Here is a 57,671-nt window from a genome sequence, read left to right on the forward strand (position 1 = left end):
CGGCCGCCACCTCAGGCCGCCAGCTTCTCGCCGGCGGGCACGGCCCGCGCGGCGCCCGCGACCGCACGCGGCGCGATCGCCACCCCCACCAGCGCGATGACGAGCGCGGCCGCGAAGACCGTCCAGTAGCCGGAGCCCACCGCGGTGAACAGCGCGGCCGTGACCGCGACGGACACCACCGAGAACACCGCCTCCCCCACCTGTAGCGCGGAGCTGTTCACGCCCTCCTTGCCGGGAGCGGACAGTTCGAGGGTGAGCACCGAGAGCGTCGGATACACCAGCCCCATCCCGAAGCCCGTCACGATCCACGACGGGTACGCCAGCGCGACGGGCACGCCGGCGAACGCCACACCGCCCATGAGCAGGATGCCCAGCGCGATCGTGACCGAGCCGAGCCAGACGTTCGTCATCCGGCTGAACACCTCACGCCCCTGCAGCCACGACGCGAACGACCAGCTGAGGCCGCCCCCGGTGAGCGCGAGCCCGGCCACCAGCGGCGACAGCCCCCGGTGCTCGATGAGCATGAGCGGGACGATCACCTCGGCGGCGAAGAACGCCCCGGCGGTCAGCCCCCGCAGGCCGATGACCGCCGGCAGGCCCCTGACCGCCCGCAGCGTGCCCTTCGGAAGCAGTCTGGGCAGCGCCACCGCCAGCATCGCGAAGCCGATGACCAGGAGCACGACCCGCCCGCTGCTGCCGTACTGCATGAGGGCCGCGCCGACGGCGGTGACCATCCCCCACGCGACCATGCCCATCAGCCCCGGAGCGGGCGCGCTCCGCCCGCCGGTGACCGGCTGCCCCGCCAGGCCGCGCACCAGCATCAGGACGGCGAACAGGGTCAGGATCGGCACGAGCAGGAACACCCAGCGCCATCCGAGGGCGTGGAGCACCGCGCCCACGATCGCGGGCCCCACCATCGACGGCACCACCCAGGCGGTCGCGAACAGCGAGAACACCCTCGGATGCAGCTCCTCGGGATAGACCCGGGCCACCACCACGTAGAGCGCCACGTTGACCAGGGCCCCGCCGAACCCCTGCACCAGCCGCCCGGCGATCAGCATCTCCATGCTGGTCGCCAGTCCGGCCACGAGCAGACCGCCGGCGAAGCCCACCACGCCCGTCCACAAGGGGGCGCTGGGACCTCGCAGGTCCGCCCACCGCCCGCCCAGCACGGTCCCCACCACCCCGGCCGCGATCGCGCCGCTGAACGCCAGCCCGTAGAGCTCCATCCCGCCGAGCTCCGCCGCCACGACCGGCATCGCCACCGCGACCGCCATGTACTCCAGCGCCACCAGCGACACCAGTGCCACCAGACCCGCTGTCAAAGCTTTCCGATTCATGCACCCGAGGCTAGGACCGGTCCCGCCCCGGCGCCTCCCTCCAGAGTCCTACGTCCCTGTGGGCGAATCGACCTAGGACCTCACGACTCCGCAGGTTCGTGGGGCCGTGGGCTGCGGACTGTCCGGGCACGCGAAAGCCCCGCCACCGGAGTGACGGGGGCTCCGCGAACATCCACCGCTACTCGGAGACGCCCAGTTTCTCCAGGATCAGCTCGCGCGCCCGGGCGGCGTCGGCCTTGCCACGGCTGGCCTTCATCACGCCGCCGACCAGCGCGCCCGCCGCGGCGATCTTGCCGGAGCGGACCTTGTCGGCGGCGTCGGCGTTGCCCGCGATGACCTGGTCGACGATCGCGGACAGCTCGCCTTCGTCATTGACGATCTGGAGGCCGCGCTTCTCGACCACCTCGTCCGGAGTGCCCTCTCCGGCCAGCACACCCTCGAGCACCTCGCGGGCGAGCTTGTCGTTGAGCGCCCCCGAGGCCACCAGCTCGGTGACCCGGGCGATCTGGGCAGGCGTGATCGGCAGGTCGGCGAGCGCGGAGCCGGACTCGTTGGCGCGGCGCGCCAGCTCACCCATCCACCACTTGCGCGCGTCGGCGGCCGGCGCGCCCGCCGCGACCGTGGCCTCGACCAGGTCGATCGCGTCGGCGTTGTGCATCGCCTCCATGTCGAGCTCGGACAGGCCCCATTCGGCCCGCAGCCGCTTGCGCTTGACCGACGGCAGCTCGGGCAGGGCCGCCTTCAGCTCCGCCACCCACGCGCGATCGGGGGCGATCGGCACCAGATCGGGCTCGGGGAAGTAACGGTAGTCCTGTGCCTCCTCCTTGGACCTGCCGGACGTGGTGGTGCCGGTGTCCTCGTGGAAGTGCCTGGTCTCCTGGACGATCCGGCCGCCGTCGGCGAGGACCGCGGCCTGCCGCTCGATCTCGCTGCGGACCGAGCGCTCGACGCTCCGCAGCGAGTTGACGTTCTTCGTCTCGGTGCGGGTGCCCCACTCGGACGAGCCGCGGGGCATCAGCGAGACGTTGACGTCGCAGCGCAGCGAGCCCTCCTCCATCCGCACGTCGGAGACGCCCAGCGAGCGCATGATCTCGCGCAGCTCCGTGACATACGCCTTGGCCACCTCGGGCGCCAGCCGGTCGGTGCCGGGAATCGGCTTGGTGACGATCTCGACCAGCGGGATGCCGGCGCGGTTGTAGTCGACGATCGAGTAGTCGGCGCCGTGGATGCGGCCGGTCGCGCCGCCCATGTGCGTGGACTTGCCGGTGTCCTCCTCCAGGTGCACCCGCTCGATCTCGATCCGCACGGGCTTGCCGTCGACCTCGATGTCGAGGTAGCCGTCGAAGCAGAGCGGCTCGTCGTACTGCGAGATCTGGTAGTTCTTCGGCATGTCCGGATAGAAGTAGTTCTTCCGGGCGAAGCGGCACCACTCGGCGATCGAGCAGTTGAGCGCCAGGCCGATGCGGATCGTCGACTCGATCGCCATGGCGTTGGCCGTCGGCAGCGAGCCGGGCAGCGCCAGGCACGTGGGACAGACCTGGGTGTTGGGCGGCGCGCCGAAGGTCGTCTTGCAGCCGCAGAACATCTTCGACTCGGTGCCCAGCTCGACGTGCGTCTCCAGCCCGAGCACCGGCTCGAACCGATCAAGCGCCTCGTCGTAGGCCATTATCGTGGTCACAGCGCCGGAGCCTCCTTCAGTAGCGGGCCGCCCCAGCGGCTTTCGAGGGCCTTTTCGACGGCGGCGCCGACCCGGTAGCAGCGGTCGTCGCCCAGGACCGGGGCCATGATCTGCAGGCCGACCGGCAGGCCGTCCTCGTCGGCCAGGCCGCAGGGCACCGAGATGGCCGCGTTGCCCGCCAGGTTGGACGGGATCGTGCACAGGTCGGCGAGGTACATCGCCATCGGGTCGTCGGCCCGCTCGCCGATCGGGAACGCCGTGGTGGGCGTCGTCGGCGACACCAGCACGTCGACCTGGTGGTAGGCGGCCTCGAACTCGCGGGAGATGACTGTGCGCACCTTCTGGGCCTGGCCGTAGTAGGCGTCGTAGTAGCCGCTGGACAGGGCGTAGGTGCCGAGCATGATGCGCCGCTTGACCTCGGGGCCGAACCCGGCCGCCCTGGTCAGCGCCATGACCTCCTCGGCGCTGCGGGTGCCGTCGTCGCCGACGCGCAGGCCGTAGCGCATGGCGTCGAAGCGCGCCAGGTTGGACGAGCACTCGGACGGCGCGATCAGGTAGTAGGCGGGCAGCGCGGTCGCGAACGACGGGCACGACACCTCGACGACCTTGGCGCCCAGCGACTCGAGCAGCTGCACGACCTCGTGGAAGCGGGCCAGCACGCCTGGCTGGTAGCCCTCGCCGCCGAACTCCTTGACCACGCCGATCCGCATGCCCGCGACATCGCCCTCGCGGGCGGCCTCGACCACCGACGGCACCGGCGCGTCGATCGAGGTGGAGTCGAGCGGGTCGTGGCCGGAGAACGCCTCCTGCAGCAGCGCGGCGTCGAGCACGTTGCGGGCGAACGGCCCGGGCGTGTCGAGTGAGCTGGCGAACGCGATCAGGCCGTAGCGGGAGGAGCCGCCGTAGGTCGGCTTCATGCCCACGATGCCGGTGACCGCGGCGGGCTGCCGGATCGAGCCGCCCGTGTCGGTGCCGGTGGACAGCGGCGCCTCGTACGCGGCGACTGCGGCGCTCGAACCACCCGACGAGCCGCCGGGCACCCTGGTCAGATCCCACGGGTTGCGGGTCACGCCGTAGGCGGAGTTTTCCGTGGAGGAGCCCATCGCGAACTCGTCCAGGTTGGTCTTGCCGAGGATGACCAGCCCGGCCTCGCGCAGCCGGCGCGTGACGGTCGCGTCGTAGGGCGGGCGCCAGCCTTCGAGGATCTTGGACGCGGCCGTGGTCGGCATGTCGCGGGTGGCGAAGATGTCCTTGTGCGCGATCGGCACGCCGGCCAGTGGTCCGAGCCGCTCGCCCGCCTTCAGCCGGTCGTCGACGACCCTGGCCTGGTCGAGGGTGGTCTCGCGGTCGACGTGCAGGAACGCGTGGACCTTGGGCTCAGCCTCGGCCATGCGGTCGAGGTGGGCCTCGGCCACCTCGACGGCCGAAACCTGGCGGCCGGCGATCAGCGCGCCCAGCTCCGCGGCGGTCTTGTGGATCAAACTCATGCCTCCTCCCCCAGGATGCGCGGCACCCGGAAGCGGTCGTCCTCGACGGCGGGAGCGCCGGAGAGCGCCTGCTCGGGCGTCAGGGACGGTCGCACCTCGTCGGCACGGAAGACATTGGTCAGCGGAAGCGCGTGCGAGGAAGGCGGCACGTCCTCGGCGGCGACCTCGGCCACCTTCGCGACCGACTCGATGATGGCACCGAGTTGAGTGGCGTAGTGGTCAAGCTCATCGTCGGTGAGCGCCAGCCTGGACAACCGGGCCAGGTGTGCGACCTCGTCGCGGGTTATGGCGGACATGAGTCGTTGAACCCGTTTCGTGGATGGAGTTGGGACACTGTCATCCTAGGGGGCTTGACGCAGCGCCTCCGAACCCATTGACCACCTGGAACACACGCCGTGCCCACCGGTGGCGATCGTCCGGCCCGCCCGCGCCGCGGGATGAGTCCCTGGCACGCCGGAGACAGTGCTTGCCCGAGTGCCGTTCGCCGTCGTCGGTGGTGGCGATGTTCGCGATGCCGAGGTCGACGCCGAGGAACCCGTCGGGTTCGGTGACGTCGGTGTCCGGGATATCGCAGGTGGCGATCAGCAGCCACATGCCGTCACGGCGGACGAGGTCGGATTCGCCCTTACGGTAGGCGGCCAGCGCCCGGGCTTGGTCGTCAGAGCAGCCGAACGCGACGCCCTTCATCCGGCCACCGGCGGTCCAGATGCTCACGGTGCGGGCCTCGACCTGCCAGGACAGGCACCGGTCGTCGAACGGCTGGGCGGCGTCCGGGCGGAACCCGATCGGCTTGGTGAGGGGCTTGCGGAGCCTCGCCTCCACCTGGGCTTTCACCGTCGTGTAGGCGTCGGTGACCTTCTTGATGACGTATGACTAGAACATATGTGCGATGCTGTAAGCGATTCCTCCCGGGCCCGAGCTGAAGGCCCGGGGTTCCTCGCCAGGGGCGCCTGAACCGGCCGCGGGAGTCCTTCCAGACCGCGGCGGCCCGGCCGCTCTCCAGCAGCCCCCAGCGTGGACGCATCACCACCTGGTGAAGGTGATCAATGGTTTGCACACGTGGTAGACCGAGCGCGAGGGTCGGAAGACGTCGGGCTCCCGGCGCAGCAGGCGGCTGTCCTCCAGCACTCCAAAGATAGGAGTGCGCTTCGACGACGTGTGCTCCTATCTCTACTTGGCGGTCGTGACCTCGGGGCGGTAGCCCAACTCGATCTCCGGGGTGGTCTCGAAGCGCTCGCGCAGCCACGACGTGGCCTCGGCGGACGGCATCGGCCGGCCGAACAACCAGCCCTGACCCACGTCGCAGCCCATCTCGGCGAGCCGGATGGCGGCCTCGTCGGACTCCACGCCCTCGGCGACCGAGCGCAGGCCGAGCGAGCGGACCAGGTCGACGATGGAGCGGACGATCCGGTCGTCGTCCTCCGACTCGGCGATGCGGCGTACGAACGACGAGTCGATCTTCACCTCGGAGACGGCCAGCCGCTGGAGCCTGATCAGCGAGGAGTAGCCGGTGCCGAAGTCGTCGAGGGCGAGGGGCACGCCGAGCGCGGCCAGCGCCTTGATCGTCTCGTGCGTGTAGGCCTGGTCGCCCATCAGGATGCGCTCGGTGACCTCCAGCTGGATGGCCGTCGGCGGCAGCCTGTGCTTGGCCAGGCCCACCTCCAGTTGCTCGGGCAGCGCCGAGTCGAGCAGGTCACGGGCCGAGATGTTGACCGAGATCTGCACCCGCAGCCCCGTGTGCCACCAGCGGGCGGCCTGCTCCAGCGCCATCTCGATGACGTAGGCGGTGATCTGGCGCATCAGGTAGGACTGCTCGGCCAGCGGGATGAACTCCGACGGCGCGATCGGGCCGCGCACCGGGTGGCACCAGCGCAGCAGCCCCTCCACGCCGTGGATCGCGCCGCTGGTGAGGCCGACCTTGGGCTGGTAGTGCAGCTTGAGGTCGCCGTTGTCGACGGCACGGCGCAGGTCTCCAAGAAGGTTGAGCCGCTCGGGTGAGTTGCGGTCTTTGTCCTGCTGGTAGAGCTCCACGCCGGTGCGGCTCTCCTTGGCGAGGTACATGGCCACGTCGGCGCGTTGCAGCAGCAGCTCGAAGTCGGGGGCGTGGTCGGGGTAGAGGGCGATGCCGACCGAACCGTCGAGGTCGAAGCTCATGCCCTCCAGGCGCACCGGCTCGGTCAGCGCCGCACGCAGCCTCGCCGCCACCTCGCGGGCCGCGTGCGCGTCCCTGATCGAGGGCAGGAGCACGGCGAACTCGTCGCCGCCCAGCCGGGCCACGACGTCGCCCGGCCGTACGGAATGGGTGAGCCGGTGGGCGACCATCTGCAGCAGCCGGTCGCCGACCGGGTGGCCCATCGTGTCGTTGACCTCTTTGAACCGGTCGAGGTCGAGAAGGAACAACCCGACCCGTTCGGGCTGGCGGGCCTCGGCCAGCGCCTCCTCGGTGCTCACGATGAGCATCTTGCGGTTGGGCAGGCCGGTCAGCTCGTCGTGCAGCGCCTGGTGGTCGCGGCGCATGGACAGCGTCGCCGTGAAGTAGACGGCGGCCAGCGGCGCCACGAACAACGGCACCAGGCCCGGTGAATGGTTCATCACCACCACGACCAGCGGCGCCAGGCCGAGCAACGCGGCGTAAACGAGGCTCTGCGGCCCGGCGGTGGACCTGAGCACCCGCGCGATCGACCGGCGTTCGTGCAGGGCGACGGCGCCGCTCACCAGCGAGGCCCGGACGGCGAAGTAGGCGACGCCGGCCAGCGCGATCGCCGGCAGGTCGGTCCCGGTGGGCACCCACGGGTGGACGGGACTGGGCGCGATGCCGAACAGCCCCAGCACCACCGCGGCGGCGGTCAGCGCGAGCGTCGACTGGGCGACGTTGAACATCACCCGGTGCCACGACTTGCGGGTCACGACGCCGTTCATCGCGACCGCCACCGCCTGCATCAGCACCGCCACGGGCAGGCCGAAGTGAAGGAGCACCGCGAAGGTGAACAGCGCCGAAGGGTAGGTGCCGCCCACCGGTGCCGCGGAGGACACCATCACGGGCCTGAGCTCCCCAAGGGCCACCAGCACGGCCAGCACCCAGAACAGGGGGGTGCGCGCGAGCCCCGCCAGGTTGGCCGGATCCAGTCTCAGCATGGCCACGACCAGGGCGGTGAAGCCGATCACCGTGATGCCCGCGAGGAACGCCCACAGGGGCGTGCCGACGCGTGGTCCTGTGTCGCGGGTGTCGGTTGGGTCAGTCATCGGTAACAGAACCCCCATTAGGTCACTATGGGAGGGTACGACCTTCACCCCACTTCGCGAAACCAAGCGCGTACGTTCCGTCACTTCTCCTTTCGGACATATGCCCAGAAACAACCCTCTGTAGACAGCATATCGACGCTCTGTACCTGCACGGGTGATTTTCGTCGCATTCGCTGCGAAGCAGCCGAAGACCTCGCGCAGTACGGCAGCCCCGGAGAGACAGGACGACCACGCCGACCAGTGCCCGGCACGAGTGACCGGCACGAGTGACCGGCACGAGTGACCGGCACGAGTGACCGGCACGAGTGACCGGCACGAGTGACCGGCACGAGTGACCGGCACGAGTGACCGGCACGAGTGACCGGCACGGGCGGCGCGGACAGCACGGGGGCACGGACAGCAGGGGGCGCGGGCGGCACGGACGGCACGGACGGCACGGACGGTAGGGGGGCACGGGCCGTTGGGTGATGCTGGGGCGGTCAGGCCTCCGGCTCGGCCGCCGCCTGCGACGCCGCTTCGAGCCCCTCGTTGAGCAGGACCTCGAACCCGGCCTCGTCGAGGATCGGGACCCCCAAGGCCACGGCCTTGTCGTACTTGGAGCCCGCGTTCTCGCCGGCCACCACGAACGACGTCTTCTTCGAGACCGAGGAGGCGACCTTGCCGCCCCGGCCGGCCAGCGCCTCGGCCGCCTGATCCCGGGTGTAGCCGGCCAGCGTGCCCGTCACCACGAATGTGAGCCCTTCGAGCGTCTGGGGCCCCTTGGCCGGAGCGGGCTCGTCCTCCATCCGCACGCCGGCCGCGCGCCAGCGGGTGATGATCTCGCGGTGCCAGTCGACGGCGAACCACTCGCGGATCGTGGCGGCCACCCGGGGCCCGATGCCCTCGACGGCGGCCAGCTCCTCCTCGGAGGCGCTCATGATCGTGTCCATCGAGCGCATGGCGTCGGCCAGGGCGCGGGCCGTCGGCGGGCCGATATGGCGGATGGACAGGGCGACCAGGACGCGCCAGAGCGGCACCTGCCTGGCCTGCTGGAGCTCCTGGATGAGGGTGACCGCGTTCTGCGAGGGCTGGCCGTCGATGTTGGAGAAGAAGGAGACGACCTTCTGCTCGCCCGTCTTCGGGTCGATCTTGGGCAGGCCGGTGTCCATGTCGCGGACCACGGACCGGATCGGGATCAACTGCTCCAGCGTCAGGTCGAACAGGTCGGCCTCGGTGCGGACGACGGGCTCCTGCGGCGGGAGCGGCTGGGTGAGCGCGGTGGCCGCGACGTAGCCGAGGCCGGCGATGTCGAGGGCGTAGCGCCCGGCCGCGAAGTAGAGCCGCTCGCGGATCTGCGCCGGGCAGCCGCGGGCGTTGGGGCAGCGCAGGTCGGCGTCGCCCTCCCTCTCGTAGGCCAGCGCCGTGCCGCACTCGGGACAGTGGGTCGGCATGACGAACTCGCGTTCGGACCCGTCGCGCAGCGCCGTGACGGGCCCGACGATCTCGGGGATGACGTCACCCGCCTTGCGCAGCACGATCGTGTCGCCGATCAGCACGCCCTTCTTGGCCACGACGGCGGCGTTGTGCAGGGTGGCCCGCTCGACCGTGGAGCCCGCGACGGACACCGGCTCCAGCACCGCGTAGGGCGTGACCCGGCCGGTGCGGCCGACGCCCACCTGGATGTCGAGCAGCTTGGTGTTGACCTCTTCGGGCGGATATTTGTAGGCGATCGCCCACCGCGGAGCGCGCGACGTGGAGCCGAGCTCGCGCTGCGTGCGGAAGTCGTCGACCTTGACCACCACGCCGTCGATCTCGTAGGGCGGGTCGTGGCGGTGCACGCGGTAGTGCTCGATGAACTCCTTGACCTCGGGGAGGCCGCCGACCACCTGGTAGAGGTCGCTGACCGGCAGCCCGAACTCACGCAGCCGCTCGTAGACCTCCGACTGCGCGCGCGGCTCGGTCGCGCCCTCCCAGACGCCGACGCCGTGGACGATCATGCGGAGCGGGCGCTGGGCGGTGACGCGCGGATCCTTCTGCCGCAGGGTGCCGGCGGCGGAGTTGCGCGGGTTGGCGAAGGGCGCCTTGCCCTGCTCGACCAGCTGCTCGTTGAGCTTCTTGAAGTCTTCGACCGGGATGTAGACCTCGCCGCGCACCTCGACCAGGCTCGGGACGTCGTCACCACGCAGCCGATGGGGAACGCCCTTGATCGTGCGGACGTTGGGCGTCACGTCGTCACCCGTGCGGCCGTCGCCCCTGGTCGCGGCACGCTCCAGCCGGCCGTCGCGATAGACGATCGCGATCGCCAGCCCGTCGATCTTGAGCTCGACCAGGTAGGGGCCGGGGTCGCCCTCGGCGAGCCGCTCGGCCCGCACCTGCCAGGCGGCCATGTCGGCTTCGTCGAAGGCGTTGTCGAGGCTCTCCATCCGGGCGAGGTGGTCGACCTTGGCGAACTCGCCCGCGACCGGCGCCCCCACCTTCTGCGTCGGCGAGTCGGGCGTCTGGAGCGACGGATGCGCCTCCTCCAGCGCGAGCAGCTCGTGGAACCAGGCGTCGAACTGGGCGTCGCTGACCGTGGGCTGGTCGAGCACGTAGTAGCGCCAGCGAGCGTCCTCGACCAGCTCGCTCAGCTCGGCATGACGCTTCAGCGCGGTCACCGGGACGCCCTCGACGCTTGGCTCGCTCACCCAGGGTCTCCTTCCTTCAACCACCCTGAGAGAACGCTATCGCCGAGCGCCGACAAGAACACCCCTGGTGGCGGCGTACGGAAGAAGGAGTTTCGCTCAGCCGCCCTGGGACCAGACGCCCTCCCAGGACGAGCAGGCACCGGTGATCTTCCTGCTGGTGCCACGGCACACCCTGCCCTCGATCATGAGCACGTATCCCACCCCGACGGAGAAACCGGCCGGCTTGCTCCCGGAGCAGTTGCCGTAGGTCTTGGCCCCCTTGCCCCCGTCGTCCTTGAGCCAGCGCAGCTTCAGCCATGAGCACCCCGCCCGCCCCGGGAGGTCGTACAGCTTGCCGTTGACGACGAACCCCGGCCGGTCGTGGACGACCTTGCCCTTGGCCAGGCCGGCCCGGTCGGCGGAGCGGATCGGGCCCCAGCTCCAGATCTCGGGGTTGACCACACCCGAGGCCGCATCCGAGGCCGCATCCGAGGCCGCATCCGAGGCAGCGCCCGAAGCCGCATCCGAGGCGCCCCCCGGAGCCGCGGTCACGGAGGTGGTCACGGAGGCGGTCATGGAGGCGGTCACGGAGGCGGTCAAGACGGTGGCCGAGGCGGGAGCGGCGGTCGACGCGGACGCGATGAGGAGGGTGACGCCGACCCCCATGGCGCGAAGAATCATGGAACGGAGGCTACTCATCCGAGTCGCGATCCGCTCGCGGATCGTCCCTCAGCACCCGGGCGGCCTTCCGGCAGGCGGCCAGCGCCGCCTTGGCGTAGCCGGGCGAGGCCCCGGCCAGCCCGCACGCCGGGGTGAGCACGACCTGCTCGGCGAGGCGTTCGGGCGGGAAGCCGAGCCGCCGCCACAGCTCCAGCGCCGGCTTGGCGACGACGCCCACGTCGGGCAGCCGGGTGTCGGTGCCCGGCACCACGCCCAGGAACAACAGCAGCCCCGCCTCCACGGCCTCGCCGACGGCGTCCTCGTCGCGGCGCCGGATCCGCGAGGCGTCCACCGAGACGCCGCGGACCCCGGCCGTACGGAGCAGCCCGTAGGGCACCGACGGCGCGCAGCAGTGCACGATCGGGTCGGGGAACAGGCGCAGCGCCTCCTCCACCCGCCACCCCTCGACGGCCGCCAGCCGGCCGAAGCCCGAAGCGGTCGGCACGGTCCCGGCCAGCACGCCCGGCAGGCCAGGCTCGTCGAGCTGCAGCACGATCTCGGTGACGCCGGGCAGCCGCCTGCGCACCTCCTCGACGTGCTCCCGCACCCCCTGCTCCAGCGAGGCGATCAGGTCGCGAACGGCTCCCTGGTCGGAGAGCATCTTGTCGCCGTGGCGCAGCTCGATGCCGCCCGCCAGGGTCCACGGCCCGCACACCTGCAGCTTGAGCGGACCGGTGTAGGCGTGCCCGGCCTCCTCCAGCCCGTCGAGGTCGCGCCGGAGGTGGTCGGCGGCCCGCTGGTGATCGCGCCCGGGCCGGTCGGCCAGCCGCCAGCCGGACGGCTGCACCTCCGCGTACAGATCGACGAGCAGCGCCGCCGTCCGGCCGACCAGGTCGGCGCCGACGCCCCTCCCCGGCAGCTCCGGCAGGTACGGCAGGCCCGGCAGCTCGCCGAAGATCAGCCGCGCCGCCTCGAGATGATCCTGTCCCGGGTGCGAACCGACCCCGGTGGCCTCCCACGTCAACATGGGGACAAGCGTAGGCTCTCGTAGATGAAGCTCACGAAGTACGGCCACGCGTGCGTGCGGCTGGAGAAGGACGGCAAGGTCCTGGTCCTGGACCCCGGGACCCTCAGTCCGGGGCCCGTGCTCGACGGCGCCGACGCGGTGCTCATCACCCATGAGCACTTCGACCACGTCGACGTGGAGCGCCTGAGGTCGGCCCCGGCCGGCCTGGAGGTGTGGACCTGCGAGGCGGTCGCGGCCGAGCTCACCGGCATCCCGGCCAAGGTCCAGGTGGTGCGCCACGGCGACGAGTTCGAGGCGGCGGGGTTCGCGGTCGGTGTCTATGGCGAGTGGCACGCCAAGAACCACCCCGACATGTCCATCGTGCAGAATGTCGGGTTCATGTTCGACGAGGAGGTCTTCTACCCCGGCGACGCGCTCACGGTGCCCGACCGGGAGGTTCCGACGCTCCTCGTGCCCACCAACGCGCCGTGGATGAAGCTGCTGGAGATGGTCGAATATCTCCGCACGATCCGCCCGGCCAGGGCCTTCTCAACCCATGACGGGCTGCTCAACGACATCGGGCTGTCGCTGGTGGACAACTGGCTGAAGCTCGAGTCCGACAAGCAGCACGCCGACATGCGCCGGCTGGCCGTCGGCGAGTCGATCACCCTGACCTGAGGCCCGGTCAGGCGGCGCGGGCGATCGTGGCCGAGCCGATGACGGTCGAGCCCGAGTAGAGCACCGCCGCCTGACCCGCGGCCACTCCGGTGGCGGGGCGGTCGAGCTCGATGCGCAACTCGCCGCCCGACTCCTCGAAGCGGCACCCGTAGACCTCGCCGTGCGCGCGCAACTGGACGGTGAGGTCGTCGTAGTCGGACGGCCCGTTCCACACCGGACGCAGGCACGTGATGGACGTGACCTCCAGCGCCGAGCGGGGCCCGACGGTGACCGTGTTGGACACCGGCTCGATCGACAGCACGTAGCGCGGCCGGCCGTCGGCCGCGGGCCGGTCGATGTGCAGGCCCTTGCGCTGCCCGACGGTGAAGCCGTGGGCTCCCTGGTGGCTGCCGACGATCTCGCCCGACTCGTCGACGATCTGCCCCTCGGCCGAGCCGAGACGCCTGGACAGGAAACCGCGGGTGTCACCGTCGGCGATGAAGCAGATGTCGTGGCTGTCGGGCTTGTCGGCCACGGTCAGGCCGCGGCGGGCGGCCTCCTCGCGCACCTCGGCCTTGGTGGAGTCGCCCAGCGGGAAGATCGCGTGGCTGAGCTGCTCGCGGGTGAGCACGCCGAGCACGTAGGACTGGTCCTTGCCCGGGTCGACGCTCCTGGACAGGACACCGTCGACCAGTTTGGCGTGGTGGCCGGTCGCCACGGCGTCGAAGCCGAGCGCCAGGGCGCGGTCGAGCACCGCCGCGAACTTGATCTTCTCGTTGCAGCGCAGGCACGGGTTGGGCGTGCGGCCCGCGGCGTATTCGGCGACGAAGTCCTCGATCACGTCGCGCTGGAACCGCTCGGCCATGTCCCAGATGTAGAAGGGGATGCCGATCACGTCGGCGGCGCGCCGGGCGTCTCGCGAGTCTTCGACGGTGCAGCAGCCCCTGGCCCCCGTGCGGTGGGATTGGGGGTTGGCCGACAGGGCGAGATGCACACCTGTGACGTCGTGGCCGGCCTCGGCGATGCGGGCAGCGGCCACGGCTGAGTCGACGCCGCCCGACATGGCGGCAAGCACACGCAGTCCCATGACCTTTCCAGAGTACTGTCCGGATCGGGTGCGCTTCGCGCGGCGGCCCCCCGGGGGGCGCGCGCGGCAGGCTCCGAATCTGGAAGGATTCCTGGTTATGCGACTGTTCGGGCGCAAGGAAGAAAACACACCGGCCGTCGAGCCGGATCACGGCATCGACGGGTTCTGGGCCTGGTGGCAGGAGACCAGGCCGCGGCTCGACTCGATGGTGGCCGCCGGTGACGTCGATGGCCTGTCGGAGTGGATCGCCCCCGCGGTGAGCGCGGTCCATCCGGACCTGGTCTGGGAGGTGGCTCCCGGCAAGAACGCGGCCCACGCGCTCGTGGTGACCGCCGCGGGCGACGCCGAGCTGCGCTCGCTGGCCCACCGCTGGGCCAGGGCGGCGCCGCCCGCCGACCTGCTGTGGGAGTTCCACCCGTCGCGTCAGGCCAACCCGCGGGCGCTGGAGCTCACGTTCGACGTGGGCGGCTTGGAGTTCGGGCTGGACGCGCTGGCGCTGGGGCTGCGGGTGCCGCGGGGCACACCGCGCGTCGACGTGACCGCCTACCACCCGATCTTCGGCGAGCTCGGCGACGACGACCGCATGGAGGCGACGCTGCTCGCCCTCGACTGGCTGCTCGGCGAGGACGACGTGGCCCGCTGGGTGGGCGAGATCATCCCGGCCACGTTCGAGCCGATCGACTCCATCGCGGCGACGCACCTGCCGGCCGTGATCGCCGACCTGGCCTCGGGCTACGACGAGGAGCAGTGGGCGTTGCTGGAGGGGCAGACGGCCGGGGGCGCGCCGCTGATCGCCACCGCCCGCCACCCCCTGCGGCCGGTCGACTACCCGCTCCTCGACCAGCACATCGCGATCACGCTGCCCTACTCCCACCGCGACGAGAACGGCCTGCCCGTCGGCGACTCGGTGACCGCGCTGCGCGACTTCGAGGAGCGGCTCGCGGCCCGGCTGCTCAAGCGGCGCGACGACGCCGTGCTGGCCGCCCACCTGAGTGCCGAGGGCCACCGGATCATCCATGTGTACGCCGACCCGACCGGCGACGCCGCCGTCCACGCCAAGGAGCTGATCGTGAGCTGGGAGGAGGGCGAGCCCCGCGTGGACGTGGCGGCCGACCCCGCCTGGACCGCGGTGGTGCCGTTCGTCAGCTGAGCCCGGCCCGGCGGGCCCGCTCGACGGCCGCCGGCAGCACCTCGATCAGGCGGTCGACATCGTCATGGGTCGAGGTGTGGCCGAGCGTGAACCTGAGCGAACCCCTGGCCGCGGCCGAGTCGGCGCCCATGGCCAGCAGCACGTGTGACGGCTGCGCCACCCCGGCCGAGCAGGCCGAGCCGGTCGAGCACTCCACGCCCTTGGCGTCGAGCAGCATGAGCAGCGCGTCGCCCTCGCAGCCGGGGAAGGAGAAGTGGGCGTTGCCGGGCAGCCGGTGGACCGGGTCGCCGTTGAGCACCACATCGGGCACGGCCTGGCGTACGCGCTCGATGAGCTCGTCGCGCAGGGCCGTCAGGCGGCGGCCCTGCTCCTCCTGCTCCTTGACGGCGACGCGCACCGCGGCGGCGAGCCCGGCGATGGCGGGCGCGTCGAGCGTGCCGGAGCGCACGTCGCGCTCCTGACCGCCGCCGTGCTGCACGGAGACCGGGGTCAGCCCCCGGGCCAGCAGCAGCGCGCCCACTCCCATCGGGCCGCCGATCTTGTGGCCCGTGACGGTGAGCGCGTCGGCGCCCGAGTCGGCGAACGACACCGGCAGCTGGCCGATCGCCTGCACCGCGTCGGAGTGGAACGGGATGCCGTGGTCGTGGGCGACCTCCGCCAGGGCGCAGACCGGCTGCACGGTGCCGACCTCGTTGTTGGCCCACATGACGCTGACCATGGCGACGCCGTCGGGATTGCCGGCGATGGCCGCGCGCAGCGTGTCGGGGTGCACCCGGCCGAGCTCGTCGACCGCGAGCAGCTCGACCCGCGCGCCCTGGCTGTCGGCCAGCCAGTGGGCGGGGTCGAGCGTGGCGTGGTGCTCGACGGAGCTGATCAGGAGGCGTTCGCGCGGGGCGCGCGCCCAGTAGAGGCCCTTGACGGCGAGGTTGTCGGCCTCGGTGCCGCCCGAGGTGAACACCACCTCGCTGGGCCGGGCACCGAGCGCGTCGGCGATGGTCTCGCGGGCCTCCTCGACGACCCTGCGCACCTGCCGGCCCGCCGCGTGCAGCGAGGACGCGTTGCCGACACGGCCGAGTTGCTCCGTCATGGCCTCGATCGCCTCTGGAAGCATGGGCGTGGTCGCCGCGTGATCAAGATAGGCCGACGGTCTGCTCACCCGGTCAGGGTATCTCGTTTGCGACTGTACCGTCCGGACGGTACAGTAGAGGCATGAGAAGGGACGAGCTGCTGGACGCCGCCGAGGAGATCCTCTGCGACCAGGGCTCGACCGCGCTCACCCTGGCCGCCGTGGCCGACCGGGCAGGCGTGAGCAAGGGCGGGCTCCTCTACCACTTCAACAGCAAAGAAGCCCTGATCAAGGCCATGGTCGAGCGGCTCATCGACGACTTCGACCAGCTCATGGCCGAGCAGCCCGACGACTCCTACACCGAGCGTTACCTCGGCGCCACCCTGGCGGCCGTGCGCTCCGGCCGGCTCCGAAGATGGGCCGTCGTCACCGGCGCGTCGGGCAACATCTACCTGCTCGCCCCGCTGCGCGAGGCGATGGCCCGCTGGCATCGCGAGGGCCTCGACGAGGAGCCCGACCGGCTGGCGTCACAGGTCGTCCGGCTGGCCTGCGAGGGGCTCTGGGACGTCTCCAGCCACGACCCCGACCTCAACACCGAGGACGACCTCCGGGCCCTGGAGACACGGCTCAGGAGCCTCCTCAGACCCGAGGCCATGCCCTAACGCGGTCGCCGCAGCAGGGGGGCGAACACCACCCGGCACGTCCAGCCGCACCCTGCGGCATCGGTGCGCCCGGTGGCGAGAGCGGCGTCTGGCGCGTCCCGCCCGGCCACGGCGCCGGGCCCGAGACGCCTCTGAGCCCACGGCCAAGGCCCAGAGGTCGCGGGGCGCACCAGAGCCGGGCAAGCGCGCCCCAGAGCCCCCACACCCCGAGCCCCAGCACCCCAGAGCCCAGAGCCACCGGGCCCAGAGCCACCGGGCCGCCGGACGCGTGCCGGAACCCTGACGACAACCCGCTCCACAGGCTCGAACGCCCGCGGACACGCCGCAGGAACCGCGGAGCGCCTCCCCGAAACCCCAGACCAACCACCGGCGGACCTGTCCCGCAAGGCCAGGACATCGACCGGACGCCCCGGGCACGGGCGCGTCCTGGACGTTCCCCGGCCCGGACCCCGCCCCGGACTCCCCAGCGACCGGACATTCCCCGAACGCCTTGGGCACGAAGGCGTGTACCGGAAGTCCCCGGAGCGTGCCCGCGACGCCTCGCAGCCGCTCCGCGGGGCCGAACCCCGACCGAGGGTGTTCCGGGGGCGGGGGCGAGACGACGTGGCGCGCCTCAGGCCGCTTGATTACCGAATTTTTTCAGACTGTGAAAGGTACGACTGATGGCTCGCGATCTGCGGATGGCCCGTTACGGGGCGATCCTTACCTTCGTGATGTCCGGCCTGATGGTGGGCACGATGACGGTGCGCATCCCGGCGTTGAGCGACAAGCTGGGCCTGTCCGAGTCGTCGCTCGGCGTCATCCTGCTCGCGTGGGGCCTGGGCGCGCTGGTGACCATGCAGTCCATGCGGCGGATCATGGCCCGCGCGGGCAGCAAGGCGGTGCTGCGGGTCGGCGGGCCGCTCACTGCGCTGGGCCTGGTGGGCGTGGCGTTCGCGCCGAACCTCCCGCTGCTGCTGGTCGCCGCGGCGTTCTTCGGCATGGCGTTCGGCGTGGTGGACATCGCGATGAACGCCCAGGGCTCGACCGTCGAGCGGGCCTACGGGCGCCCGCTGATGAACGGCATGCACGCGGGCTGGTGCGTCGGCGCCATCGCCGCGGGCGCGCTGGGCAGCGTGTCGATCGCGCTGGGTCTGTCGTTCACCGCGAACGTGGCGCTGATCGGCCTGGTCTCCCTGCCGGCGATGATCCTCATCGGCCGCGCCTACCTGCCCGAAGCCCCGGCACGGCAGGCCACGGCGGGGGCCCGGCGGCGCATGCCGCCGATCGTGTACCTGCTCGGCGCCCTCATGTTCTTCGCCTTCATGGTCGAGGGCACGGTCGCCGACTGGAACGGCCTGTTCATGCGCGACGAGCTGGGCGCGCCGGAGGCGCTGGCCGCGCTCGGCTACCCGGTCTTCGAGGCCGGCATGCTGGTCGCCAGGGTCACCGGTGACCGGTTGCGGTCAAGGTTCGGAGTGCGCGGCATGCTGACCGTCTCCGGGCTGGCCACGGCCGGGTTCTTCCTGGTCGTGCTGGGCGCGCCCACGCCGCTGGTCGCGGTGTTCGCGATGTTCTTCGTCGGCCTGGGCGTGGCGACGATCTCGCCGATGACGTTGTCCCTCGCGGGCACCGCCACCGACAATCCCGGCCCGGCGATCGCGCAGGCGGGCGCGATGGGCTACGCGGGCCTGCTGCTGGGCCCGGTGGTGATCGGCTTCCTGGCGGACGTCACGTCGCTGCGCACGGCGCTCGGCATCGCGGTCGTCCTGGGCCTGCTGATCGCGGTGGCGGCTCGTTTCCTGCCGCGTACGGAGCCCACGGTGATCACGGTCCTGCCCCCGAGGGAACGCGAGCGCTCGAAGATCGTCGTCTGATCGCGAGGGAACGCGAACGGCGCCGCATGGAAGGTGTGCGGCGCCGGTTCGCGGATGGAGCTACTTGCGCTTGACGACCTCTTCGGTGAGCTGCGGCACGACCTGGTGCAGGTCGCCCACGACGCCGTAGTCGGCGAGCTCGAAGATCGGCGCCTCGGGGTCCTTGTTGATCGCGACGATGGTCTTCGCGGTCTGCATGCCGGCCCGGTGCTGGATGGCTCCCGAGATGCCCGCGGCGATGTAGAGCTGCGGCGACACCGTCTTGCCCGTCTGGCCCACCTGGAACTGGTGGGGGTACCAGCCGGCGTCCGTGGCGGCGCGGGAGGCGCCCACGGCCGCGCCCAGCGCGTCGGCCAGGCCCTCGATGACCGAGAAGTTCTCGGCCGAGCCGACGCCGCGTCCGCCGGAGACCACGATGGCGGCCTCGGTCAGCTCGGGGCGGGCGCCCTTCTCCTGCTTGACGCGCTCGACGATCTTCGCCGCCTTGGCGCCGTCGCTCAGAGAGACGGACACCTCCTCCTCGGCGCCGGCGCCCGCGGCGGCCTCGGGGGCCGTGGAGTTGGGGCGTACGGCGACGATGGGCGTGCCCTTGCGCACCTTGGACTGGACGTTGACGCCGCCGCCGAAGATGGACTGGTCGGCGACGAAGCCCTCGCCGAGGCCCACGGCGTCGGTGATGACACCGGAGTCGGTCTTGACCGCGAGCCGACCGGCGATCTCCTTGCCCTCGGCCGTGGCGGCCACCAGCACGGCCGCGGGCGACTTGGCCGCCACCAGCTGGGCCAGCAGCTCGGCCTTGGGCGCGACCACGTAGCCGACGATCTCCTCGGAGCCGGCGACGTAGATCTTGTCAGCGCCGTATTCGGCCAGCTTGGCCTTCGCGTCGCCGGTGATGCCGGGACCGGCCCAGACCGCCGCCGGTGCGCCGAGCGAGCGCGCCAGGGTCAGCAGCTCGAGAGTGACCTTCTTGACCTCGCCGTCGACGTGCTCGACGAGAACGAGAATCTCCGACATATCAGCAAAACCCCCGTTCTCAGATGAACTTCTTGGAGGCGAGGAAGTCGGCGGCCTTGGCGCCACCGTCACCCTCGTCCTTGACGATCGTGCCGGCGGCGCGCGGCGGGGCCGCGGCGAAGTCGACGACCTCGGACCACGCGGCGCCGAGGCCCACCTGGTCGGCCGCGATCTCGGCGTCGGCGATGGCCAGCGTCTCGACCGGCTTCTTCTTGGCCGCCATGATGCCCTTGAAGGACGGGTAGCGCGGCTCGTTGATCTTCTCCACCACGGAGACGACCGCGGGCAGCGTCGCCTCGACCTTGTCGAACCCGTAGTCGGTCAGCCGCTGGACGCTGATCGAGGAGCCGTCGACGTCGACCTTGTTGGCCAGCGTGAGCTGCGGGGTGCCGAGCCGCTCGGCCAGCATCGCCGGCAGCATGCCGGTGCGGGCGTCGGTGGACTCCGAACCGAGGACGACCAGGTCGAACCCGATCTTCTTCAGCACCTGGGCCATCGCGTAGGAGGTGGACAGCGCGTCGGAGCCGTGCAGAGCGTCGTCGCTGAGGTGCACCGCCTTGTCGGCGCCCATGGCCAGGGCCTTGCGGATGGTCTCGGTGGCCCTGCCCGGACCCATGGTGAGGACGGTGACCTCACCGCCGTGGGCCTCTTTGAGCTTCAGGGCCTCCTCGACCGCGTACTCGTCAAGCTCGTTGACCACGCCGTCCACGGCGTCGCGGTCGAGCGTCTTGTCATCGGACCGCAGCTTACGCTCGGTCGCCGTATCGGGGACCTGCTTCACGCAGACGACGATGTTCATGGCCGGTGGCCGACCTCCCGTGTTCGCGTGCGCCACCACGTTCGGTGGGCGCCGGATGCATGCTGTCCAGAGTGCCAGGTGACCCGTGATGTCCGTGACAGCGGGTGGTGCCAAACCTCACCCGGACCTCCCACCGCCATGTTACTCATGAGTAGCTTGGGCGCAAACACGCAGTTAGTACGCCTGCGCCGGAGCATCACCGCTTACACCATACCGAGCTTTATTCCGCAACCCTTCGCGGCCCCCTCGCAGGGCGTGATCAGGCCGAGAGAAGGAACACGACGCCCACCACCAGCGCGGTGCCCGCGAACAGCGCGAGCGTGAACGTGCTGAAGACCGCGCTGAGCCCGAGGCAGATCCCGACGGACCCGGCGATGCCGGCCAGGTCGACGATCATCCTGCCAGTGCGGTGGGGGCGGCGCGAGAACAGCGCCACGCCGGCGTCGCACACCACGACCAGCGCGTAGGCCGCGAGCAGGAAGAGGGCCACCTCGGGCAGCGGCTGCCAGGCGGCCGCGGACAGCAGGGAGACGAACAGCCCCGAGCCGATCACCCAGCGTCTGCGCACCTTCTCGCGGTGTCGCGCCCTCGACTCCTCCACCGACCGGCGATGCTGGTCACCCGGCCGCCATTCGCGGGTCGACAGGTGGTGCACGTCCTCGCCCCGCCGCCGTGGCGGAGTGGCGGCGAGCGGGGGTAAGGGGTGGCGGGCGCGCGGCACCCGGTCGACGCCCAGCCGGGCGCAGATCTGCGCGGCCGTCGGCCGCGCGGCCGGATCGGTGGCCAGGCACTCGCGCAACAGCGGCCTCAGCCACTCCGGCGCGCCCTCCAGGTCGGGCTCGTGGTGCACGACACGGTAGGCGACCGCCGACACGGGCCCCACTCCGTACGGCTGACGGCCCGTCGCCGCGTAGGCCAGTGTGGCGCCGAACGAGAACACGTCGGCCTCCATGCCCGCCTCCCTGCCCTCGAGCACCTCGGGCGCCAGGTAGCCGGGTGTGCCGACCACCGCTCCCGAGGCGGTGACCGAGAGCGAGTCGAGCGCGCTGGCGATGCCGAAGTCGATGACGACGGGCTCGCCCTCGGTCATCATCACGTTGGCCGGTTTGAGATCGCGGTGCACGACGCCCGCCTCGTGCACGGCCAGCAGCGCGTCGGCCAGCCCCGCGGCCAGCAGGCGCAGGTCGGCCAGGGGCACCGGGACCGCACTGAGCGGCCTGCCCTGGATGTAGCGGGTGACCAGGTAGGGGTTGTCCCCGTCGAGCGAGGCGTCGAGCACCTCGGCCACGTGCGGCCCTTCGACCCGGCGCATGGTCTCGACCTCGCGGGCCAGCCGGGCCAGCGCGCCCCCGTCGGCCGCCACGTGCGGATGCAGCACCTTGACCGCGACCGTGCGGCCCTCGGGGTCGAGCGCCAGATGCACCTCGCCGAACCCGCCCGCGCCCAGCCGGGAGAGGAGCTCGTACGGGCCGAGACGCTCGCTCATACCCCTAGTTTCCCCTCGGGAGCCCGCTCGGACACTCAGGACCAGGGTGACAGGAAGCCCAGCCCCACCTGCCGCAGCAGGTCGTCGATCAGGCCGGTGATCAACCCGATCGTGCTGTCCTGGGCGGTCCTGGCCAGCTCCTTGATCGCGGATTCGGGGGCGCGCCAGGGCGCCCACGACGTCTCCTGGCCCATCGCGAACAGCACCGCGAGCAGCGCGATGGTGCCCACGCTCAGCAACGCGACCGTGGCGGCGCCGGGACTGCGCAGGACGCTCGTCAAGGTGCGGGTGACCGCCTTGCGCGGCGCGCCGCCGCCCGGCAGGACGAAGAGCCCCGCGGTGAAGGCGCCCGCGGCCCAGGCGGCGGCGTCGTTGACGCTCATGCCCCCGCCCCAGCGCAGCACGCCCCATACGCAAACGCCGAACAGGATCGACAGCGGCACGTGCACGAGCATCACCAGCGACGCCTTGACCAGCGCCCACGGGGTGCCGACCAGCGCGAGCAGCGGGTCGGCGGCGCTGCTGCCGCGCACCTTGCGCCGCTCGACCAGGTCGCCGAAGAGGTATTCGCCCACGCGCAGCACCAGCGCCAGCGCGACGGCCACCGCGCCGACCGCGACCGGCAGCATGACCGTCAGCGCGACCAGGGTGACCAGCAGCAGCGCGCCGATGAGCTGGCTGCCCGCCGGATAGCGCCGGCGCTCGGCCGGTGGCGAGTAGGGACGCGACTGGGTGGCCGGCTGGTGCCTGCCCTGCGTCGCCGGCGGAGGCGGCGGGCGGTAGCCGGTCTGCGGCGCGGGATGGCCCGCGACCCGCTGGTCGGGGCGTGGCGCGGGCGGCCGAGCCGGCATCGGCGCCGGGATGTAGGGCGGCGGCCGCTCCTCCTCGCGCGGCTTCGGGCGGCCGTACTCGACGGGTGGCAGCAGGTCGGAGTACGTCTCCATGGCGCGGGTGCGCGTCGGCAGCTTCTTGGTGCCGTTGGGCGGGGTCTCGTGGAACGTGGTGACCGACGGGTCGAGCGCCCTGGCCATCCGCAGCAGCTCGTGGGCGCTGGGCCTGGCCTCCGGCTCGACGTCGAGGGCGCGGGAGAGCCATCCGCGCAGCCAGGCCGGCGCCTTGTCGAGCTGGGCGCGGCCTTCCATGATGTTGAAGCAGACCGCCTCGAACGTGCCGGTGCCGAACGGCGGCGCGCCCGTCGCGGCGAAGAACACCGTGGAGGCCAGCGCGTGCACGTCGGCCGCCTGGGTGATCTCCGAGTCGCGGATGATCTCGGGCGCCAGGTAGCCGGGCGTGCCGACGAACATCCCCGTCTGGGTCAGCCGGGTGGCGTTGACCAGGTGGGCGATGCCGAAGTCGATGACCAGCGGCTCGCCGTCGACCAGCATGACGTTGGACGGCTTGAAGTCGCGGTGGATCACCTCCGCGGCGTGGATCGCGACCAGCGCCTGGCACAGCCCCTGGGTGAGGCGGATGATCTCGCGCGCCCGCAGCGTGCCGTCGGTCAGCACGGTCTCCTCGAGCGTGCGGCCGGGGGCGAAGCGGGTCACCACGTAGGGCTGGCCGCCGACGAGCTCGGCGTCGAGCACCTCGGCCACGTGCGGGCTGCGCACCCGGCGCATGGTCTCGACCTCGCGCGTCAGCCGGTCACGCGCCTTGAGGTCGGCGGCGACGTGCGGGTGCAGCACCTTGATGGCGACCTCGCGGCCCTCGGTGTCGAGGCCGAGATGAACGACCCCCATGCCGCCCTCGCCGATCTTCCGGACCAGCCGGTAGGGGCCGAGCCTCTCGGGCGCCTGGGTGTTGCCGCTGCTCATCGCCACCTTCTCCGCGTCATCCCCCCGTGTCCCCCTTCAGTCCGTTGAGTTGCTCCACCACAGGCCCGACATCCAGCGGAGTCCATACGGCCCTCCTCGCGTTATCCCCGAACGTGCCGTAGGCGAAGACCAGAGAGAGGGCGGCCACCGCCGCCAGAACTCCCGCCAGCACCATCGCCGCTGTTCTCGAGGGTACGAGCGAGGAGAGGGTTCTGCGCATCTGCCTGCCCGGCCCCTCCACTCCCGGGCCCGCGCAGACGGTCCACAGAGCCACCGCGGCCCCCCAGGCCAGAGCATTGTACGGGTCGGTGCCGAGGACCACGGTGAGCAGCAGCGTCACCGGCAGTCCGAGGATGAGCGCGTAGAGGACGAGCGCGAGCGTGATGCCGACCGACTTGGCCAGCGCCTGCGGGCGGGCGAACACCCGCAGCATGTCGAGCGCCGCGGCGCCGGTCGGGCGGCGCGCGTTGAGGTCGGTCTGGGCCAGGTCGGCCGCGCGCAGCAGCACCGCGACGGGGATCGCCACGACAGCCACCAGGATCGGCGCCATGACGGCCGCCACGATCATGAGGATCAGCAGCATCGCGCCCGCCACCCCGTAGGCCCTGGACCGTTGCAGGGTCTGACCGGGGCGCACGCCCGGGATGAACGGCTCGCGCTTGGTCCTCGGGTCGGGTGGATACTGCGGCTGGGCCGGGATGTAGGGGGGCGGCGGCTGCTGGAACGGCCGCTGCGGAGCCTGGTGCTGCGGGACCGGGTTGACCCTGCCGAAGTCGGGCGTGTCGGGACGGACCCGCCTGGTGGGCACGTCGAGGTCGGACGTGTCGGGACGCACCCGCCTGGTGGGCACGTCGGCCTCCGGCGGGGGCAGCTGGTGCCCGTGGCTGTTGGCCTGCGGCGGGACCTGCCATGGCTGCGACACGCCGCTCTCGCGCTGCATCTGCCGCAGCTCCTCGGGGGTGACCCTGCGGGTCGGCCACGGGTCGCCCTGCTCGGGCAGCAGCGAGACGTACGGCTGGTCGGGTGGGGCCTGCCCCTGACCGGGCCCCTGCCCCTGGCCGGAGGGCGGCCGGCCCGGGCGCTGCTGGTCGGCGGCGGGCGGGCCCTGGTGGAGCAGGCTCTGCGGCGGCGTCAGGCTCGGCGGCGGCGGCGTGAACCGGGCGTCGCGGCCGTCGACGAGCGGCCGCGGCGTCATCGGCGGCGTGGAGATGTCGTAGGCCGACTTCTCCGCGAGCGGCTGCGGCGCCGGCGGAGCGGAGTGCGGCAGGTCGGGGTGGTCGGGCCGCGGGACGGTGGAGATCTCGTCGGGCACGTTGCCCTGCGGCTTGGGCAGCATCCGGGCGGTCTGCTCGGCCAGCTCGGCAGCCTTGGGACGCTTGGCCGGGTTGCGCTGGAAGGCGGCCTTGAGCATCGGCTGCAGGGCCGCGGGCGCCGCGCTGACGTCGGCCTTGCCCGCGGTGATGTTGTAGAAGATCATCTCCAGCGTGCCCTTGCCGAAGGGCGGCTGGCCGGTGCCGGCGTAGAGCAGGGTGCCCGCCCAGGCGTGGATGTCGACCTCGGGCCCCGCCTCCTGCCCCTCGATGATCTCGGGGGCGAGGTAGCCGGGCGTGCCGATGAACATGCCGGTCTGGGTCAGCCGGGTCGCGTCGACCGCCTGGGCGATGCCGAAGTCGATCAGGACGGGATCGCCGTCGAGGATCAGCACGTTGCCGGGCTTGAGGTCGCGGTGGATGACGCCGACGGAGTGCACGGCGGCCAGCGCCGTGGCCACGCCGTGCGCGATCTTGATCAGCGCCGGAAGGTCCAGCGGGCCGTCGTCCTTGATGATCTCGTCGAGCGGGCGTCCGGGGACGTAACGCGTGACGATGTAGGGACGATGGCCTGTCACATCGGCGTCGAGCACCTCGGCGATGTACTTGCTGCGGACCCGGCGCATGGTCTCGACCTCGCGCGAGAGCCGCCGCCTGGCGACCTCGTCACCGGCGACCTCCGCACGCAGGACCTTGACCGCCACCTGTCTGCCCTGGGGGTCGACAGCGAGGTGGACAACACCCATGCCGCCTTCGCCGAGCCGCCTGAGCAGCCGGTAAGGGCCGAGTCGGTCATCGTTCATGGCATGAAGCACCATATCGGCTTAATCCCCGCCCACGAGATGAACCATGAGGCCACATTCCCACTCGTACAACGTCCAGATCGGGGCCATCGGTTTCCCCATCCACGGTCTCAAATTGGCCACGACTCGAGCTCACGCGCTCAGGTCGCCAGGGACAGCACCTCCGCGCCCTTCAGCCGGGCCAGGGTGGCTCCGGAGACGGCGAGCTTGGATCCGCGCAGGCCGCTCCCGATGATCACCTTCGCGTGCTCGGCGACGTTGACGTCCACCAGGATCGGCCAGTCGCCCGGCAGGCCGATCGGGGTGATGCCGCCGTATTCCATGCCGGTGAGCTCCACCGCCTGGGCCATCGGCGCGAAACTCGTCTTGCGCGCGTCGAGATGCCGGCGCACCACGCCGTTGACATCGACGCGCATCGTCGCCAGCACCATGCAGGCGGCGTAGCGCGTCTCGCCGCCCCGCCTGGCCGCGACGACCACGCAGTTGGCCGACTCGTCGAGCCCGACTCCGTAGCGCTCGCAGAACACCGCCGTGTCGGCCAGCTCGGGATCGATCTCGGCCACCTCCACGGTGTCGTCGAGCTGGAGGGCGGCCTGCGCCACCGGCTCGGCCAGCAGGTCGGTCCGCTCGGTCGCGGGCACCCAGTGCAACGTCATCCCATCTCCTCGATCGCTCTCCCAGGACCCTACGCCGGACCCGGGAGTGGCGAGTGCCACGTCACGAGGAGCGCAGCACCCGTTCGTGCAGCTGAGTGACGGCGCCGCGAGCCGATTCCATGGCTCCCGCCTGCCAGGCGATCAGGTGGGTGAGCCAGTCACCCGCGAAGTAGACCCTTCCGCTCGGACGTTGCAGAAGAGTGAAGGACGAATCAACGGACGGCCAGCGCACCCAGCCGCCCTGGATGTGCTCCTGGCGCTCCCAGGCGATCGAGACGCTCGACAGCAGGCCCGTGCGGTACTTCTCGCCGTGGATCTTCTTGCCCTGGGTGAGGGCACGGCGCCTGCGGTCCTCCGGGGTCAGCGCGCCGTACAGCTCGGCGTGCGCCTCGGTGTTGTAGTAGCCGACGAGCAGGCCGCGTTCCGCGTGGTAGTCGTGGGAGGGGTACCAGATGTGCGTGATGTCGAGGTCGGTCTCGGTGGCGCCGCCGTAGATCCGGTCCTCGTGCTCCCACCAGCGTGTGCCGTACTCCAGGCCGATCTTGCCGGTGGCGGCCGGCACGGGCGTCTTGAGGGTGGTGGTGATCGGGGTGCCCAGGTTGTGCGGGATCCGGGCGAGCAGGTGGGGCGGGAGTGTGGCGACGCAGTAGTCGGCCTTGATCCGGCCGCCGTCCCAGGTGACCTCGACGCCGTCGTCCAGGGTGGTGATGCCGGTGACCCGGGCGCCGGTCCTGATCCGGTCCCGGCCCACGGCCTCGGCCAGCTTGGTGACGATCGCGTCCATGCCGCCGACCGGCTGGAACATCGGGGTGGCCTGCTCGTGGCCGAAGTCGTTGGTGATCGCGCGGCCGGTGCCGGCGGCGAGGACGTCGTGCAGGGAACCCGGGAGGGGAATGGGGGTGCCGGCGTCGAGCGCCGGATATTTCACGAAACCGCGCCGGGGGGAGCCTTCGTAGTCGAGCTTGGCGCCCAGGTCGCCGAACCTCCGCAGGAACTCCAGCAGCCGCTCCTGGTCGTCCTTGGTCAGCTTCCGGTCGAGCGCACCGACATTTGTCGCTTTGGCCAACAGTTCGGCGATATATCCGTACATGTCGGCTCGGGCGGCGCGGGCCCGCACGGTCCTGCCGTTCGTGTGCACGTACGCCTGCGCGTTGTTGTTCACGAACGTCTCGATCGGGATGCCCAGCTCGCGGCAGTAGTCCATGGTGACCATCCACGGCGCGATCCGCGCGGGGCCGGCGTTGAAGTAGACGCCCTCCCCGAACGTGACGTCCTGCGACGGCCCGTTCAGCTCCGTCAGCCGGTCGCCGCCGCGCAACGTCAGGTTGCGCCCCCCGGCCTTGGCCCTGGCCTCCAGCAGCGTGCAGTCGTAGCCGGCCTTGCCCAGCTCGTAGGCCGCGGTCAACCCGGCCACCCCGGCGCCCAGGATCACCACCTTGGCCGCCGCCCTGCCCCGCAGCGAGAAGTCGCCGGCTCTCGGGGGCTCGAACGTCTTGTCCTGCTCGGACGGCGCCAGGCCGAGGGCCCCCATGGCGGCGTACATGGCGCCCGCGCCGCCGACCGCCCCGATCCCGACGAGCAACCCCCGCCGGGTCAGCGCCGCCCCTTCCATCCCCGCACCTCCCTGTCGACCGGTCAGCCGTAGGGGCCGCTGCCACAGGCGACCTGGCCACCGATCGTGGCGAAGATACCGAAAAGCGCCATGATCTGGGTGAAATCATCGGTACTGAACTCGACGTGCCGGGGTCCGACCGCCTTCACGCCGGGGACGAGCGCCACGGCGGCCGCGATGGCGGTCGAGTTCCACTCCACCCCCAGCGTGTACGGCGGAGCCAACCGGTAGGGCGTGAAGTCGGTCAACCGGTTGAGCGCCTTGACCATCCCCTCACGGATCAGGTCCTGGGCGACGCTCGGCGGCAGCAGTTCGGCCGAGAACTTGTCGATCCCCTTCTTGACCGCCACGGTCTCGACGTCGCCGAGCAGCTCGCGCGCCTCCTCGCCGACGGCCTCGTCACCGGTCACCAGCACGACCGGCACGCCGTGGAACCCGGCGCAGGCCGCGACCAGCCGGGTCTCGCCGCACACCTCGCCGTTGAGGTAGACGTTCTGGATCTCCTTGCCCATCCAGGTGTGGTTGAGCACGCCGTGCGGCACCCCGGCGCGGGCGTGGTAGCCCACGAAGCCCGCCGCCTGGAACGATCCGTCGACGCCCTGGGCCATCCGCTGGGCCTTGCCGGGGCCGCGGATCAGGGTGGCGCGCGGGTCGAGCAGGTCGATCCGCAGGTTCTTGGTCGACCCGTGCGCGTCGTTGACCAGCACCGCGCCCGCCCCGGCGGCGAACGCGCCCTCGACGGCGGCGTTGGCGTCGGCGGTCATCAGCTCGCAGCCCCGGTCGTAGCCGCGCTTGCCGGCGTGCATCTCCTCGGGGTCGGTGAGCCCGGTCACGCCCTCCATGTCGACCGACAGGTAGACCTTCATCCGACCGCTCTCCCCCTCATCCGCCCGCCCTCTCGCTCCATCCGCCCGCTCTCCCGCTCGATCCGTCCGCGCTCCCGGGTCACGAGCCCCACGTCTCCACCCGGCGCCGCTCGTCCTCCGTCATGAACCCCACGTTGCGCGCCATGAACGCCGCCGCCTGCTCGCGCCACCGGGCCGGGATCTCGTCGATCGCCGGCGGATAGCAGTGGTCGAGCCAGCCGGTGGACTCCTCGGTGGCGTCGTAGTAGTCGAGCGCCTTGGCGAAGAGCGTGCGCTCGATGCCGGGCACGCGCGCCAGACCGTACTCGATCATCTCCTGGCCGCCGTAGGGCGGCGGCTTGAACCACTTGCGGGCCACGGCCCGGTCGGCGGTGATGGGCGTGTCGAGCGGCCGCCGCTCGACGGCGGCCTGGATGAGCTCCTTGTACAGGCACTTGCCGCAGTTGCGGCACGGGCCGTCGGTGCCGCGCAGGCACCATCGGACGTGATCCTTGAGGTCGGACTCCAGGGCCAGCCGCATGGTGACGGCCTCGCTCACCCCGCCCACCGGCAGCACGATGTGCACCCCGGCGGCCGCGAACAACCGCCCCCACATCCCGTGCGGCGCCCACAGGGCGTTGTCGGGCGTGTAGCGGTGCAGGTAGCGCCCGCCGCCGAGCCACCGGGAGCCCAGTTCGTAGCCGAACCCGAGCCCGCCGAGGTCGAGCCGGTCGGCCAGCAGCAACGCGCCGGCCGCCACGGCCTGGTGCTCGGGGTAGCCGGGCCGGGGCTCGGCCAGCGTGAACTCCAGGTCGGACTCGACGGTCGTGAGCTCCCGGCCGGTGCCCCGCGCCAGCCTGGCCAGCACGTCGGAGCGGTAGTGCGGCCACCGGTTGGGCACCCGGGCGTGCGGCACCCGCCGGAAGTGCACGAACGGCGCCTCGGGATAGACGGCCGCCGCCGCCACGGAGTCGGCCCCGCCGCTGTAGGAGATCGCCAGCCTGCCGCCGGCGCGACGGGGCTCGGCCCCCACGGGCCCGGCCTCGACCCCCCAGCCGTCGTACAGCGCGGCGGCCACCTCGGCCGAGATGGAACGGTCGAACGTGACCTGTTCACGCGTCCACGGGGCGACCACGGTCCACGCGGCGACGGCGAAGAGGTCGGGGTGCGCGTCACCGGGCACGCCGGAGATGGCGCACGAGTTGGTCGCCAGCTTGACGGGGTGCCCGTCGGAGGCGTTGCCGGTGATCTCGTCCTCGGCGCCGAGGCGGAACCTCAGCTCGCCGCCGGTCCACGTCACACGCACGGCCGCTCCTCGGAGCGAGCGCGCTCCCCGCCCGTGTCGTTCGTGCCGCCCGTGCCGCCCGCCCGGCCGTGATCGCGAGGCGAGGGCTCGGGAGGAGGCGGGCTCGCGAGGCGGGCGTTGAGGTCGTCGATGGCCTGCCAGACCAGGACCTCGTTCTGGAGCACGCCGTCCAGCGCCTTGGCGGTCTCCTGGGCCAGGCGGTGGGCGTCGTCGATCTTGGACTTGTCGAAGGCGGGGGTGGCGGCGGCGCGCGGCCTGGTGTTCCTGAGGCGCTCGACCTCGCCCTGCAGGGTCACCACCTCGCGCCGCAGGGTCTGCACCTCCCAGAGGGCGTCCCTGATGTCCTGGCGGTGATCCGCGATGGAGATGTAGCGGGAATCGAACCACGTGCGCACGGCCTTACGCAGCCGGGCGGGGACCAGGACGCGCATCATGGAAGGCCACCATAGTGGTAAATCCACATCGGTCATGACAGTGTTCCCGAACGGCAACCAAGCGCTATAACTCCAGTCAGCTCACCCTGTCGTCCCGTCTCCCGCCCGGCGCCTTGTCACGGTCCAGCCCATGGCGATGCGGGCGCCCCGCGCCCCCTGACGACGCGCCTGTCAGCGGCCGGTGAACTTGGGCTTGGACTTCTCCGCGAAGGCGGTCATGCCGATCTTGGCGTCGTCGGTCGCGAAGAGGCCGGAGAACTGGAGGCGCTCGATCTCCAGGCCGGTGTCGAGATCGACCTCCAGGCCCTGGTCCACCGCCTGCTTGGCCGCCCGCAGGGCCACCGTCGGCCCGCCGGCGAAGGTGGCCGCCCACTCCAGGGCGGCCTGGTAGACCTCGGCGTCGGGCACCACGCGGTCGACCAGGCCGATGGCGAGCGCCTCGGCAGCGGTGACGTGGCGTCCGCTGAAGATGAGGTCCTTGGCGCGGGCCGGGCCGATCAGGCGGGGCAGCCGCTGGGTGCCGCCCGCGCCGGGGATGATGCCGAGCTGGATCTCCGGCTGGCCGAGCTTGGCCGACTCTCCGGCCAGGCGGAAGTCGGCGCACAGGGCGAGCTCGCAGCCGCCGCCCAGGGCGTAGCCGGTGATGGCCGCGATGACGGGCTTGCCGATGCGGGCCACGGCGGTGAAGCAGTCTTGCAGGGTGCGGGAATGGAGTGACATGTCGGCGTAGGACATGACGGCCATTTCCTTGATGTCGGCCCCGGCCGCGAAGACGCGCTCGCCGCCGTAGACGACCACGGCGTGCACACCGGGATCGGCGTCGACCGCGCGGGCCGCCTCTCCGATCTCTCGCTGGACCTGACCGTTGAGAGCGTTCATCTTCGGACGATCAAGCCTGATGGTGGCGATCTGGTCAACTGTCTCTACGCGTACGAACTCACCCATGGTCGGAACATTACCGAAGGTCCGCGGAACACCTCGGCATCTGGGTCTAGTAACCCGACGGGCGCACCAGCCCTGTTTCGTAGGCGAAGACCGCCGCCTGGGTGCGGTCGCGCAGCCCCAGCTTGACCAGGATCCTGCTCACGTGGGTCTTGACGGTCTGGTCGGCGACCACCAGCCGCTCGGCGATCTCCGCGTTCGACAGGCCATGCGCGATCAGCGAGAGCACCTCGGTCTCGCGTTCGGTCAGGTCGCCCACGCGCTCCTTCAGCGGGGTGCGCGGGGCGCCGGTCACCCGGGAGAACTCGGCGATCAGGCGCTTGGTGACGTTCGGCGCGAGCAGGGCGTCACCGGCCGCCACCACCCGCACCGCGTGGGCCAGTTCGGCCGCCGACGCGTCCTTGAGCAGGAAGCCGGACGCGCCCGCGCGCAGCGCCTCGTAGACGTAATCGTCGAGGTCGAAGGTGGTCAGCACCAGGACCTTCACGGTCGTGTCCGGCTGCCCGGCGATGCGGCGCGTCGCCTCGATGCCGCCCAGCTCGGGCATCCGCACGTCCATCAGTACGACGTCGGGGTCCAGCTCGGCGACCTTCGCGACGGCGTCGAGGCCGTTCACGGCCTGGCCAACGACTTCTATGCCAGGCTCGGCGTTGAGCAGCACGGTGAAGCCCTGACGGACCATGATCTGGTCGTCGGCTATGAGCACGCGGACGCTCGTCATGGGGTGGCCTCGATGCCTTTCTGCGAATCGACGGGCAGGAACACGCTTACTTCGTAGCCTCCGTCCGGTGTAGGCCCCGTGACAAGATCGCCGCCCAGCATGGCCGCGCGCTCGCGCATTCCCAGCAGCCCGTGCCGGGCGCCGGGCGAGGGCGGGGCCGGCGCAGCGGGCGCGCCGTTGACGACTCGGATCGTGAGGGCGTGGGGGTGGTAGCACAGCCGGACCGCCACCGGCGCGCCCGGCGCATGCCGCATGGCGTTGCTGAGCGCCTCCTGCACGATCCTGAACGCCGACAGCTCCACCCCGGGCGACAACGGGCGCGGCTCGCCCGCGGTCTCGGCGGTGAGCGCGACGCCTGCGCCGCGCACATTCGCGAGCAGCTCGTCGAGCCGGTCAAGCGTGGGCTGTGGCGCGTCCCCAGGTGTGTCCTGCGCGCGCAGGACGCCCAGGACCCGGCGTAGCTCGGTCAGCGCCTCGACGGCGTTCTCGCGGATGCCCGCGAGGTTCTCCCTCAGCTCGTCGGGCGGATTCTCTACCAGGTGCGGCGCCACCTGCGCCTGAATGGAGATCACCGACATGTGGTGCGCGACCACGTCGTGCAGCTCGCGGGCGATCCTGTTGCGCTCTTCCAGCAGCGTGCGGCGGGCTCGTTCCTCGGCCGTCAACTCCTCCTGGGCCTCCAGCCGGGTACGGGCCATCCTGAGCGCGCGCACCCCCACCCCGATCGCGACCGCGATCGCGTCGACCAGCACGGCCAGCAGCACATCGCCGCCCCAGTTGCCCTCGAGGATGAACACCACGCACGCCACTGCCGCCAGCGTGGTGATAGCCAGCGCCTCGGCCGCGACGCGGGGGCGCACGCGGAGGGCCAGCAGGAACAGCACTCCGGCCTGCAGGGCTATGCCGGAGCCCGTCCACGGGAAAGCCAGCCCGTCGGCATACAGGGTCCTGGGGAGCGCCGGCCCCCTGGGCGTCCCCGGATGGATCATCCAGGGGAAGGTCAGGCTCTGTGGGAAGTAGGTCATTCCCGTTCTCGCGCCGATGACCGTGAACGCGATCGACGCCCACCAGGCGGGCAGCGGGCGCGACATCGCGATCACCAGGATCGCCGCCTGGACCATGGCGAGCAGCGGGACCGTCGGGTCCACACCCTCTCCGTCGGGGAACATGCCCATGACCAGCGCGTACAGGATGACCAGGACATGCGGGAGCCGGGACAACCAGCGCGGCCTCGCCATGCGGGGAAGCGGGTCGGCGGCCATCGTCCACAGGTCCGCGCGCAAGGTGCCCAGGACCCTTCGCAGCCTGCTCACCTCGCCCTACGTCCCTTCTGTCCTTCTTTGTCCCTTGGGCCGGATGATCCAGCCTAGCGACGCACCGCAACCGGCTTCGAGGGGTTCGAGCGGGTTCGTCCTCGCTCGTAACCGTGGAACGCGGCGCAGCACACCAGCAGCGCCGCCGCGAACACCGGTAGCCAGGCCATCCGGGCGAACACCCAGCCTGGCCCGTCCGGAGCGGTGTGCAGGCCGGGCAGCGTTCCGCCGCCGAGTGCCCCGGCCCGAGTCGTACCGTCCCCCAGTACTCCGGCCCACAGCATCGCGCTCTCGGCGAGCAGGCCGATCGAGGTGACCGCGATCATCGCGGTCTGGTGCCAAAGGAAGATCGTCATCGCGGCGAGGTTCGTCAGCGCCACCGCGGCCCAGGCCGCGGGGCGACGCAGCAGCCGCCCCAGCGGACCGAGCAGCAACAAGGCCGCACCACTCTGGGCCAGCCCGAAGGTGACGGCGGCGAGGGAGGGCGGGTCGAGGTTGGACCGCGGCGCCCCTGTCACACCGACCATGGCGGCGGGGTAGCCGCCCCAGGTGACGAGGGCGGCGGTGACGGCCGCGCCGCCGAGCAGCAACACCCATCCGGTCGCGCGCCCCCGCAGACCACCGCGGGCCCATGCCGCTCCGAGGCAGTACGGCACCAGCCACCCGGCGGCCACGTTGACCCACCAGTGCAGGCCCCCTCCGGGTCCGGCTGCCGCGTTCACGAGCCCGCCCAGCGGGCCCGCCCGCTCCGCGAGGGCGCTGACCAGGACGGCGCCGAACCTGGCCAGATCAACACACACGACCACGGCGAGCGGCCACACCGGGTGCAGTCTCGCCACCAGCGGGGTCGCCGCCGTCAACGCCGCGAAGACCACCAGGAACCACATCGGGGACAGCACGAGCTTGACCAGCGCCTGTACGCTCTCCAGCCTGGCCCCACAGGCCAGCATCGCGAGGGCCACCATGGCCCACACCACCGCCACGGCCGCCGCCGGCCGGAACAGCCGGGCCGTCCGGCCCATGAGCCACCGCCCGTACGGCACGCCTCCTGTCCGGGCACGGAGGTGGCTCCGCGTCCCCACCAGCCCACCCACCAGGAAGAAGACCGCGAGCGTCTGGAACACCCAGGAAACCGGGGTGAGCTGTGGCATGGACCGCAGCGGGCTGGCGACCCGCACTGTCCCACTGTCCACGACCAGCGCGGTCACCAGCCAATGCCCGGCCACCACGCCGAGGATGGCCAGCGCGCGCAGAGCGTCCAGGGCGCGGTCGCGGTCGGGTGGAGTCTCGGCGTCGAGCCGCGCGACGAGGTCACGCATCGCCGTCAGCCCGTCCGGATACGATCCGCGCGATGCTTGCCAGCGCGGTGGATCCGGACGCCAGGTAGTCGCTGTGCCCGCCGCCGCCCGCCGCGAAGATCCGGGCGCCGAATCCGGGCGAGACCGGATCGCCGCCCAGCCCCACCGTGACGAACGGCAACTCGATGGACACGTACGGCAGGCGGCCGACCCAGTCCCCGGCCGTGCGGCCGGCCCACACCGCGGCCGGGGTGCGCAGCGCGGCGGCATCGGCTACGCCCGCGCCGGGGCTGCCGAACAGGACGATGTCGGCGATGTCCAGTCCCGGCGCGGCCCGTCCGCACACCACGGAGCCGTAAGAGTGACACAGGAGCGAGACTCGTGCGCCCGGCCTGGCCGCGCGCACCTCCCGTACGAAGGCGCGCAGGCCAGGGGCGGCCTCGTCGGCACGGCCGGAGGTCATCGCCTGGAGGCTCACGCTGCTCGGCGTGGCATACCCGAGCCAGGCGATCACGGCCGACCGGTCGCCCAGCGCGTCCTGGAGCCTCATCGAGCCGCCGCGCAGCAGCCCGTACTTGTCCAGGTCGATCCCGGCGCCCGGGACCAGCACGGCGATCCGCTCGGCGTTGGACAACTCGCCGAAGACCTCCACGGCCCGCCCGCCGTCACGACCGTCGAAGGACAGGAAACGCCGCGCGGGATCAGCCATCTCGCCCAGCATCGAGGCACGCCCATGGTGGCCGTGCCGGGCCGCCGTCCGTGCGGCCGCCAGGATCTCCACGCGACTGGCCGCGTACCGCACGGCGAGTGCGACCGGGGTCGCGGCGGCCGGCGGGGGTGCGGGGGCGGGAACGGGTGCCGGTACCGCCCCGGGCCGGGTCACGCCCGTCACCGGCCCCGCCACCGAGGCGGCGACGAGCGTTGCGAGCAGGGTGCGGCGCAGGCGGCTGTCACGCGAGCGGGTCGCCATGGGGCGGTGGTCCTTTCGTGCCGGAGACGTGCTCGGGCATCGACGGTATGGATCACCGCTTGTAGTCGGCGTCCCGCTGCGGAGTGCACATTTTCGTGTAGCTCTGACGTACTACGGGATGCAGACGCCCTCGCCCGCCGCGCGGAGGTGCCCACCATGGGCGTCACTGCTGAAGAAATTCTTCGCAAAGGTCTCGTCGAGGAAGGAAAATGTTGAGACGCTGACTGCTGTCACGCCCCCAGCAGTCAAGGAGCGGTACATGCGCAGAGCGTTGACGATCGCGGTAGTCGCCTGCCTCCCCTTAGCCACCCTCCCCGCCGTGGCCTCCGCCGCGCAGGCGGCACAGGCCGCACCGGCCGCCGAACCCGGAGACCGGCAGCAGGCGTTCGCGGCCGCGGCGGAGGAGTTCAAGGTGCCGGAGAGCGTCCTGCTCGGTGTCTCCTACCTGGAGTCACGCTGGGACGCGCACGCCGGGCAGCCGAGCAACAACGCCGGCTTCGGGCCCATGCACCTGACCGACGCGGCGGCCTTCACCGGGTCCAACCACCACGGCGCGGACGAGGAGGACCCGCGAGGCGACGAGAGCCGCCCCCAGACCAACGCGGCCGAGCCGGCCGAGCCCCCGGCCGAGACGGAGATCCCCGCCTCGCTGCGGACCCTGGAGAAGGCGGCCGAGCTCACCGGCGAGACGCGCGAGAGGCTGCGCTCGGACGCCGCCGCCAACATCAGAGGCGGCGCGGCGCTGCTCGCCGACCACCAGAAGTCGATCGGCGCACCGCTCAGCGACGACCCCGGCGAGTGGTACGGGGCGGTCGCGAAGTATTCGGGCGCCCAGGAGGCGGAGGCGGCCAAGTTCTTCGCCGACGAGGTCTACGCCACCATCGCGGCCGGCCAGGAGCGGGTCACCGACGACGGGCACCGGGTCAGGCTGGACCCCGTCGCCGGCCTGGACAAGATCGAGAAATGGCTGGAGAAGCTCGGCCTGCGCCCGGCGCGCCGTGACGGCGTGGAGTGCCCGCCGACCATCTCCTGCGAGTGGATCCCGGCAGGCTACGCCCAGCTGCCCAACGGCGGCTACGGCAACCACGACCTGGGCGACCGGCCGCGGAGCCAGAAGATCGACTACATCGTCATCCACGACATGGAGGGCTACTTCGGCCCGTCGATCGGCCTGGTGAAGAACCCGGCCTACCGGGCCAGCTGGCAGTACTCGCTGCGCTCCACCGACGGGCACGTCGCCCAGCACATCAAGGCCAAGGACGTCGGCTGGCAGGCCGGCAACTGGTACATCAACGCCAAGTCCATCGGCCTGGAGCACGAGGGATTCCTGGCCGAGGGCCACACCTGGTACACCGAGGCGATGTACCGCACGTCGGCCAAGCTGGTGCGCTACCTGGCGCTGCGCCACGGCGTGCCGCTCGACCGCGCGCACATCATCGGCCACGACAACGTGCCCGGCACCATCCCCGGCACCGTCCAGGACATGCACGAGGACCCGGGCCCGTTCTGGGACTGGGCGCACTACATGAAGCTGGTCGGCGCGCCGCTGCACCCGTCCGGCGGCCCGAGGTCCGGCGCGATCATGATCAGGCCCGACTTCGAGAGCAACAAGCCGTACTTCTACGGCTGTGACCGCCAGAACCCGTCGGCCGACTGCCCGCCGCTCCCCGCGCACACCGTGTGGCTGCGCACCGAGCCGCGCGCGGACGCGCCGCTGGTCAAGGACATCGGCAAGCACCCCACGGGCGAGTCCCTCTACAGCGTGTACGACCACAGCGCGCGGGCGAGCACCGGCCAGCGGTACGCCGTGGCCGACAGGCAGGGCGACTGGACCGCGATCTGGTATCTCGGTCAGAAGGCGTGGTTCCACAACCCGGCCTCCGCGCCGACCGCCATCCCGTCGGCGGGGCTCGTGGTGACGCCCAAGCCCGGCCTGGAGACGGTCCCTGTGTACGGCAGGGCGTACCCGGAGCGGGAGGCCTACCCCGAGGGCATCCCCTACCAGGCGGTCACCCCGCTGCAGTACACGTTCTCGGCGGGCGAGAGGTACACGCTGTCAGGACCGGCGGCCACGGAGTATTACCGGGCCGTCACCTTCGACCCGGCCGGCCACACCGTGGTCAGGGGCGAGACGAGATATCTGCAGATTCAGTTCGGGCACCGGGTGATGTTCGTCAAGGCTGACGACGTGCGGGTGATGTCCGCCGGGTGAACTCCTCGACGGCGCGCCTGGTGCTCTGCAGCGCCTCCTGGGAGGAGGCGAACGTGCGCTGGGCGACGCCGACGAACACGCAGTCGACCACGAGGAGCTGGCTGATGCGGCTGGCCAGGGCGCCGGGGCGGAACTCCGTCTCGCGCCCGGCCGAGATCAGCACGTGCTCGGCCAGCTCCGCGATGGACGAGCGGGGGTTGTTGGTGATCGCGATGGTGGTCGCGCCCGCCTCCCCCGCCCTCATCAGCGGCTCGATCACGTCGGGCGTCTCGCCCGAGGTGCTGATGCCGATCGCCACGTCACCGGCCTTGAGCAGCACCGCGCTGGTCAGCGCCAGGTGGGCGTCCTGGAAGGCGTGGCTGGACAGCCCGATGCGCAGCAGCTTCTGGGCCACGTCCTCGGCGACCAGGCCGGAGGCGCCCACCCCGTAGGCGTCGATCCGCCGGGCCGTGGTGATGGCGTCGACGACCAGGCCGAGACGCTCGGAGGTGAGCTGGGCGACAGTGTCGTTGATGGCCTCGGACTCGGCCCTGGCGACCTTCTGGATGACCTCGGACAGCGGGTCGTCGGGGGCCAGGTCGCCGGGCACCAGCCGGTCGGGCTGCGCCGCGGCCGCGGCCAGCGCCAGCCGGAGCTGGGGGTAGCCGGCGAAGCCCAGCAGCCTGGCCGTCCGCACGATCGTGGCCTCGCTGGTGCCCGACGCGGCGGAGAGCTCGGTGATGGTGCTCCGCGCCACCGTCGCGGGGTCCTCGAGGATCAGGCGGGCGACGGTCTGCGCGGCGGGCGTCAATGACGGCAGCACACCTCGGACCGTGGCCACCAGATTGTCGGCCCGCAGGCCGTTGCCGCTGTCGTCCACGATTTCGATTATGCCGCTCCGTCAAGGCCGGTCACGTTATGGAAGATCACCTGAGGATGCCGTTGGTCATCCCGGCCGGCTCCTCGGGCACGACGATCAGCCCCAGCTCGGCGGGCGAGGCCGCGAGCTGGTGGTGGGGCACCGCCCGGACCGTGTAGCCGAACGGCCCCGTGCGGTCGAGCGGGACCACCCCCGAGTAGTGGGCGCGGCCGTCGTCGTCGACGTCGCCGGCCGAGAGCGTCAGGTAGGCGGGACGCACCAGCTCGTCGTGCGGCCCCACCCTGCCGTAGACGACCTGGACCAGCACGTCGCCGGGCCGCAGGTCACCGAGCGCGATGGTGGCGCGCAGCTCCAGCTCGGCGCCCACCTCCGGGGTGTCGCCGACGCCCGAGGTCTCGACGTGTTCCACCCGCACCCCGGGCCACGCCTTGGTGACCCGCAGCCGCCACGCGGCGAACGCCTTGGCGGCGGCCCAGGAGTCGGCCGACAGCGCGCGGGCCGCGACTGCCGCCGGGGTGTAGAGGTCGGCCACGTAGTCGCGGAGCATCCGGGTGGCCAGCACCTTGGGCCCGAGGGAGGTCAGCGTGTGCTTGACCATCTCCAGCCAGCGGCGCGGCAGCCCGTCGGGTGCCCGGTCGTAGAAGCGGTCGGCCACCTCGTGCTCGATCAGGTCGTAGAGCCCGGCCGCCTCCAGCTCGTCACGCCGGTCGGGATCGACGACCCCGTCGGCGGTGGGGATGGCCCAGCCGTTGGTGCCGTCGTACCACTCGTCCCACCAGCCGTCGCGGATGGACAGGTTGAGCCCGCCGTTCAGCGCCGACTTCATGCCCGAGGTGCCCGACGCCTCCAGCGGGCGGAGCGGGTTGTTGAGCCAGACGTCGCACCCCTCGACCATGAACTGGGCCAGGGCCATGTCGTAGTCGGGCAGGAAGACGATGCGGTGGCGTACGTCGGCCTGGTCGGTGAACTTGACGATCTGCTGGATCAGCTTCTTGCCGCCCTCGTCGGCCGGGTGCGCCTTGCCCGCGATCACGATCTGGATGGGCTTGTCGGGGTCGAGCAGCAGGCTCCTCAGCCGGTCGGGGTCGCGCAGCATCAGCGTGAGCCGCTTGTAGGACGGCACCCGCCGGGCGAAGCCGATGGTCAGCACGTCGGGGTCGAGCGCGTCGTCGATCCAGCCGAGCTCGGCGTCGGAGGCGCCGCGGGCGCGCCAGGAGGAGCGCAGCCGGGCCCTGGCCCCTTCGACGAGCCGGCGGCGGAAGATCGCCCTGATGGCCCAGATGTCGGCGTCGGAGATCTTCTGGATGCCCTCCCAGCCGCGCGCCCGCTCGATCAGCGACGGCAGCTCCCGCCCGGCCAGCTCCATCAGCTCGCGGCCCACCCAGGTGGGCGCGTGGACGCCGTTGGTGATCGAGCCGATCGGCACCTCGTCGAGGTCGAATCCCGGCCAGAGGTCCTTGAACATCTCGCGGCTGACCTCGCCGTGCAGCCGCGACACGCCGTTGACGCGCTGGGCCAGGCGCATGCCCATGAGGGCCATGTTGAACCGGCCGGGATCGGCCTCGGCGCCGAGGGCGAGGATGCGCTCCACGGGCACGGTCGGCCAGGCGTTGTCGCCGCCGAACTGCCGCTCGATCATGTCGACGGGGAACCTGTCGATGCCCGCGGGCACCGGCGTGTGGGTGGTGAACACGGTGCCGGCCCGGACGACCTCGAGCGCCTCGTCGAAGGAGAGGCGGGCCTCGGTCAGCTCACGGATGCGTTCCAGGCCGAGGAACCCGGCGTGTCCCTCGTTGGTGTGGAACACCTCGGGCTCGGCGTGCCCGGTGATGCGGCAGTAGGCGCGGATCGCCCGCACCCCGCCCACGCCCAGGAGGAGCTCCTGCATGAGCCGGTGGTCGGTGCCGCCGCCGTAGAGCCGGTCGGTGACGTCGCGGGCGGCCGTGTCGTTGTCGGCCACGTCGGAGTCGAGCAGCAGCAGCGGGACCCGGCCCACCTGGGCCACCCAGAGCTGCGCGTGCAGCACGCGGTCGTCGGGCAGGCCGACGCGGATCTTGACCGGGGTGCCGTCGTCCTCCTTGAGCAGGGCCAGCGGCAGGCCGCCCGCGTCGAGGGACGGGTAGTGCTCCAGCTGCCAGGCCTCCGGCGAGAGCGACTGGGTGAAGTAGCCGTGGCGGTAGAGCAGCCCCACCGCGAGGATCGGCACGCCGAGGTCGCTGGCGGCCTTGAGGTGGTCTCCGGCCAGGATGCCGAGGCCGCCCGAATACTGCGGGAGCGCGGCGGCGATGCCATATTCGGGCGAGAAGTAGGCGATGGTCCGCGCGGCGTCGGGCAGCGTCTGGTACCACTGCCGCGAGTTCATGTACTCGCGCAGGTCGTCGGCCGCGTCGGCGAGCCGCCGCAGGAAGCGGCGGTCGGCGGCCAGCTCGGCCAGCCGGCGCGGGTCGACGGCGCCCAGCAGGGCGACCGGGTCGTGCCCGACCTGCTCCCACAGCACCGGATCGACCTCGGCGAACAGGTCTGTGGTCTCCGGATGCCAGGACCAGCGCAAATTGTGCACCAGCTCGCCGAGTGCGGCCAGCTCTGCTGGCAGGACGGTGCGGACGGTAAACCGGCGGATTGCTCTCACGTTTTTGCACCCTATGGGCTAGGAGGGACCTCTCAGACCCTCACCCTCAGCAAGGACGTTCAAACCCCTTCCCGGGACGAAGCATGAAGAGGGACTATTGGGGCAACTTCCTCCATTGTCGGTTCTCCCGGGGACACGGGAGGTCTATCCACTGCTGCCCACAATTTACATGCAAGGATCGTTCCTGCCACGGAAGCCTCCGGCGGTACCGAGTGTGCCGTCGCAACCTCGAAATGCGATGATCGGAAGAATTCCCATCACGGATGTCCACCCCGTCGTCGATTGCGGGCAGTGGCCCGCCAAGGCGGTCGCCGGCGAGACCTTCGAGGTCTCGGCGACCGTGTTCAGAGAAGGCCACGACGCCGTGGCCGCGGGCGTGGTGCTCACCGCGCCCGACGGGCAGCGTGGCCGGTTGAGACCGATGCACGAGCGCGCCCCGGGCACCGACCGGTGGTGCGTCGACGTGTGCCTGGCCACCGAGGGCGACTGGTTGTTCCGGGTGGAGGCCTGGAGCGACCCGATCGCGACGTGGCTGCACGACGCCGAGATCAAGATCCCGCGTGGCATGGACACCGACCTCATGTGCGAGGAGGGCGCCCGGCTGTTCGAGCGCGCCGCCAAGGCCGTCCGGCAGGCCGACTGTCCCGCCCCCATCGGCCGCACCACACCGCAGGCGAGAAACGGGCACACCCCGGTCAGACCCGGCACGGCCCGCACGTCCGCGCAGGTCGGGCCCGGTGACGGCGAGAGCGCGTGCGGGCATCGGGCCGCCCTGCTCGCGATCGCGGCCACTCTGCGCGACGAGGACCTCGACCCGCGGGCCCGGCTGTCGATCGCGCAGCTCCCCGAGACCGCGAGCCTGCTGGAGGCCCACCCGCTCCGCGACCTGGTCACCAGGTCCCGGCCGCGGAAGATCAGGGTCGACCGGCGCCGGGCTCTGTACGGCTCGTGGTACGAGTACTTCCCCAGGTCGGAGGGCGCGGTCGTCAGCGAGTCGGGCGTCTCCAAGTCCGGCACCCTCCAGACGGCGGCCAAGCGGCTGCCGGCGATCGCCCGGATGGGCTTCGACGTCGTCTACCTGCCGCCCGTCCACCCGATCGGCGAGACCTTCCGCAAGGGCCGCAACAACACGCTGAGCCCCGAGCCCGACGAGCCCGGCTCGCCCTGGGCGATCGGCGGCGAGGACGGCGGCCACGACGCCATCCATCCCGACCTGGGCACGATCGAGGACTTCGACCTGTTCGTCGCCCGCGCCCGCGAGCTCGGCATGGAGGTCGCGCTCGACCTGGCCCTGCAGTGCTCCCCCGACCATCCGTGGGTCAAGGAGCACCCCGAGTGGTTCACGATCCGGGCCGACGGGACCATCGCCTACGCCGAGAATCCACCGAAGAAATATCAAGATATATATCCCATCAACTTCGACAGGGACCCCGAGGGCATCTACGCCGAGGTCAAACGGGTGGTGCGGCACTGGATGGACCACGGAGTGCGGATCTTCCGGGTGGACAATCCGCACACCAAGCCGGTGGCCTTCTGGGAGCGACTGCTGGCCGACATCCACTCGACCGACCCCGACGTGCTCTTCCTGGCCGAGGCGTTCACCCGGCCGGCGATGCTGCGCACCCTGGCCAAGATCGGGTTCCACCAGTCATACACGTATTTCACCTGGAAGAACTCTAAGTACGACGTCGAGACCTATCTCACCGAGCTCTCCCACGAGACGTCCGGCTACCTGCGGCCCAACCTGTTCGTCAACACACCGGACATCCTGCACGAGTACCTCCAGCACGGCGGGCTTCCGGCGTTCAAGATCAGGGCCGTGCTGGCCGCGCTGGCCTCGCCGACGTGGGGGGTCTATTCAGGGTATGAACTAACGGAAAATGTTCCGGTTCGCCCCGGAAGTGAAGAATATCTAGATAGCGAGAAATATCAGTACAAACCTCGCGACTGGGCGGCGGCGGAGCGCGAAGGCCGCAGTCTCGCGCCTTTCATCACGCACCTGAATTTGTTTCGAAGAGCCCACCCGGCACTACAGGAATTGCGTAACCTACATTTCCACAGGGTCGACCAACCGGACATGGTCTGCATCTCCAAGCGACTCCCGGGCGCCTATGACCCCGCCACACGAAGGCACGGGATGGGCGACGTCGTTCTGGCGGTCATCAACCTCGACCCCCACCACACCCACGAGGCCACGGTCGAGCTCGATCTGCCCGCGCTCGGTCTCGACTGGAACGCCGAGTTCGTCGTGGACGACGAGCTGTCGGGCGAGTCGTATCGTTGGCGGCAGAGCAACTATGTGCGCCTCGACCCCCATATCCAGCCAGCCCACGTCCTAACCGTACGAGCCGCGCCACGGTAGACCAGAATTCAGCGGGGAGTCTTCAACGTGTGTGTCAGCGTCTCCCTCGTGAGCCTCGCCAGGAGGGGCTCATGAGCTCCACACCCATTCCCAACGCCTTCGACGAGGAGAAGCCTCGCGATCCCTACTGGTACAAACGCGCCGTCTTCTACGAAGTGCTGATCAGGGGCTTCGCCGACTCCAACGGTGACGGCACCGGCGACATCAAGGGCCTGATCGGCAAGCTCGACTACCTCCAGTGGCTCGGCGTCGACTGCCTGTGGCTGCTGCCCCTCTACGAGTCGCCGCTGCGTGACGGCGGCTACGACATCGCCGACTTCATGAAGATCCTGCCCGAGTTCGGCGATCTGGGTGACTTCGTGAAACTGGTCGACGAGGCTCACAAACGCGGCATGCGGGTCATCGCCGACCTCGTCATGAACCACACCAGCGACGCCCACCCGTGGTTCCAGGCCTCACGCCACGACCCCGAGGGGCCGTTCGGCGACTTCTACGTCTGGGCCGACAGCGACACGGGCTACTCTGACGCCCGCGTCATCTTCATCGACACCGAGACGTCCAACTGGACCTACGATCCGGTGCGCGGCCAGCACTACTGGCACCGGTTCTTCCACCACCAGCCCGACCTCAACTACGAGAACCCGGCCGTCCAGGACGCCATGCTCGAGGTGCTGCGCTTCTGGCTCGACCTCGGCATCGACGGGTTCCGGCTGGACGCGGTGCCCTACCTGTTCGAGGAGGAGGGCACCAACTGCGAGAACCTCCCCCGGACCCACGAGTATCTCAAGCGCGTGCGCAAGGAGGTCGACCGGATCTACCCCGACCGGGTCCTGCTCGCCGAGGCCAACCAGTGGCCCTCCGACGTGGTGGAGTACTTCGGCGATCCGGTGGGCGGCGGCGACGAGTGCCACATGGCCTTCCACTTCCCGCTGATGCCCCGCATCTTCATGGCCGTGCGCAGGGAGTCGCGCTACCCCATCTCCGAGATCCTGGCCCAGACGCCGAAGATCCCGGAGCACTGCCAGTGGGGCATCTTCCTGCGAAACCACGACGAGCTGACGCTCGAGATGGTGACCGACGAGGAACGCGACTACATGTACACCGAGTACGCCAAGGATCCGCGCATGCGGGCCAACGTCGGCATCCGGCGGCGGCTCGCTCCCTTGCTGGAGAACGACCGCAACCAGATCGAGCTGTTCACCGCGCTGCTCCTGTCGCTGCCCGGCTCACCGGTGCTCTACTACGGCGACGAGATCGGCATGGGCGACAACATCTGGCTCGGCGACCGCGACGGCGTGCGCACCCCCATGCAGTGGGACCCTGACCGCAACGCCGGGTTCTCCGACTGCGACCCCGGGCGGCTCTACCTGCCGGTCATCATGGACCCGATCTACGGCTACCAGGGGCTCAACGTCGAGGCGCAGCAGAAGAACAACGGCTCGCTGCTCCACTGGACCCGGCGCATGATCGAGATCCGCAAGCGGCACCCGGTGTTCGGGCTGGGTGAGTTCGCCGAGCTCAACTCCTCCAACCCGAGCGTGCTGGCGTTCGTCCGCGAGCTGGGCGACGACCGGATGCTGTGCGTCAACAACCTCTCGCGCTTCCCGCAGCCGGTCGAGCTCGACCTGCGCAGGTTCGTCGGCGTCTCGCCCGTCGAGACGATGGGCGGGGTCCCATTTCCGGCAATTGGCGAACTTCCGTATCTTTTGACGCTCCCAGGGCATGGTTTCTACTGGTTCACCCTCCCGCCGGCTATCACCCAGGAGGAGTAAGACGTGCTTGACGAGCTCCTTGTCGCATGGATCGGTCGCCAACGCTGGTTCGGCGGCAAGGGGCGCCCGATCGACCGGCTGTCGGTCGACTCGGACGTGGAGCTGACCCCCGGGCTCCGGCACCTGATCGTCTCAGTGTGGCAGGAGGGCTCGCGCGACCGCTACCAGATCCTGCTCGGACAGCGGCACGACCTGCCCGACCGCCTCCAGCACGCCCTGATCGGCCAGTGCCACGACCTGCTCCTGTACGACGCCGCGCACGACTTCGAGCTCACCGGCTGGCTGCTCGACGGCATGGCCCGCGACGAGAACCAGGGCGACCTGCGCATGCGCCGCATGCCCGACGTCACCATCGACACCGCCCAGCGCAGCATCGTGCTCGGCGCCGAGCAGTCCAACACCTCACTCGTGTACGGCGACGCCTACATCTGCAAGCTGTTCCGCCGGCTCATCCCCGGGGTCAATCCCGAGCTGGAGGTCGTCGCCGCCCTGGCCGCCCGGCACGCCCCGCACATCGCCCAGCCGTACGGGTGGATCGAGTGCGACCTGGACGGCACGCCCACCACGCTGGCGATCATGCAGGAGTTCCTCGTCAACGCCAGCGACGGCTGGGGCCTCGCGCTGGCCAGCGTCCGCGACCTGTACAACTCGCTGCCCACTGTCAGCGCCGCCGACGCGGGCGGCGACTTCGCCGCCGAGTCCCAGCGGCTCGGCGCCGCCACCGCCCGCATCCACCACGAGCTGGCCGAGGCCTTCCCCACGGACGTCATCGAGACGCACGAGGTCAAACGGATGGCCGAGGGCTTCCGGCGCCGGCTCGGCCGGGCCATGGCCGAGGTGCCGGAGCTGCGCGAATACGTCGGGACGCTCGAGGCCGCCTACCACCGGGTCGAGGACCTCACCACCGAGGTGCCCGTGCAGCGGGTGCACGGCGACTACCACCTGGGCCAGGTGATGCGCACGACCACCGACTGGGTGGTGCTCGACTTCGAGGGCGAGCCGGGCCAGCCGCTGGCCGAGCGCCGGGCGCTGTCCTCGCCGCTGCGCGACGTGGCGGGCATGCTGCGCTCGTTCGACTACGCGGCCAGGCACCTGCTGGCCGGCCACGCCGAGGCGGAGACGCTGGAGCCGCGGGCCGACGAGTGGTCGCGCCGCAACCGCGCCGCCTTCCTGGAGGGCTACACCGAGGCCGGCGGCGCGATCTCGGCGGGCGACGAGGCCCTGCTGCGCGCGTTCGAGCTGTCCAAGGCGGTGTACGAGGTCGTCTACGAGGCCCGTAACCGCCCCACGTGGATCGGCATCCCGCTGGCCGCCTTCCGCCGCGACGCCTTCTGACCCCTTTCCACCCCTCGGGTCACCTGCCGACGGCGACCGGGCGACCAGGCGACCGGCAGGGCGACACCCTGGAGCCGGGGTCTCCCCCAGATAAACCCAGGATTCCCCACATTCGGTGATTGCGACCGTGAAACCGGGCAGTGGCTGGGTTGGACGGTCATCGTAGGGCAGGGTTGGGAGCATGCCGATGAGAACAGAGCTCGACCGCCTCGCGGGCGGGGCGCACCATGATCCGCATTCGATCCTGGGCGCCCATCCCGTCGCGGGCGGCGTGACGTTCCGCGCGTTGCGCCCCCTGGCCGAGCGCGTCCGCGTGCTGCTGGACGACGGCACCTCCCACGAGCTGAAACATCAGGCTCACGGCGTGTTCGAGGTCACGGTCCCGGGCCTCGACAAGGTGCCCTGCTACACGCTGAGCGTCCGATACTCCGGCGGGGAGCCGTTCGAGTTCCGTGACCCCTACCGTCACTGGCCCACGCTGGGCGAGGTCGACCTGCACCTGATCGGCGAGGGGCGGCACGAGCGGCTGTGGGAGGTGCTCGGGGCGCGGGTGATGCGCCACCAGGACGTCCACGGCACGGCGTTCGCCGTCTGGGCGCCCAACGCGCGGGGCATCAGGGTCGTCGGCGACTTCAACCACTGGGACGGCACCGCCTACCCGATGCGCTCGCTGGGCCGTTCCGGCGTGTGGGAGCTGTTCATCCCCGATCTGGGAGCCGGCGAGCGCTACAAGTTCCAGATCCTCGGCGCCGACGGCGTGTGGCGCGACAAGGCCGACCCGATGGCCCGGCGCACCGAGGTGCCGCCGCAGACCGCCTCGGTGATCGAGCAGTCGTCCTACACCTGGAAGGACGAGAGCTGGCTGGCCGCCAGGCGCGAGCAGGCCCCGCAGAGGGGGCCGATGAGCATCTACGAGGTGCACCTGGGGTCGTGGCGGCCCGGGCTGTCCTACCTGGAGCTGGCCGACCAGCTGGTCGAGTACGTGCGCGACCTCGGGTTCACGCACGTGGAGCTGCTGCCGGTGGCCGAGCACCCGTTCGGCGGGTCGTGGGGCTACCAGGTCACCTCCTACTACGCGCCCACCGCCAGGTTCGGCACCCCCGACGAGTTCCGCCACCTGGTCGACCGGCTGCACGAGGCGGGCATCGGGGTGCTGCTCGACTGGGTGCCCGCGCACTTCCCGATGGACGACTGGGCGCTGGCCCGCTTCGACGGCACCCCGCTGTACGAGCACGCCGACCCGGCCCGCGGCGAGCACCCCGACTGGGGGACGTACGTCTTCGACTTCGGCCGCAGGGAGGTGCGCAACTTCCTGGTGGCCAACGCCCTCTACTGGCTCAAGGAGTTCCACATCGACGGCCTGCGGGTGGACGCGGTGGCCTCGATGCTCTACCTCGACTACTCGCGGCGCGAGGGCGAGTGGACCCCCAACGTCTACGGGGGCCGGGAGAACCTCGACGCGGTCGAGTTCCTCAAGGAGATGAACTCCGTCGTCTACCGGGAGGCTCCGGGCATCTCGACCGTGGCCGAGGAGTCGACGGCGTGGCCGGGCGTGTCGCGGCCGGTGCACCTGGGCGGGCTCGGGTTCGGCTTCAAGTGGAACATGGGCTGGATGCACGACACCCTCGCCTACCTCCGGCACGAGCCCGTGTTCCGTCAGTATCACCACCACCAGATGACGTTCTCCCTCATCTACGCCTACTCCGAGCACTACGTGCTGCCGCTCTCCCATGACGAGGTGGTGCACGGCAAGGGCTCGCTGATGGGCAAGATGCCGGGTGACGAGTGGCAGCGCTTCGCCCAGCTCAGGGCGCTGTTCGCGTTCATGTGGGCGCATCCGGGCAAGCAGTTGTTGTTCATGGGCGGGGAGTTCGGCCAGGGCTCCGAGTGGTCGGAGGAGCGCGGGCTCGACTGGTGGGTGCTGGAGTTCGACGGTCACCAGGGTGTCCAGCGGCTCGTCCGCGACCTCAACCGGTTCTACCGCGAGACGCCGGCGCTGTGGGAGCAGGACTCCGACCCCGAGGGCTTCCGCTGGATCGACGCCGACGACGCCTCGGGCAACACGTTCTCCTTCGTCCGCTACGCGGCCGACGGGTCGGCGCTGGTCTGCGTGGCCAACTTCAGCGGCGCGCCGCACGAGGACTACCGGCTCGGCCTGCCGTACGGCGGGCGGTGGGCGGAGGTGGTCAACACCGACGCCTACGACTACTGGGGCAGCGGGATCGGCAACCTGGGCGGGGTCGAGGCGGCCGAGCAGGCGTGTCACGGCCTGCCCTACTCCACGACGCTGCGGGTGCCGCCGCTCGGGGCGGTGTGGCTGCACAGGGAACGGCCGGACGACTCATGAGAGTTCGCTGGGAAAGGCGATCCAGGTCTGGGCTTGTCCAATAAATCCCCCTAAACTCCGAGATCATCCCCCTTCTCGGAGGACGCGTGCGACTTCGCATCCTGATCGTCTGCTCGATCCTGCTGGCTCTGGTCCCGGCCGTTCCAGCGTTCGCCGACGATCCGACACCGGCACCGAGCCCGTCCCACGAGAAGCTGGAGGACGGCCTGGCGCTCGGCGAGGGCACCGTCCGGGCCATCGTCGAGCTGACCGGCCCCGCCGAGCACGCGCCGGTGGCCGCCCAGGCCGCCGAGGAGAACGTGGACGTCGTGCTCCGGCCCGAGACGCAGCCGTTCATGGTCGTCGAGGGCACGGCCGGGGAACTGGCCGCGCTGGCCGAGGACCCCCGGGTCACCTCGATCCATCGTGACCGCGCCTATCCCCCGACGCTGGCCTCCAGCCTCAAGCTGATCGGCGCCGACCAGGCGCACGCCCAGGGCTTCACCGGCGCCGGCCAGGCGGTCGCCGTCCTCGACACCGGGATCGACCGGGACCATCCGTTCTTCTCCGGCCGGATCGTGGCCGAGGCGTGCTTCTCGGCCGTCGAGGCGGGCGTGACGTCGCTCTGCCCCAACGGGCAGACCTCGCAGATCGGGGCCGGCGCGGCCGACGCGGCCACCGCCAGGTGCCTGGCGGGCGAGGTCAACCTGTGCGAGCACGGCACCCACGTGGCGGGCATCGCGGCGGGCGACGGCGGCGTGGCGCCGGGGGCGGGGATCGTCGCCATCCAGGTGTTCAGCCGGGTCGACGACGAGAGCATCTGCGGTGAGCCGTCCTGCCTGCTGGCCTACGAGTCGTCGCTCCGGCTGGCCATGGAGCACGTGGCCGGCCTGTCGTTACCCGTCGCCGCGGTGAACCTGAGCCTCGGCGGCATGCCCTCCGAGGCGGCCTGCGACGACAGCGAGGAGGCCCGGGCCTTCAAGCCGGCCATCGACTCGCTGCTGGCCAAGGGCATCGCGACCGTGGTGGCCGCCGGGAACGAGTACTTCGAGGGCGTCTCCTTCCCCGCCTGCATCTCCTCGGCGGTCGCCGTCGGCGCCAACGACGACGGTGACGAGATCGCCGACTTCTCCAACCGGGGCGCGCTGCTCGACCTGTTCGCGCCGGGCGTGGACGTCGAGTCGTCGGTGCCCGACAACCAGACGGCCGTGCACAGCGGCACCTCGATGGCGACGCCGCACGTGGCGGGCGCCCTCGCGCTGCTGAAGGCGCAGTCGCCGCAGACCCCGATGCCGGACCTGATCGAGAAACTCAAGACGACCGGCCGGCCGTACGCCTACCGGGCGAACGACGTGGACGTGATCACGCCGCGCCTCGACGTGCTGGCGGCCCTGACCGGCGCGACGCCGGCGCCGACCATCAGCCAGACGCCCGCCCCGGCCCCTTACCCGGAACCGGACCCGGAGCCCGAGCCGCAACCCGAGCCGCAGCCCGGCCCGTCGGACGGCAGCCCGTCACCGGATCCGGACCCCGAGCCGACGGACCCCGGGACCGGTGGGACCCAGCCGACGCCGATCCCGCTGCCGACCGTCACCGTGACCGTGACCGTCACCGCGTCGCCTCCGGCCCCCGTCTGCACCCGGGCCGCGACCGGCAAGCGCCTGACGGCCAAGCAGTGGGCCGTGGAGATCCACCGCAGCAGCGGCGGCATCCCCGACGCCACGCTGACCTGCTACCTGAAGCTGGCGCAGAAGGCCAGCAAGGTCTTCCCCGAGCTGACCAGGGCTTCGACGCTCGGCACCGCCTACAAGGTGGTCAAGGCCGGCAAGACCGCCCGGCAGCGGCTGGACAGCGCGCTCCTGGTGGGCTGGCTTAACTGGGCACACGGCATGAATAACACTAAAACCCTCAAGAGCGCAGAAACGGTACGACTTTCCTCCAAGTCGACCATTGTGAATCTGGCGAAGGCGACCAAGAGCCTGCGCGAATCCGGCTGAATTTCGACCTGAGGCGCTTTCCCGGGAAGGCGCCTCAGGACAGCCGGAAAGCGGAATCCCCCATATCCGGATAACAGACGTGCGTCTTTTGTAGGGCGGACATAAGTTTCTCACTACACTCTGGCCCCGTACGCAACATCATGTGGGGATTTTTCCGGCTAGGCGGCCGGGGCGAGCGAGCTTTCACGGGGGCCTTCTTCGTCATCACGCTGCACGCCTCAGCCTCGACGTCCCGCCTTTCGGGCGTCCCACTCCAGTCCCGTCCGGCGACGGACGGTTGACCCCCTCGGAGGAACAGTGAGACTACGGTCTCTGCTGGTCGGCGCCCTGGCGCTGACCACGGCCTCGGCCGCGCTCGTCGCGGCCCCGGCCCAGGCGGCCACCGCTGACGACCCAGCCGTCAGCTCCCAGTTAACGGCCGAGGTCAAGAAGGAGCCCACGGTCCGCTCGATCATCGAGCTCAAGCCCGGAGAGAGCGTCAACGCCGTCGCCACCACCACCGACCAGGCGTCCGACAAGGCCGATGTCATCGAGGAGAAGAAGTCCGCCGACTTCTTCGTCGCCGAACTCGACAAGAAGGCCCTGGACAAGCTCAAGACGGACGACCGCATCCAGGCGATCTACAAGGACGAGCTGAGCGCCCCGTCCCTCGACAGCAGCACCAAGCTGATCGGCTCCGACCAGGCCAACGAGGCGGGCTGGACCGGCAAGGGTTACACGGTGGCGGTGCTCGACACGGGCATCGACCGCGACCACCCGTTCTTCGCCGGCCGGATCGTGGACGAGGCCTGCTTCTCGAGCAACTACGAGCTCCACGCGGCCACCTCGCTCTGCCCGAACGGGCAGGCGCAGCAGGAGGGCGCCGGCGCGGCCGACGCCGAGACCGCCAAGTGCGTCGTCCAGAACGCCAACAAGTGCTACCACGGCACTCACGTGGCGGGCATCGCCGCCGGCAAGAAGGCCGCCGGCGCTCCGTCCAACGGCGTCGCCCCCGAGGCGGGCATTCTGCCGATCCAGGTCTTCAGCCGGTTCGACAGCGCGGACGTGTGCAAGAGCGCCCCGACCCCCTGCCTGCTGAGCTACACCTCCGACCAGAAGCTCGCCCTCGACCACGTCGCGAAGGTCGCCAAGGCGCGCAACGTCGTCGCGGCCAACATGAGCCTCGGCGGCGGCGGCCCGTACTCCGCCCACTGCGACACCGACCCCGCCAACGCCGATCGCAAGACGCAGTTCGACGCCCTCATCGGCCTCGGCGTCGCACCGGTCGTCGCCGCCGGCAACGAGGCGTTCGCCAACGGCGTCGCCTCCCCGGCCTGCGTCTCCAGCGCCGTCACCGTCGGGGCCACCGACGACAACGACGCGGTCGCGACCTTCAGCAACCGGGGCAAGCTGCTCGACCTGTTCGCGCCCGGCGTGGAGATCAACTCCTCGGTGCCGAACAACGCCTACGGTGTCCTCGGCGGGACGTCGATGGCCGCCCCCCACGTGGCCGGCGCGTTCGCGGTGATGAAGCAGGCCCACCCGAACCTGACCGTCCCCCAGATCCTGTCCAGGCTGCAGAACACCGGCAAGGCCATCAGGTACGGCCGGGTGACGACCAAGCGGATCGACCTGGCCAAGGCGACCCCGCCGAAGGCGACCCCGACGCCCACGCCGACCCCCACTCCTACGGTGACCCCGACCGGCGGGCCCACGAGCACGCCGACGGCCACCCCGACGACCAAGCCGACCGTGAAGCCGACCGTCAAGCCGACGGCCACTCCCACGCACGCGCCGGCGCCGACCGGCGAGCCCGACCCGAAGATCATCAGCATGGACCCCGACCCGGAGCCCGTGCCCGACACGTGCTCGCGCGGCCACGGCACCAAGCCGCTGAGCTCGAAGGCGTGGGCACGGGAGATGCTGACGTCCAAGGGCAGCCTGTCCGACCGGACCCTGCTGTGCTACCTGTCGATCACGCAGAACGGCAGCATGGTCTTCCCCGAGGTCAGCAACGCCGCGACGCTGGCCAAGGCGTACAAGGTGCTCAACCCCAAGAGCAAGAGCGCCAAGGCCCTGCTCGACCGTGAGCTGCTCGCCGCCTGGCTCAACTACTCCCACGGCGTCTACAACGCCTCGGCGAAGGTCCACGGCACCACCACGCTGAAGAAGGCGATCGGCGTCGCCGAGAAGTACCGCGTCAAGGGAGGCACCGCCGCCCAGCTCAAGAAGACGGCCGTCTACCTCTACAAGCACGTGAACAAGTAGCCCGATCACCTGTGAAGGGCCGGTCCCGTGCGGGCCGGCCCTTCGGCAGGAGTTGGTGACCCATGACCGACTCCTGCCGCTTAGGGTGGCTTTTATGGACGCAGGCAAAGCGATCTTCGAAACCGTTGACAGGCTTCGCCGGCGGCGCACGGCCCCGCTGGTGCTCGAGCTCGACCTCACCGAGGGCCTCGCGGAGGGGCCGCCGACGGACCCGGTCGCCGCCCTGCTGTCCATGCGCAAACCCCGGCTGCCCGACGTGCTGTCCGGGCTGAGGCGGGCCCGTGACGACTCCCGGGTCAAGGCGCTGATCGTGAAGATCGGCGGCAACCCGCTGGGCCTGGCCATGGTGCAGGAGCTGCGCCAGGCCGTGACCCGCTTCCGGGCCTCGGGCAAGCTGACGGTCGCCTTCGGCGAGACGTTCGGCGAGTTCTCCGGCGGCACCGTCCCCTACTACCTGGCCAGCGCCTTCGAGCGGGTCTACCTGCAGCCGAGCGGCGACGTGGGGCTGACCGGGGTGGCGATGGAGCAGCGCTTCGTCAAGGGCGCCCTGGCCAAGCTGGGGGTCGACTTCGAGATGGGGCAGCGCCACGAGTACAAGACCGCGGCCAACACCTTCACCCAGGACCACATGACCGAGCCCCACCGCGAGTCGATGGGCCGCATCGTCGAGTCGGTCGTGGACCAGCTCGTCGCGGGCATCGCCGACGGTCGCCGGCTCGACCCGGCCAAGGTGCGCGAGCTCATCGACCGCGGGCCGTTCATCGGGGCCGAAGCCGTGGATGCCGGGCTGGTCGACCGGCTGGCCTACCGCGACGAGGTCTACGACGAGGTCAAGCGGTCCGCCGGAGGCGACACGCACCTGCTGTTCGTCTCCCGGTACGCGAGGGCCGCGGCCGTGCGCAAGCTGCCGCACCCGACGGCCGACGGCATCGCGCTGATCCACGGCAGCGGCCAGATCCGGTCCGGACGCTCCGGGCGCAGCCCGCTCGGCGGTGGCGGCGCGATGGGCTCCGACACGGTCAGCGCCGCGCTGCGGGCCGCGCGGCGCGACGAGCACGTCAAGGCCGTCGTGTTCCGGGTCGACAGCCCCGGCGGCTCCTACGTCGCCTCCGACACCGTCTGGCGTGAGGTGGTGCTGACCCGCCGGGTGAAGCCCGTGATCGTGTCGATGGGCGAGCTGGCGGCCTCGGGCGGCTACTTCGTCTCGATGGGCGCCGACGTGATCGTCTCCCAGCCCGGCACCCTGACGGGCTCGATCGGCGTGTTCGGCGGCAAGCCGGTGCTGTCGGAGCTGCTGGAGCGGATCGGGATCAACTCCGAGCTGGTGGCCGAGGGGGCCAACGCCGCGATGTTCTCCACCTCGCGCGCCTTCTCCCCGGAGCAGTGGGAACGGGTCAACGCCTGGCTCGACCGGATCTACGACGACTTCGTGGGCAAGGTCGCCGAGAGCCGCGACCTCACCAGGGAGCGGGCCCACGAGCTGGCCCGGGGCCGGGTCTGGACCGGCGCCGACGCCCAGGAGCGAGGGCTGGTCGACGAGCTGGGCGGCCTGGAGGACGCGCTGGCGCTGGCCCGCGAGCGCGCCCACCTGTCGGACGACGCTCCGGTGCGCACCTATCCCCGGCTCAACCCGCTGGAGCGGCTGCGCGGCCCGGAGTCGAGCGAGGACAAGGCGGCGGCGCTGGCCCGGGTCAGGATCGACGCCTGGGGCCCGCTGGCCCGCCTCTCGGCCGAGCTCGGCCTGCCCGCCGCCGGCCCTCTCGCCCTCCCGGGCTGGTACACGATCCGCTGAGTCGCTCAGCGGCAGTCGGGATGCGTCACCGTCTCCACGAGCAGCAGGCTCTCCAGCCCCTTGAAGTGGCTGGGATTGACGGTATAGAGCGGCAACTGGTTGGCGATGGCCACGGAGGCGATCAACAGGTCCGCCATGCTTCGGCGCGGGTTGGGTCCCACGGCCTGTACAGCCACATAGACCCGGCCGAAGGCGCGGGCGGCCGCGACATCGAAGGGGATGGGTTCGAATTCTGATTCGGCTCGGCTGAGGACGTCCTGGCGATTGACTTGCTCGACCGCGTCATGGGAGACGATCGGGCCTACCGCGAGCTCAGCCAGCGTGATGGTGCTGATGGCTTGCTGCACCGGTAGCTCGGTCAATTTGAGATCGTCAAAAAGGATCAGGATGTTCGTGTCGAGAAGCCCTCTGGTCGTCACTCGTTGTTCTCCTGCGGCCTACGCCGGGCTCGCTCGTAAGGATCGTAATCTTCCTGATCGAAGGCAGACCGTACGTCTTCGCGAAATTTCTTGTCGTCCAGAACCGGCGCTCCGGCGAATACCGCTGCCACACGTTCGCGCGGGACGAATGTACGGCGACGGCTGATCGGGGTGACCGTAGCGATCTTGTGTCCGTGACGCGTCAGCGTGAACGTCTCTCCGCGTTCGATGGCGTCCATGATCTCACCAGCGCGGTTCTTCAGGTCGCGCTGGTTGATCTCAGGAGGCTCGTGCCAGGCTTCGCGCATATCGCCAGACTACTCCGCCCAGCCCACACCGTGCCACGGTGTGGCACTTTGTGGAAAAGGTGGCCTTGCTCCTGAATGTTCAGGGGCCCATGGGGCGGTAGCGGGAGCGGAGGCGCACCAGAGGCTGGAGCGTGGGCGTGACATAGGCGACGCCGAGGACCCGGGCGATGAACAGGCCGTGGTCGCCCGCCGGCACCACCTGGGTGGTCTCGGCCTCCAGGGCCGCGACGCCGCCCTCGACCACCAGCGCGTCGGAGTGCGGGCCGCGGTGGTGCGGCACGCCCGCGACGAGGTGGCGGGCGCTGGGCCGGCCCGCGGCGGCGAAGCGGCTGGCGATCGCGGCCTGGCCGGCGGACAGCAGGGACGCCGCCCAGCGGTCCTGGCGCAGCAGCACCTCGGCGAGGTAGCCGCGGTTGCCCAGACTCACCAGGACGAGCGGGGGCTCCAGCGAGACCGACATCAGCGCCGACACCGTCACCCCCAGGTCGTCGCGGCCGTCGCGTACGGTGATCACGGCCACGCCCGCCGCGAGCTGGGCCATCGCCTCGGTGAACTCGCTCACGGCAAGGGCCCCCTGAGGAAGGGGACCCTCGCCGGGCGGGTCAGCCGAGGCCGTTGGTGCTCAGCCATTCCTTGGCCACCGTCGCGGGCTCGTCCTTGTTGACGCTGATCTTCTGCATCATCTCGAGCAGCGACTCGGTCGTGAGCTTGGCCGAGACCGCGTTGAGCGTGCTCGTGATCGTGTCGTTGGCCGCGGCCTTGTTGACCAGCGGGGTGACGTTCTGGGCCGGGAAGATGCTCTTCGGGTCCTCCAGCGGGACGAGGTCGTTGGCCGTCATCTTGGGGTCGGTGGAGAAGACGTTGCCGACCTGGATCGAGCCGTCCTTGATGGCGTCGGCGGTGGTCGGGCCGGTCGCCTTCCACTGCTTGAACTCCAGCCCGTAGACGTCCTTGAAGCGCGCCTCCCAGCGCTTCTTGAACTCGGGCGGACCGCCGACGATCATGCCCTTCGACACCTTGGCCAGGTCCTCGATCGTGGTGAGCGACTGCTTGGCCTGGGTGTCCTTGGTGATCGACAGGGTGTCCTTGTCCTCGGCGGGCGAGGATTCGAGGGCTTCGAGCTCGGGCGGGAGCTTCTCCTTCAGCGCGGTGTTGACCGCGTCGGTGGTCGCCGCGGTGTTCTGCAGGTCGATGAAGGCGAGCAGGTTGCCGTTGTATTCGGGCACGATGGTCAGCCCGCCGCTCTTGACCTGGTCGTAGACGACCTCGCGGCTGCCGATGCGCGGCTTCTCCTCGACCTGGACCCCCTTGGCCTCCAGCGCCTGGGCGTAGATGGAGCCGAGCAGCACGCTCTCGTCGAAGTCGAACGATCCGATGACGGCCTTGCCGCCGTCGGCGGCGGAGGCCGATCCGCTGGGGGCCGCGCTGGTGGTGTCGAGCGGGTTGCCGCCGCTGCCGCCGCTCCCGCAGGCGGTCAACGCGAGCGCCGCCGACAGGAGCAGCGCCGCGGCGCCGAAGTTGCGTCTCATCACAATCTTCCCTTCTTGGGGGTTATC

At 70.9% G+C, this 57,671-nt stretch carries 45 protein-coding genes (1 of these 45 running past the window's edge); 12 read left to right on the top strand and 33 right to left on the bottom strand.

The genetic code is table 11. From position 1 onward, the window contains the following. Positions 1–11: 11 nt before the first annotated feature. The 9 genes from AB0C16_RS26820 to AB0C16_RS26860 all read right to left on the bottom strand — a co-directional run bounded on the left by AB0C16_RS26820 (position 12) and on the right by AB0C16_RS26860 (position 12,077). Complete coding sequence (locus tag AB0C16_RS26820) at positions 12–1,340, bottom strand: MFS transporter (protein WP_357686721.1); 1,329 nt, start codon at positions 1,338–1,340, stop codon at positions 12–14. Positions 1,341–1,518: 178 nt separating this feature from the next. Next, on the bottom strand, positions 1,519–3,006 hold the full coding sequence (gene gatB, locus AB0C16_RS26825) for an Asp-tRNA(Asn)/Glu-tRNA(Gln) amidotransferase subunit GatB (RefSeq protein WP_357686806.1): 1,488 nt from the start codon (positions 3,004–3,006) through the stop codon (positions 1,519–1,521). 8 nt (positions 3,007–3,014) lie between these two features. Continuing rightward, positions 3,015–4,505, bottom strand: a complete 1,491-nt coding sequence (gene gatA / locus AB0C16_RS26830; protein ID WP_357686722.1) for an Asp-tRNA(Asn)/Glu-tRNA(Gln) amidotransferase subunit GatA — start codon at positions 4,503–4,505, stop codon at positions 3,015–3,017. Continuing rightward, complete coding sequence (gene gatC, locus AB0C16_RS26835) at positions 4,502–4,801, bottom strand: Asp-tRNA(Asn)/Glu-tRNA(Gln) amidotransferase subunit GatC (protein ID WP_189123310.1); 300 nt, start codon at positions 4,799–4,801, stop codon at positions 4,502–4,504. Before gatC ends, gatA begins: the two co-directional genes overlap by 4 nt. A gap of 40 nt (positions 4,802–4,841) precedes the next feature. Then, positions 4,842–5,327 carry a hypothetical protein gene (locus tag AB0C16_RS26840; RefSeq protein WP_357686723.1) on the bottom strand — a complete coding sequence of 162 codons (486 nt, stop codon included), beginning with the start codon at positions 5,325–5,327 and terminating at the stop codon, positions 4,842–4,844. Between the two features lie 348 nt (positions 5,328–5,675). Further along, on the bottom strand, positions 5,676–7,748 hold the full coding sequence (locus tag AB0C16_RS26845) for an EAL domain-containing protein (protein ID WP_357686724.1): 2,073 nt from the start codon (positions 7,746–7,748) through the stop codon (positions 5,676–5,678). A 479-nt stretch (positions 7,749–8,227) separates the two neighbouring features. Further along, positions 8,228–10,411 (bottom strand): NAD-dependent DNA ligase LigA, encoded by a 2,184-nt coding sequence (ligA, locus tag AB0C16_RS26850; protein WP_357686725.1) that lies wholly within the window; start codon positions 10,409–10,411, stop codon positions 8,228–8,230. 96 nt (positions 10,412–10,507) lie between these two features. Continuing rightward, entirely contained in the window at positions 10,508–11,071 is a 564-nt protein-coding gene (locus AB0C16_RS26855; protein ID WP_357686726.1) for a hypothetical protein, read from the bottom strand. Positions 11,072–11,081: 10 nt separating this feature from the next. Next, complete coding sequence (locus AB0C16_RS26860; protein ID WP_357686727.1) at positions 11,082–12,077, bottom strand: methionine synthase; 996 nt, start codon at positions 12,075–12,077, stop codon at positions 11,082–11,084. Between the two features lie 24 nt (positions 12,078–12,101). Between AB0C16_RS26860 and AB0C16_RS26865 the strand changes: the two genes are divergently transcribed. Beyond that, on the top strand, positions 12,102–12,734 hold the full coding sequence (locus tag AB0C16_RS26865; RefSeq protein WP_357686728.1) for an MBL fold metallo-hydrolase: 633 nt from the start codon (positions 12,102–12,104) through the stop codon (positions 12,732–12,734). 7 nt (positions 12,735–12,741) lie between these two features. Here the strand turns inward: AB0C16_RS26865 and mnmA are convergent, their stop codons facing one another. Continuing rightward, positions 12,742–13,800: a tRNA 2-thiouridine(34) synthase MnmA gene (gene mnmA / locus AB0C16_RS26870; protein ID WP_357686729.1), complete on the bottom strand. Its 1,059-nt coding sequence runs from the start codon at positions 13,798–13,800 to the stop codon at positions 12,742–12,744. A gap of 97 nt (positions 13,801–13,897) precedes the next feature. On the opposite strand from mnmA, the gene AB0C16_RS26875 reads away from it, so the two are divergent. Further along, on the top strand, positions 13,898–14,950 hold the full coding sequence (locus AB0C16_RS26875; protein ID WP_357686730.1) for a DUF695 domain-containing protein: 1,053 nt from the start codon (positions 13,898–13,900) through the stop codon (positions 14,948–14,950). Here the strand turns inward: AB0C16_RS26875 and AB0C16_RS26880 are convergent. Beyond that, on the bottom strand, positions 14,943–16,106 hold the full coding sequence (locus tag AB0C16_RS26880; protein ID WP_357686731.1) for a cysteine desulfurase family protein: 1,164 nt from the start codon (positions 16,104–16,106) through the stop codon (positions 14,943–14,945). The genes AB0C16_RS26875 and AB0C16_RS26880 overlap by 8 nt on opposite strands. Positions 16,107–16,159: 53 nt before the next feature. On the opposite strand from AB0C16_RS26880, the gene AB0C16_RS26885 reads away from it, so the two are divergent. After that, positions 16,160–16,678 carry a TetR/AcrR family transcriptional regulator gene (locus tag AB0C16_RS26885; RefSeq protein WP_357686732.1) on the top strand — a complete coding sequence of 173 codons (519 nt, stop codon included), beginning with the start codon at positions 16,160–16,162 and terminating at the stop codon, positions 16,676–16,678. A 662-nt stretch (positions 16,679–17,340) separates the two neighbouring features. After that, complete coding sequence (locus tag AB0C16_RS26890) at positions 17,341–18,534, top strand: MFS transporter (protein ID WP_357686733.1); 1,194 nt, start codon at positions 17,341–17,343, stop codon at positions 18,532–18,534. Positions 18,535–18,594: 60 nt separating this feature from the next. Here AB0C16_RS26890 and AB0C16_RS26895 read toward each other — a convergent pair whose 3' ends face one another. The 15 genes from AB0C16_RS26895 to AB0C16_RS26965 all read right to left on the bottom strand — a co-directional run bounded on the left by AB0C16_RS26895 (position 18,595) and on the right by AB0C16_RS26965 (position 35,857). Further along, complete coding sequence (locus AB0C16_RS26895; protein WP_357686734.1) at positions 18,595–19,548, bottom strand: electron transfer flavoprotein subunit alpha/FixB family protein; 954 nt, start codon at positions 19,546–19,548, stop codon at positions 18,595–18,597. 19 nt (positions 19,549–19,567) lie between these two features. Then, positions 19,568–20,347, bottom strand: a complete 780-nt coding sequence (locus tag AB0C16_RS26900; protein WP_357686735.1) for an electron transfer flavoprotein subunit beta/FixA family protein — start codon at positions 20,345–20,347, stop codon at positions 19,568–19,570. Between the two features lie 259 nt (positions 20,348–20,606). Next, positions 20,607–21,833, bottom strand: a complete 1,227-nt coding sequence (locus AB0C16_RS26905) for a serine/threonine-protein kinase (protein ID WP_357686736.1) — start codon at positions 21,831–21,833, stop codon at positions 20,607–20,609. A 35-nt stretch (positions 21,834–21,868) separates the two neighbouring features. Continuing rightward, a complete protein-coding gene (locus AB0C16_RS26910) occupies positions 21,869–23,647 on the bottom strand; it encodes a serine/threonine-protein kinase (protein WP_357686737.1) in 1,779 nt (592 codons plus the stop codon). A gap of 16 nt (positions 23,648–23,663) precedes the next feature. Further along, positions 23,664–25,760 carry a serine/threonine-protein kinase gene (locus AB0C16_RS26915; RefSeq protein WP_357686738.1) on the bottom strand — a complete coding sequence of 699 codons (2,097 nt, stop codon included), beginning with the start codon at positions 25,758–25,760 and terminating at the stop codon, positions 23,664–23,666. Positions 25,761–25,900: 140 nt separating this feature from the next. Then, complete coding sequence (locus AB0C16_RS26920; RefSeq protein WP_357686739.1) at positions 25,901–26,416, bottom strand: YbaK/EbsC family protein; 516 nt, start codon at positions 26,414–26,416, stop codon at positions 25,901–25,903. A gap of 61 nt (positions 26,417–26,477) precedes the next feature. Then, on the bottom strand, positions 26,478–28,028 hold the full coding sequence (locus AB0C16_RS26925; protein WP_357686740.1) for an FAD-dependent oxidoreductase: 1,551 nt from the start codon (positions 28,026–28,028) through the stop codon (positions 26,478–26,480). 23 nt (positions 28,029–28,051) lie between these two features. Continuing rightward, complete coding sequence (locus tag AB0C16_RS26930; RefSeq protein ID WP_357686741.1) at positions 28,052–28,894, bottom strand: M55 family metallopeptidase; 843 nt, start codon at positions 28,892–28,894, stop codon at positions 28,052–28,054. 79 nt (positions 28,895–28,973) lie between these two features. Continuing rightward, positions 28,974–30,179, bottom strand: a complete 1,206-nt coding sequence (locus AB0C16_RS26935) for a DUF6395 domain-containing protein (RefSeq protein ID WP_357686742.1) — start codon at positions 30,177–30,179, stop codon at positions 28,974–28,976. Further along, complete coding sequence (locus AB0C16_RS26940) at positions 30,170–30,613, bottom strand: hypothetical protein (protein ID WP_357686743.1); 444 nt, start codon at positions 30,611–30,613, stop codon at positions 30,170–30,172. The genes AB0C16_RS26935 and AB0C16_RS26940 overlap by 10 nt, the downstream gene beginning before the upstream one ends. A 171-nt stretch (positions 30,614–30,784) precedes the next feature. Further along, positions 30,785–31,558 (bottom strand): enoyl-CoA hydratase-related protein, encoded by a 774-nt coding sequence (locus AB0C16_RS26945; RefSeq protein WP_357686744.1) that lies wholly within the window; start codon positions 31,556–31,558, stop codon positions 30,785–30,787. A 46-nt stretch (positions 31,559–31,604) separates the two neighbouring features. After that, positions 31,605–32,276 (bottom strand): response regulator transcription factor, encoded by a 672-nt coding sequence (locus AB0C16_RS26950; protein ID WP_357686745.1) that lies wholly within the window; start codon positions 32,274–32,276, stop codon positions 31,605–31,607. After that, a complete protein-coding gene (locus AB0C16_RS26955; protein ID WP_357686746.1) occupies positions 32,273–33,589 on the bottom strand; it encodes a histidine kinase in 1,317 nt (438 codons plus the stop codon). The genes AB0C16_RS26950 and AB0C16_RS26955 overlap by 4 nt, the downstream gene beginning before the upstream one ends. Positions 33,590–33,642: 53 nt before the next feature. Further along, positions 33,643–34,908, bottom strand: a complete 1,266-nt coding sequence (locus AB0C16_RS26960; RefSeq protein ID WP_357686747.1) for an acyltransferase — start codon at positions 34,906–34,908, stop codon at positions 33,643–33,645. After that, on the bottom strand, positions 34,901–35,857 hold the full coding sequence (locus AB0C16_RS26965; protein ID WP_357686748.1) for an alpha/beta hydrolase: 957 nt from the start codon (positions 35,855–35,857) through the stop codon (positions 34,901–34,903). The genes AB0C16_RS26960 and AB0C16_RS26965 overlap by 8 nt, the downstream gene beginning before the upstream one ends. 259 nt (positions 35,858–36,116) lie before the next feature. Here AB0C16_RS26965 and AB0C16_RS26970 point away from each other — a divergent pair, with 259 nt between their 5' ends. Beyond that, complete coding sequence (locus AB0C16_RS26970; RefSeq protein ID WP_357686749.1) at positions 36,117–38,069, top strand: N-acetylmuramoyl-L-alanine amidase; 1,953 nt, start codon at positions 36,117–36,119, stop codon at positions 38,067–38,069. Here the strand turns inward: AB0C16_RS26970 and AB0C16_RS26975 are convergent. Together AB0C16_RS26975 and glgP are read right to left on the bottom strand one after the other, a co-directional pair. Further along, positions 38,032–38,928 carry a MurR/RpiR family transcriptional regulator gene (locus AB0C16_RS26975; protein WP_357686750.1) on the bottom strand — a complete coding sequence of 299 codons (897 nt, stop codon included), beginning with the start codon at positions 38,926–38,928 and terminating at the stop codon, positions 38,032–38,034. The genes AB0C16_RS26970 and AB0C16_RS26975 overlap by 38 nt on opposite strands. Before the next feature lie 46 nt (positions 38,929–38,974). Then, entirely contained in the window at positions 38,975–41,557 is a 2,583-nt protein-coding gene (gene glgP, locus AB0C16_RS26980) for an alpha-glucan family phosphorylase (protein WP_357686751.1), read from the bottom strand. Between the two features lie 238 nt (positions 41,558–41,795). Here glgP and AB0C16_RS26985 point away from each other — a divergent pair, with 238 nt between their 5' ends. The 7 genes from AB0C16_RS26985 (at position 41,796) to sppA (ending at position 55,388) form a co-directional block, all read left to right on the top strand. Continuing rightward, on the top strand, positions 41,796–43,919 hold the full coding sequence (locus AB0C16_RS26985; RefSeq protein WP_357686752.1) for an alpha-1,4-glucan--maltose-1-phosphate maltosyltransferase: 2,124 nt from the start codon (positions 41,796–41,798) through the stop codon (positions 43,917–43,919). A 71-nt stretch (positions 43,920–43,990) separates the two neighbouring features. Then, positions 43,991–45,691 carry a maltose alpha-D-glucosyltransferase gene (gene treS / locus AB0C16_RS26990; RefSeq protein WP_357686753.1) on the top strand — a complete coding sequence of 567 codons (1,701 nt, stop codon included), beginning with the start codon at positions 43,991–43,993 and terminating at the stop codon, positions 45,689–45,691. Positions 45,692–45,694: 3 nt separating this feature from the next. Then, positions 45,695–47,026 (top strand): phosphotransferase, encoded by a 1,332-nt coding sequence (locus tag AB0C16_RS26995; RefSeq protein WP_357686754.1) that lies wholly within the window; start codon positions 45,695–45,697, stop codon positions 47,024–47,026. Between the two features lie 187 nt (positions 47,027–47,213). After that, positions 47,214–49,373, top strand: coding sequence for a 1,4-alpha-glucan branching protein GlgB (gene glgB / locus AB0C16_RS27000; RefSeq protein WP_357686755.1), 2,160 nt, complete (start codon positions 47,214–47,216; stop codon positions 49,371–49,373). Between the two features lie 86 nt (positions 49,374–49,459). Beyond that, positions 49,460–51,349: a S8 family serine peptidase gene (locus AB0C16_RS27005; protein WP_357686756.1), complete on the top strand. Its 1,890-nt coding sequence runs from the start codon at positions 49,460–49,462 to the stop codon at positions 51,347–51,349. 297 nt (positions 51,350–51,646) lie between these two features. Beyond that, positions 51,647–53,596 (top strand): S8 family serine peptidase, encoded by a 1,950-nt coding sequence (locus tag AB0C16_RS27010; protein ID WP_357686757.1) that lies wholly within the window; start codon positions 51,647–51,649, stop codon positions 53,594–53,596. A gap of 94 nt (positions 53,597–53,690) precedes the next feature. Beyond that, complete coding sequence (sppA, locus tag AB0C16_RS27015) at positions 53,691–55,388, top strand: signal peptide peptidase SppA (RefSeq protein ID WP_357686758.1); 1,698 nt, start codon at positions 53,691–53,693, stop codon at positions 55,386–55,388. Positions 55,389–55,393: 5 nt separating this feature from the next. On the opposite strand, the gene AB0C16_RS27020 is transcribed toward sppA, so the two are convergent. The 5 genes from AB0C16_RS27020 to AB0C16_RS27040 form a co-directional block, all read right to left on the bottom strand. Beyond that, entirely contained in the window at positions 55,394–55,807 is a 414-nt protein-coding gene (locus tag AB0C16_RS27020) for a type II toxin-antitoxin system VapC family toxin (protein ID WP_357686759.1), read from the bottom strand. Then, positions 55,804–56,115, bottom strand: coding sequence for a prevent-host-death protein (locus AB0C16_RS27025; protein ID WP_357686760.1), 312 nt, complete (start codon positions 56,113–56,115; stop codon positions 55,804–55,806). Before AB0C16_RS27025 ends, AB0C16_RS27020 begins: the two co-directional genes overlap by 4 nt. Positions 56,116–56,194: 79 nt before the next feature. Continuing rightward, positions 56,195–56,677 carry a flavin reductase family protein gene (locus AB0C16_RS27030; protein WP_357686761.1) on the bottom strand — a complete coding sequence of 161 codons (483 nt, stop codon included), beginning with the start codon at positions 56,675–56,677 and terminating at the stop codon, positions 56,195–56,197. A gap of 40 nt (positions 56,678–56,717) precedes the next feature. Beyond that, positions 56,718–57,644, bottom strand: a complete 927-nt coding sequence (locus AB0C16_RS27035) for an ABC transporter substrate-binding protein (RefSeq protein WP_357686762.1) — start codon at positions 57,642–57,644, stop codon at positions 56,718–56,720. After that, positions 57,644–57,671: the end of an ABC transporter permease subunit gene (locus AB0C16_RS27040; RefSeq protein ID WP_357686763.1), read on the bottom strand. The gene runs 659 nt beyond the window's last position; 28 of the gene's 687 nt are visible here — the last part of the coding sequence; its start codon lies off the right edge, out of view; its stop codon occupies positions 57,644–57,646. Before AB0C16_RS27040 ends, AB0C16_RS27035 begins: the two co-directional genes overlap by 1 nt.

It is taken from the genome of Nonomuraea sp. NPDC048916 (assembly GCF_040649575.1).
GTDB lineage: Bacteria > Actinomycetota > Actinomycetes > Streptosporangiales > Streptosporangiaceae > Nonomuraea.

Excerpts from the sequence above, each read along its gene's own strand:
- AB0C16_RS26820 (WP_357686721.1), bottom strand. The coding sequence starts at position 1,340 with ATGAATCGGAAAGCTTTGACAGCGGGTCTGGTGGCACTGGTGTCGCTG.
- gatB (WP_357686806.1), bottom strand. The coding sequence starts at position 3,006 with ATGGCCTACGACGAGGCGCTTGATCGGTTCGAGCCGGTGCTCGGGCTG.
- gatA (WP_357686722.1), bottom strand. The coding sequence starts at position 4,505 with ATGAGTTTGATCCACAAGACCGCCGCGGAGCTGGGCGCGCTGATCGCC.
- gatC (WP_189123310.1), bottom strand. The coding sequence starts at position 4,801 with ATGTCCGCCATAACCCGCGACGAGGTCGCACACCTGGCCCGGTTGTCC.
- AB0C16_RS26845 (WP_357686724.1), bottom strand. The coding sequence starts at position 7,748 with ATGACTGACCCAACCGACACCCGCGACACAGGACCACGCGTCGGCACG.
- AB0C16_RS26855 (WP_357686726.1), bottom strand. The coding sequence starts at position 11,071 with ATGATTCTTCGCGCCATGGGGGTCGGCGTCACCCTCCTCATCGCGTCC.
- AB0C16_RS26860 (WP_357686727.1), bottom strand. The coding sequence starts at position 12,077 with ATGTTGACGTGGGAGGCCACCGGGGTCGGTTCGCACCCGGGACAGGAT.
- AB0C16_RS26865 (WP_357686728.1), top strand. The coding sequence starts at position 12,102 with ATGAAGCTCACGAAGTACGGCCACGCGTGCGTGCGGCTGGAGAAGGAC.
- mnmA (WP_357686729.1), bottom strand. The coding sequence starts at position 13,800 with ATGGGACTGCGTGTGCTTGCCGCCATGTCGGGCGGCGTCGACTCAGCC.
- AB0C16_RS26875 (WP_357686730.1), top strand. The coding sequence starts at position 13,898 with ATGCGACTGTTCGGGCGCAAGGAAGAAAACACACCGGCCGTCGAGCCG.
- AB0C16_RS26885 (WP_357686732.1), top strand. The coding sequence starts at position 16,160 with ATGAGAAGGGACGAGCTGCTGGACGCCGCCGAGGAGATCCTCTGCGAC.
- AB0C16_RS26890 (WP_357686733.1), top strand. The coding sequence starts at position 17,341 with ATGGCTCGCGATCTGCGGATGGCCCGTTACGGGGCGATCCTTACCTTC.
- AB0C16_RS26895 (WP_357686734.1), bottom strand. The coding sequence starts at position 19,548 with ATGTCGGAGATTCTCGTTCTCGTCGAGCACGTCGACGGCGAGGTCAAG.
- AB0C16_RS26900 (WP_357686735.1), bottom strand. The coding sequence starts at position 20,347 with ATGAACATCGTCGTCTGCGTGAAGCAGGTCCCCGATACGGCGACCGAG.
- AB0C16_RS26905 (WP_357686736.1), bottom strand. The coding sequence starts at position 21,833 with ATGAGCGAGCGTCTCGGCCCGTACGAGCTCCTCTCCCGGCTGGGCGCG.
- AB0C16_RS26910 (WP_357686737.1), bottom strand. The coding sequence starts at position 23,647 with ATGAGCAGCGGCAACACCCAGGCGCCCGAGAGGCTCGGCCCCTACCGG.
- AB0C16_RS26915 (WP_357686738.1), bottom strand. The coding sequence starts at position 25,760 with ATGAACGATGACCGACTCGGCCCTTACCGGCTGCTCAGGCGGCTCGGC.
- AB0C16_RS26920 (WP_357686739.1), bottom strand. The coding sequence starts at position 26,416 with ATGACGTTGCACTGGGTGCCCGCGACCGAGCGGACCGACCTGCTGGCC.
- AB0C16_RS26925 (WP_357686740.1), bottom strand. The coding sequence starts at position 28,028 with ATGGAAGGGGCGGCGCTGACCCGGCGGGGGTTGCTCGTCGGGATCGGG.
- AB0C16_RS26930 (WP_357686741.1), bottom strand. The coding sequence starts at position 28,894 with ATGAAGGTCTACCTGTCGGTCGACATGGAGGGCGTGACCGGGCTCACC.
- AB0C16_RS26940 (WP_357686743.1), bottom strand. The coding sequence starts at position 30,613 with ATGATGCGCGTCCTGGTCCCCGCCCGGCTGCGTAAGGCCGTGCGCACG.
- AB0C16_RS26945 (WP_357686744.1), bottom strand. The coding sequence starts at position 31,558 with ATGGGTGAGTTCGTACGCGTAGAGACAGTTGACCAGATCGCCACCATC.
- AB0C16_RS26950 (WP_357686745.1), bottom strand. The coding sequence starts at position 32,276 with ATGACGAGCGTCCGCGTGCTCATAGCCGACGACCAGATCATGGTCCGT.
- AB0C16_RS26960 (WP_357686747.1), bottom strand. The coding sequence starts at position 34,908 with ATGCGTGACCTCGTCGCGCGGCTCGACGCCGAGACTCCACCCGACCGC.
- AB0C16_RS26965 (WP_357686748.1), bottom strand. The coding sequence starts at position 35,857 with ATGGCGACCCGCTCGCGTGACAGCCGCCTGCGCCGCACCCTGCTCGCA.
- AB0C16_RS26970 (WP_357686749.1), top strand. The coding sequence starts at position 36,117 with ATGCGCAGAGCGTTGACGATCGCGGTAGTCGCCTGCCTCCCCTTAGCC.
- AB0C16_RS26985 (WP_357686752.1), top strand. The coding sequence starts at position 41,796 with ATGATCGGAAGAATTCCCATCACGGATGTCCACCCCGTCGTCGATTGC.
- treS (WP_357686753.1), top strand. The coding sequence starts at position 43,991 with ATGAGCTCCACACCCATTCCCAACGCCTTCGACGAGGAGAAGCCTCGC.
- glgB (WP_357686755.1), top strand. The coding sequence starts at position 47,214 with ATGAGAACAGAGCTCGACCGCCTCGCGGGCGGGGCGCACCATGATCCG.
- sppA (WP_357686758.1), top strand. The coding sequence starts at position 53,691 with ATGGACGCAGGCAAAGCGATCTTCGAAACCGTTGACAGGCTTCGCCGG.
- AB0C16_RS27025 (WP_357686760.1), bottom strand. The coding sequence starts at position 56,115 with ATGCGCGAAGCCTGGCACGAGCCTCCTGAGATCAACCAGCGCGACCTG.
- AB0C16_RS27035 (WP_357686762.1), bottom strand. The coding sequence starts at position 57,644 with ATGAGACGCAACTTCGGCGCCGCGGCGCTGCTCCTGTCGGCGGCGCTC.